Source organism: Nostoc sp., assembly GCF_036919575.1.
Lineage (GTDB): Bacteria > Cyanobacteriota > Cyanobacteriia > Cyanobacteriales > Nostocaceae > Nostoc.
Map to the genome: position 1 here is coordinate 1 of NZ_JBALBY010000127.1, position 56,746 is coordinate 56,746.

Here is a 56,746-nt window from a genome sequence, read left to right on the forward strand (position 1 = left end):
GATGAGGGGGATGAGGGGGATGAGGGGGATGAGGGGGATGAGGGGGATGAGGGGGATGAGGGGGATGAGGGGGATGAGGGGGATGAGGGGGATGAGGAAGAATTATTCAACAAATCTCTCTCTTGTCTCCCCCCACTCCCCACTCCCCATTCCCAATATTGCCTGTGTTAAAAATATGAAAGAATTTCAAAATTCTGGCAGAATTTGCAGTAAGCTCATTTTGAATTGTAGTGTCATTTCATAGGAACCTTTACTATGGCAGCTTCTTTTTTGCCTTCTATCTTGGCTAGTACTTCGTACTTGTCTTCTATCTTCGTTCCCATAATTGGTTGGGTTTTGCCCGGTGTGATCTTCGCGTTTCTATTTTTATACATTGAAAGCGACGATATCAGCGATATTAACTGATACTGATGTAGTCATTAGTCATTAGTCATTAGTCATTTGCAAAAAACAAATGACAAAGGACAAATGACTACTAGCCAAAATTAATACCGCCCATCTCATAGAGATAGGCGGTTTTTTTAACGTTGATTTCTCAACAAATGCTAGAAAATTCTCACTTATAGTGTTCGGTTAAATCGAAGAACCAATTCCGGCATAGGCACCATAAAAGAAAATGCCCAGGACTGTGATTATACCTAATCCTGCGATCGTAGCGACGACCCACAGGGGAATTCTCCCACTTTCAGACACAGTTTCTCTCCTCCCTTAACAACAAATCAACATACGTTTAATAAGCAAAGATTAACAACAGTACTTCCACTTAGTTAAAGAAGTAACTGGAAAACAGAATCCCCAGAACGAAAACTAGTAGTAGTCCCAGGTATAGCGAAGTCCGGTTTAGTTCAACCGGCTGATTATTGGGATTGGGCGATCTTTCGACCATAATTGCTCCTAACGGTGAATAAATTGCATTGCGGCGATCGCGCCTAAAAAGAATACAGTTGGTACACCTAATGTGTGAACTGCCAGCCATCTAACGGTAAAAATTGGATAGGTAACTGGTTGATTGATGTTATTGCTGCTAGTCATGATCTCAAACTACTTTCCAATAAATTGTTCAACTTGTTTTTTAGCTTCAAAACGGTTCTTCACAATTGGCACTTCTTGGCGTGCTGGTGTGAAATACTCATTGGGACGAGGTGTGCCAAAAGCATCATAAGCCAGCCCGGTGCTGACAAATAGCCAACCAGCAATAAACAATGCTGGGATGGTGATGCTATGAATTACCCAGTAACGAACGCTGGTAATGATGTCCGAAAACGGACGTTCTCCAGTGGTACCTGACATTTAGATCCCTGCCTTTACATAGAGTGTTATAGAATTTATTATCCTACAAAGTTAAGAAAGAGTTACAAGTTGCAACGTTCTTCTCAGAAATTAAGTGTTGGGCATTGGGCATTTGTCATTTGTCATTTGTCATTTGTCATTGGTTCATCTCCCTTATCTCCCTCATCTCCCCACTCCCCACTCCCTCTTAGTAACTAAGCCGCCTCTGCTGGAGAAGTCGTTTCAGGGTTTGGTAGATATTTGAGCAAAACGCCGCGATCGCCAATTATAAATCCCCGGTCTGGCTCTAAGAACACAATCTTGTACAAATTAGCAGCAACTTCTTCTACCGCACGGTCTTTTTCCCAGGTTTTGCCACCGTCGCCACTCCGTAGCAAATTACCGCTACCGCCACCTATCCAAATTTCATTGGGTGTGCGATATGCCAAATCCAGTAAACCCAAACTGGTGGAGAAGTCTGGATATTGTGCCTCTTGCCACTTTTCAGGTTTAGTTTCGTCACTAAACTGAATTTGACCTCCTCTAGCTAGCAACCACAATTGCCCATTCTCAGCAAAGCCCATATTTTCTACCCGCCGAGAACTATTGCGGTTATGGGGTACCCAAGCATCTTGCCCTGGTTCCCAAGTCGAGTAGAAACTACCCTTAGCAGAAACCGCAACATATTTACCATCAGCAGAACGTTCCAAGTTACGCACCACACCGACTGCTGATTCCACCTGGGCTTTCCAGTTTTTGCCGCCATCTGTGGTCTTATATATGGCTCCGACATCAGTAGCCATTTCAGCTGTATTGTCTGCCAGTGCCTTAATTGCGATCGGGCTACCTGGTAGCTTTTCGTTCAGGGGAATACGCGACCAAGAACCACCTTCATCGGTAGTGTGCAGCAATAGTCCAGGTTCTCCGGCAATCCAGCCTTCTTTACCTGCAAAACTTACTGAGTCAAAGCGATACTTTGGATCATCCAGTTGCAGTGTTATTGGTTTCCAGGTATTACCACCGTCATTGGTTTCCAACAGAGTGGCATTACTACCTACTAAGTAGCCATGCTCAGAGTTATCAGTAAAAGCAATATCTAATAGATTCGAGTCTGTTGGCACAGAAATGATTTTCCAGGGGTTGTAGCTAACAGAAGGAATTTTGCTACAACCTATGCACATCAGGACTACTATCAACAAGGCAGCTATTCGTTGCCAACTTTTCACAATTGAATGCATCAGTATCTCTTATTTGTTTCTAAAGTTTTTCATTTTGAATAGGACTTACACAAAACTACACGCTGTTGGGGCAATTCATGAATTGCCCCTACCTAAAAATAAGGGTTTCAGCTATTTTTTGCGTAAGTCCTGTTGAATTTTGAATTTTGAATTGCTTAACGGCTGTCATTGTAAGCCGTAGAGACTGATAAAAAACAAGAAGGCAAGAGCCAAAGCGCCAAAAATTAAGATATTCTTTTGGGCTGGCGTTAGCTTGTTGACACCCAAACCGTAACCGAGATTTTCTTTGAAGCCGGATGCAGTACCCGCAGGTCCGATGTTGGCAAAAGCGGTTTTCTTAGCAGTACAAACTGGACAGCGCCAATTTATGGGCAGTTCTGCAAAGGGTGTCCCGGAAGGAATATCATCCTTGTCGTCTCCCTTTTCGGGTTCGTAAACATAACCGCAGGCGCGACACTCGTAGCGATCTAACGCCGTAGTCTCAACAGCTGGTTCGCTCATGGCTAAGTCCTCGCGGAGGAGAAATCTTAAATATACGTTAAAAATTATGACATAATTGTTAGACTTTTCTATCGCTACCAAAAACGAATCAAATACCTGAAGTGCGTCTGTTTCCCAGATTTCAGAAATATCAAACAGATATAATGTAAAAGAAAGTTACGCAGTTAAGGGATTGGGCATTGGGCATTGGGCATTGGGCATTGGGCATTGGGCATTGGGCATTAGTTATTAATTCTTCTCCCTCATCCCCCTCATCCCCCTCATCTCCCCACTCCCCACTCCCCACTCCCCACTCCCTACTTAAAATACTCCATAAGCGGTAGATACTCATTGTGTTTGTCCTCAGCGGTTACGAGTACCTTCTAGGCTTCTTCATCATCTGTAGCCTAGTTCCTGCCTTAGCGCTCTCAGCATCCAAGCTCTTACGACCCAGTGGTTACAGCCCAGAACGGCACACCACCTATGAATCTGGCATGGAACCCATCGGCGGAGCCTGGATTCAGTTCAACATTCGCTACTACATGTTTGCTTTGGTCTTCGTCGTCTTTGATGTGGAGACTGTATTCTTGTATCCTTGGGCGGTAGCTTTCCATCGTTTGGGGCTATTGGCATTTATTGAAGCGCTAGTCTTTATTGCAATTCTTGTAGTCGCTTTAGTTTACGCATGGCGTAAAGGAGCTTTGGAATGGTCTTGAATTCTAACTTAACAACTCAGGACAAAGAGCGAATCATCAACCCCATTGAGCGTACCAATGTCACTCAAGACCTGTCAGAAAACATCATTTTGACTACGGTTGATGATCTCTATGACTGGGCGCGGCTTTCTAGTCTGTGGCCGTTGCTGTTTGGTACTGCTTGCTGTTTTATTGAGTTTGCAGCTTTAATTGGTTCCCGATTTGATTTTGACCGTTTTGGACTAATTCCCCGTTCTAGCCCCCGCCAAGCCGATTTAATTATTACGGCAGGGACGATTACGATGAAGATGGCTCCGCAATTGGTGCGTCTTTATGAACAAATGCCAGAGCCGAAGTATGTCATTGCGATGGGTGCTTGCACAATTACGGGCGGGATGTTCAGCGTTGATTCCCCTACGGCAGTGCGCGGAGTCGATAAACTGATTCCTGTGGATGTGTACTTGCCTGGTTGTCCTCCCCGTCCAGAAGCAATTATTGACGCGATCATTAAGTTGCGGAAGAAAATCGCCAATGAATCGATGCAAGAGCGGGATAAAATTAAGCAAACTCACCGCTACTACAGCACGACTCATAATTTTAAACCAGTGGAGGAAATCTTAACTGGTAAGTATTTGCAGTCAGAAACTCGCTATGCACCACCGAAAGAATTGACGGAAGCGATCGGTATGCCAATACCACCTGCACTACTGACAGCAAAGGCGCAAAAGGAGGAACAACCCCGTGGCTGATGAAGAATCTCAACCAGTAGTAGCAGCCAAAGAAGAGTCATTGGTACAAGCCGGTAAAGTTTCCCAGTGGTTGACGGAAAATGGCTTTGACCATGAGTTTTTGGCACCAGATAAGAATGGTGTAGAGATAATTAAGGTGGAGCCAGATTTCTTGCTTCCCACTGCTACAGCCCTTTATGCTTATGGGTTTAATTATCTCCAGTTTCAAGGTGGTATTGACCTTGGGCCAGGACAGGAATTGGTGAGTGTGTATCACTTGATTAAAGTGGGTGATAATAGCGATCGCCCGGAAGAAGTACGCTTAAAGGTGTTCTTACCACGGGAAAATCCTGTAGTGCCTTCTGTGTACTGGATTTGGAAGACGGCAGATTGGCAAGAGCGCGAGTCTTACGATATGTTGGGCATTGTCTACCAAGGACACCCAAATCTCAAGCGGCTTTTGATGCCGGAAGATTGGGTAGGTTGGCCTTTGCGGAAGGATTATATCTCGCCTGATTTCTACGAGTTGCAAGACGCTTATTAGAGATTGCTGAATAGAGACGCGATGAATCCGCGAATAGAGACGCGATGAATCGCGTCTGTACAATATTCGGCAATGATTAACCCCTTTCCGGTGGCGGAGAGGGGTTATGTTTTTGGTGTTTTATGTAAAGTTGGTTGACAAAACTTGCTGTAATTCATTGACTGTATTTACAGTTTTAATTGCCTGTTGAATTGCTTTTAATTTCTGCAAATCTGTAAGTTGAGAGATTATCGGCATCAATTCTGAACCTTGATTGCCAAACTTAATTTCTAATGCCAATTCAATCCCTGAATATAACTCCTCCTTTCTTCCTCGTTCTTCCCCTTTGCTAAAAATTTCTTGATACCAAGGCGACTGCTCTAAGAGTGCCATATCCCACCTCATAATTTGTTGAACTATTGCACTATCTAATACAAACGTAGCAAAAAATCCTAATACTGTTTCTAGTTGATTCAATTGTTCATCTGCACGTAATATTCGCAATGCGTCCCGAATCGTAGACTCGTTATCACCTCCTTTGAGGATGGGTACAAATGGAAGTAGTGATGGTAATGGTTGTGCAAAGGCAATATTTACATCAACTTCCCACAGGTTAATGACACGGTAATCTTGAATAGCACGTAAACCAGCAATATTTGATGCATAAATTGTCGGTATTTCAGCATCACTTGCCTTGAGGATATTAATTAGTACTGGATACGTGGGCAAATTATATTTTTCTTCTGCAAGTGCTGTGTATGCACGCATCCTGCGCGGCATTTCTGGTTTATAGCGGAGTTGTAATTCGTTAAGAACTAGAAATTTTCCATACTGGGGACTTTCGACACGGATTAAAACATCACTTTCTCGGCTTATCCACTGAAATTCTGAGTTGAGAATTTCCCCAGCAACAATATCAGGAATTTGTGTTACCCATTTTACCCAGTTATCAGGTGCAAGGCTGATTAAGCGTTTGGTGCTGACATCGGCGGGTTTGATCATTAGGTTGTAAACGCACTGAAAGTTATAAAATAATTATACTTAAGACTGGATTACAGATATTCAGATTTTTTATTGGACTACTTAGAGAAAGCGATCGCACCTAATCTGAGATAATTTGAGACTATGCGATCGCTTTTTCAATCCCTCACTTAATCTCATTAATCCGGCTTTAAATAGCACTGAATAAAAAGATTGAATAAATATTAGTAAGTTGAGTTTTTCAATTTTGAAGTGGGAATCAGTCACTATGCCAAGCTTGATAAAAGACTGGATAAGTCATAGTTTGGGTGCAGTGCCAGATAACTTTGTAAGCCTCATCTGATAAGTCATTTTTCAAAGCGGTGACAACTGCCGTCATCTTGTCAGATTCTGTTAAAATTTCCCCTAAACTTGATGCCGCTAGCCTACGGGTAGATTCAGATTGAGAATCACGAATTAACTCGACTAATGCAGCGATCGCAGTGGGGTTATCTTCAGCTATTTCCCCTAAACTTAATGCCGCTAGCCTACGGGTAGATTCAGATTGAGAATTACGAATTAACTTCACTAATGCAGCGATCGCAGTGGGGTTATCTTCAGCTATTTCTCCTAAACTTGATGCCGCTTGCCAACGGGTAGATTCAGATTGAGAATCACGAATTAACTCCTCTAATACAGCGATCACAGTGGGATTATCTTCAGCTATTTCCCATAAACTTGATGCCGCTAGCCAACAGGTAGATTCAGATTGAGAATCACGAATTAACTCCTCTAATGCCGCGATCGCAGTGGGATTATCTTTAGCTATTTCCCATAAACTTGATGCCGCTAGCCAACAGGTAGATTCAGATTGAGAATCACGAATTAACTCCACTAATGCCGCGATCGCAGTGGGATTATCTTCAGCTATTTTCCCTAAACTTGATGCCGCTTGCCAACGGGTAGATTCAGATTGAGAATCACGAATTAACTCCTCTAATGCCGCGATCGCAGTGGGATTATCTTTAGCTATTTTCCCTAAACTTGATGCCGCTTGCCAACGGGTAGATTCAGATTGAGAATCACGAATTAACTCCTCTAATGCCGCGATCGCAGTGGGGTTATCTTCAGCTATTTCCCCTAAACTTGATGCCGCTTGCCAACGGGTAGATTCAGATTGAGAATTATTAATTAACTCCACTAATGCCGCGATCGCAGTGGGATTATCTTCAGCTATTTTCCCTAAACTTGATGCCGCTAGCCTACGGGTATATTCAGATTGAGAATTATTAATTAACTCCACTAATGCCGCGATCGCAGTGGGATTATCTTCAGCTATTTCCCCTAAACTTGATGCCGCTTGCCTACGGGTAGATTCAGATTGAGAATTATGAATTAACTCCACTAATGCCGCGATCGCTTTTTTGCGATCCGTTTCTGCCAGTACAGCTTTAGCCTTTTCTTCTATCGGTTCGTCAAATGTCTGCCACTTCTGTTTTTCAATGTTGAAATAACCAAAGCCCCATGTGACAATTTGCTTTGCGATCGCATCTGCTAAATCACAATCTTTAAACTCGGCGATACCGACTGCCGCTATAAAATAGGCTCGATATTCATAAAATCCTTTCCAGTCAGGAATTTGACTCTGACTGTTGCAGCCATCCTCAAATTCTACTAACGCTTTGATAAAATCTTTCTTTTGTTGCTCTTTTACATCTTCTCGCCCGAACCACAACAAAATTACCTCTTTCCACTGCGGTTCAAATATGCGATATATTCCTTGTTCTGGGTTTTCAGGAACGTGCTTTAGAAAATAGTGCCAATCGTCAACAGCTAACGCGGCGAAATATTCTTCAAAGGTGGCATGGTAGAAGGCATAAACCTTTTCTTTGCTAGAAGATTCAGCCGCAATCCCTACATGATTTAGCCAGCCCAGTTGCCAAGCTTTGTAAAACAGCGAATTCTCATCATCTGGATAGCCTAGTTCTTCACTGATAAAACTTTCCAGTAAGCGAAATCGTGAACTACCTTCGTTGATATCCCGCAAGGCTAAACGTCCCAAAGCCTCGTTTAAGTCATGTTGTTCTTTTTTACTGGTGCGGAAACGGTTTTGTTTCCATCTGTAGAACTGCTGCACACATTGCTCATACAATCCCGCTTTTGTCTTTGGTAAATTCCCCTCCTCAGTCTGGCAGATACCACACAACAACGCCAACCGCAGGGGAGTTTGCACCAAGTCACGCAACCGTAGCCGTTCGGCAGAGTCTAATTCTGTCTTTAACCGTTCTCCTTTTTCACTCAGCTTCCCAAACCAGTTATCAATAAACTGATGCACCTGTTGGGGATAGTCAAAGTCCAGTAGGCGATAGGTTTCAAAGGTTTCTAGGGCGTTGACATCCGCTTGCCAAACATTCAGCCGACAAGTTAACACTACTCGTGATGAACGTAGCCATCCATTCAACTGACGGGAAATTTCCTCTAATGGCTGGTGAGACGCTTCAGACATTTCATCTACGCCATCTAATAGCAGCCATACTCGTCCCTGCTGAATTTGGTTTGTAAACTCTTCCCGCACTTCCTGAGTTAATTGTGTTGCAGGAATTGCTTGCTCTAGCCAACTATTACATATATATGTTTGAATATCTGTCAAAATACCATTTCGCCCTAAGTCTGCCAGAGAAATCCAGACTGGTAAACCTAAGTTTTTCTCTAACACCCAAAAAGCTATAGTTTGCAGGAGTGTTGTTTTTCCTGCACCCGGTTCTCCAATCACAGCTATTTGCTGGCGTTTGGTTTTACCTTCGCCGCCTTCTAGAATCTGACTTAAGAAAGCCTCATGCTCAAATCGTTGCTGTGTTTCATACTGCGGTTCATAAAGACGTGTTCCCATATCTGGGGAAAAATTACCCTTGTCGCGTTTATCTGTTTTTGTGCGTTGCACTAGTGCCAGGGGAACATAAATTTGTTCTTTGTCTTTTCTGGCAGATTCGTCTTGCATTAGAGGATTACTAGTTATCCGCCGCTGCGGTTCCAGCATAGTGCTGCACACCTCCTGCCAGTCAATGGGAGTAGTCGTCGCTTTTACATCGATTAAGTCTGCTAGTTCTAAATCTAAGGCTCTGGCGATCGCGATCGCAACCCCTTTGTCAACAATTTCGCGACGGAAAAACCGCTGAACCGTCTTCTCACTCACTCCGGCATTTGTTGCAATATCTAAATAAGTCGTAAGCCTGCCTTCATCATTCTGTTTTGTAACCTTGGCTTGTTGGAGTAACTGAAGACCTTGTTCAGTTACTTGAATACCACGTCTGGATCTTAGCTCTGTCATGTTTATTTTTCATCTAGGAGGCAATCAAGGATAACTTCTCTGTTCTTATCTGTCCTTAAATGTCCTTCAATCTGACCTTAAATGTCCTTGACATTATTTATTTTATTATAACTATTCTATTGCCAAACAGAAAAGTTGTCGGTAGAATCTATTAAAGGCACAAAACCCCCAATAAGCTCCAGCTTACTAGGGGTTATTTATGCCCCAAGTGATTCTGCAAACCTGAAGCCACTCAGAAAGCAGAATCCACTTAGTTTTGTTTTTAATTTGTCGCTTTTTTACCCTGAATTTTTAGCTAGGGCTAACATTCCTATGATACAAATTTCTCGCGCAAATGCAAACTTACAACCGGAAAGCCTCAATCTGAGTCAGATAACACTAGGCAATCAGCAAGTGCTAACAAAGATGTCTATCAAGGCATCAATAGAACATCAAATAATAGCCGTGCAACCACAGCAGACTATTAAGGTGGTTGATGCTGGTCATGCATCATACCCAGTTGATGTTACACCTGTATTGTTGGAACAACCTTTTAGCCCATTTGCGATCGCACTCAGCATCTCTATCATAATTGGTGCGATCGTTGCACTAATTAAAACCCTAAAATCTAACTAGTCTTAACATTCCGCCCAGAAGTTAACTTCTGGGCTAATAGACCCATACGCAAATTATAAATGTTTACCAGGATAGAGTTATACGGATTCATACGCAAAGTGCGATCGCACTCAGCATCTCTATCGTAGTTGGTGCCGCAGCTACGCCAGTCGTAGACATCGCTGGACTGATTAAAACCCTAAAATCTAGCTCATTTTTAATTGTTCTAATTTTTGTCTAATCAAAATTTCAACTTCTTCAATCTCAGCATTCGATTTTGGGATGTCAAAAGTCTCTGGAGACGCTTCAGATGTAAAGCGGTCAACAAAAGCACGAAACGCTGCTTTGTTGTCGAGGTGAGCAATGACGAAGGCTCTTAACTCGGTTTTGCTCATGCTGCTAAAGTCTGGCTCAATCACAAGAACCTCCAAAAACCATTGCGATAGATTTCTACCTCTATGTTATCTCCTGCCAAAATAAACACATTACCTGTTTGTTCATCGAGGCGGACAATGTAAATAGGAGTGAATGTATTGGTCAAAGATTGACATAGTATGACACACCTGATGCCTTGTTCAGCAGTTGGCAAGATTTGTATACCTCATAACCGCATAGCTTGGAATCAGAATAGCTGGTAAGGGGAAAATATCAAACCATCTATAGCAGTCTTAAATCATTTGTGAAAAATTAGATCCCCGACTTCTCAAAGAAGTCGGGGATCTGGACAACGCGAGTCAAAACAATCACTTCACAGATGTCACTGTTTAGTTTACTGCTGAACGTGCTTTTTTACGGTCTGACCTGCGCGTTCCACCAGCCATCTCATATTCATCACTACTTTTGCCATAGCGAGATGCAACATTTAACAGCATTTGCTCAGAATAAGTATTCAACTCTCGTTCTGCTTCTATTAATGCATTGTGTGTCTTATCTACTATTGTTTGTGCTTGATTATAAGCGCCTAGCTTTTCTCGTAACTCAATTACTTTAGTGTTGTAAGTAGTAATTGAAAACCCATTACTAAAGTCTAACTCAGGGTTAATTGTCTGCATTCCTTCAATCCGTCGTTCAGCTTTGGTCAGTGACATGGAATTTCGTTTCCGTTGCGTCATATAATTTTCCTGTTTAGATTAATTTATAAATAACCCTGATCTTATACACTGAGTTATTTATATATCATAAAAATACGCAATAACCAGATGCACCAGCCACAGTGAAGTTACAGAATTTTAAGAGCATTGAATGGCATTACTAGATAGATGTGGGTATATTTGCTGAAATTCGTTGAGAAAAGCAGGTTTAGAAGTCGCAAAAGCAGGTTTAGAAGTTGCAAAAGCAGGTTTAGAAGTTACAAAAGCTGGTTTAAAAGTTGCAAAAGCTAGTTTAGAAGTTACAAAAGCTGGTTTAGAAGTCGCAAAAGCTGGTTTAAAAGTCGCAAAAGCTGGTTTAGAGGATGTTTGAAAAGTATTTTTTGTAACATCAAAGCCTCGGAAACCTAACCCCCAGCCCCTTCCCTGCAAGGGAAGGGGAGCAAGAATCAAAGCCTCTCGACCTTTCGTACCCCTCTTAACGCTCTTTTATTACTCTCGTCAGATTAAATTTGAAACCCTATTTTGACGTTAGTCCGCGTAGGCGGACTTTGTTTGTGTAGCCGCGATTTCTAATCGCCCGGTGTTTCTCTCGAAGCGTACCGTTGCACAATTTAATTTTATAAATGAAATGAAAATTTAATTTTATTTGTTAGGTAACTTTTACCATTTCAAATGTATAATCTATTATTTATTTATATTTATCCAATGTATAATCTATTATCTACTCTTATTTATATTCACCTTTATTACTTGTTTATTGGTTTAGATTGTGTAAGGTACAGTATCCCCTTTTAAAATATAAGGCAGTATCACCTAGTAGTCATTTATTGATAGAGTTAGGAAAGTTGTAATTACCTTAATTTCTACTTCAAAAACCATGAGCCATTATATGAATAGTTCCCATATTTATGGCACTATCCAATGTCTCAAGAATTATTAAACTCCTTTCAAGAAGCATACAGCAATCTCGAACTGTTTCCGTTGATGGAACGGAACGAAATGGAAAGATTTAGAGTCCAATATGGTGATGATTTGATTGCAGACCTTAACCAATTAGTGGAAGATAGCCCTAATCGAGATGGCAAAATTGTCTTTACAGGACATCGAGGATGTGGTAAGTCTACTTTGTTAGCTGAGTTTAGCAGACAAATTCAAAATAAATATTTTGTAGTACTATTTTCTATTGCTGACAAAATTGAAATGTCGGCGGTTAATCATATTAATATATTGTTTGCGATCGCAGTTAATTTAATGACAGAAGCGGAAGCCCGACAAGTTGATATTCCTCAATCTACTAAAGAAGCTCTTTATAAGTGGTTTGCTACCCGCACTCGCACTGAAGAATTAAATTTGCAGGCAGAAGCTAGCATAGGTTTTGACCTCCTAAAATTGATTAGCTCTAAATTAAAAGCTGATGCTAGCGTTCGAGATGAAATTAAACAAGAATTTGAACGCAAGTTATCAGATTTAGTTGCCAGAATTAATGAAATTGCTGCACTTATTCAAACTGCAACTAAACAAAACGTTTTAGTAATTATTGATGATTTAGATAAACTTGACTTAGGAAGAGTTAACGAAATTTATCGAGATAACATTAAAGCCCTTTGTCAACCTAACTTTCAAATTATCTACACCATCCCGATCGCAGTCCTTCGGGAAACATTTATCAGCACAATAATTGCCACTGAAACCAACGACCAAGTTGTGGCAATGCCTGTATTAAAAATCTTTGAGAAAGGTAAAAATCGTTTCCCTAACGCCCAACCTCGCCAGGAAGCAACAAAGATTCTCGGTGAAGTCTTACAAAAGCGGATATCCAGTGAATTAATTGCGGCACAAACTGCTGAAAAAATGGTGATTTATAGTGGTGGCGTATTGCGAGAGTTAATTCGGATTGCTAAGGAATGTTGCCGCATTTGTTTGCGGATGATCCGGCGAAATCCCTCAGCAGAAGTTATCATTGATGATAAAATTCTCCTGGAAGCAATCAATAAAATCCGCAATGATTTTTCCATACGTTTAGGAAAACTTGATATAGACATTTTACAGAGTGTTTATGAGCAATTTATGCCCAATGACCCTAAAGAAGCAGAGTTTTTGGATTTGCTACATGGGCTGTATGTTCTAGAATATCGCACTGATGAAACTTGGTATGATGTTCATCCAATTATTATCGAAACCTTGAGAATAAAGGGAGCTATTAATGTTAAATGAAGAATCCTTAGATGAGGAGGGAGAAAATCAAGATGCCTATGATGATTTAATTGTTTCTATTGAAGCTCAAAAACGGGGATTAAATTTACTGATTGCAGTTTGCGATGATCCTAGCTTTCGTGATGAGATTATTGCCCAATATGAAGCCGAATTACAACCTAAGTTTCGTCCATATCGAGTGACTTTAGCACGTCAGGAACCGAGCCTAAAAGCTGCTCTTAACCAACTGGTACAACAAGAAGAATATCTCCGTCAGCAGAATCCAACAGTGATTACTGTAACGGGTGCTGAACAACTTTATTTTCTCAGACTTGGAAATGAGCAATCAGAACAGGAGAAATTTTTTGGTTACTTACAGTGGACAAGAGAAGGATTGCGCGAATTTCCTTTTGCGATTGTACTTTGGGTAACTAATCAAATTTTAGTCAACCTGATTAAAAAAGCCCCTGACTTTTGGAGTTGGCGCAACGGTGTATTCCGGTTTGAATCTAAAAAGACAAATGCTATTCCTGGTAAAGAACTAGAACATATACGCTTTGTTTTTAGAGACACAGAATTAGCCAGCACAAATACTAATGAAAATAATCACTTTTTCTTGCCCATCCAAGATTTACAAAGGCTAATCGAGAAATTAGAACAGGAAGGGGAAACGAAAAACCCCACTTTGGCTACTTTATATTCAAGCTTAGGTGATATTTACCGCAGCAGATTAGAACGGGGTGAATCTCAAAATTATCAAGAAGAACAGGAATTAGCAATTAAGTATTTACGTCGGGCGAGTGAATTGCAAAATGAATTAGGTTTGCAGATAGACTTAGCTACTAGCCTGAACAATTTAGCAGGAATATATCGTGCAACAGGACACTACAGCGAAGCCGAACCCTTATATAAACAAGCTTTAGAACTGAGGAAACGCCTTTTAGGAGACAACCATCATTCTTTTGCTACTAGCCTGAATAATTTGGCGGGACTCTACAAATCTACTGGACAATATAGTAAAGCGGAACTCCTATATCAACAAGCTTTGGAACTTAGGAAACGCCTGTGGGGAGAAAATCATGCTGATGTTGTCGTCAGTCTGAACAATTTAGCACTACTATATGATGAACAAGGACGTTATGAGGAAGCAGAACCTTTGTATCTGCAATCATTAGAACTAGAAAAACATTTGCTTGGCGAAAATCATCCTTCTTTTGCTCTTATACTGAATAATTTAGCGCTACTTTATTATCATCAAGGACGTTATAGTGAAGCAGAACCGTTATCGCAACAAGCAATAGAATTAGATAAGCGATTTTTGGGAGAAGAGAATCCCGATATTGCAACAGATTTGCACAATTTAGGTTTAATATATCGCGCTCAAGGACGCTACAGCGAAGCCGAATCTTTGTTTTTGCAATCATTGGAACTCAAGCAGCGTCTATTACAAAAGGCGCATCCGCTTTTAGCAGATACTATCTACGCTCTTGGTTATATGTACAGGGAACAGGGGCGTTACAATGAAGCGGAACCTTTATGTATAAAAGCCTTAGAACTTGACAAGCAGCTATTGGGAGAAAATCATCCCAATGTTGCTGAAAGTCTGAATAATTTGGCAGAAATATATCGTGAGACGGGGCGTTATAGTGAAGCAGAACCTCTTTATCTGCAAGCTTTAGATATTTGTGAACGAGTCTGGGGTGTTAATCATATTCGTAGCGTCACTGTTCGTGAAAATCTAGAAAAACTTGCCGCAGCAATGGAGAATAATGGAGAGTGCGATGTCTTGTCTACGACACGCTGCGCGAACGACAACCCCTTCGGGGAACGCATTGTATAAAGCAAAATATGATTTTGGGTTAAGCTAAACGCTAAAATACAATAAAAAATGGCATATGAGATTCGGCAATGGATAAGATAAAACATTATCGAGAATTAATAAAACAAATATTGACAGAACATGCACAAAAAATTAGAACTAACACGGATAGAGTCAAGCTGTCGAGTGAATGTGAATAAATATTTTCAAATCGAGTGATAAATACATGAATATTTACCCAAGATCCCCGACTTCTCTAAGAAGTCGGGGATCTGATTGGATTAAAAGGGCATACTAAAAGCAAAATCTCATATTCAAAGCCTATGCCGCAACGACAAACCCCCCTGCAAGCTGGCAACTTTTAGCATGTCTATAATCGGGGGAACAATCGCCAAAAGATTTTCTTTGAGCGTGAGAACTATATTTATTTTCTCCGGTTGATAAGGGAACATCTCATCAGCAATGCAGTAGATATTGTTGCTTACTGTTTAATGCCCAATCATTATCATTTTTTGGTCTATCTGAGAGATGAAACTCTGTCTGATGCAATGAAATCTCTCTCTCTTTCCTACACAAAGGCAATTAATAAGCGTTTTAATCGTTCTGGGGTGCTATTTCAGGGAAGGTTTCAAAGTATTCATATTTTACAAACTGATTATCTTCTCAACCTCTCACGTTATATTCATTTAAATCCAGTGAAAGCAGAACTGGTAAAGCAACCTGAAGAATGGGAGTTTTCCAGCTATTTGGAATATGCAGGATTACGAGGAGGAACACTACCCAAAACAGAGTATATCAAGATGCAAATTCAGTCAGAATTAGCTTATCAGCAATTTTTAACGGATCATAATCTACCTGATAGCGCTGGTTTCAAAAGACTGCTGCTGGATGATTAGCCTGGGATAAGATCCCCGACTTCTTTAAGAAGTCGGGGATCTAAAGAAGTCGGGGATCTATGGTTAGGGGGCTTAATTGTTCTTCAAATCTACTAGCGAACCGCGACGAAACCAGCTTGTTGAATTGCTTTTTGCCCCTGGTGAGTTAATAAAAGTTTGGCATAGGCATCCCCAATCTGCTGTTCCCGACCTTTATTCTGCTTAATAATCACAAACAAGTTAGCAATAATCGGATAGCTGCCATTTTTGATCGCCTGAGTATTTAGCTGGTTGCGCTGACGTGGACATTGTTCAGGCGACACCAGAGGTTCCCGATAGGGGGGAATTAGCTGACCAGAAGTCCGACCCAATGGCAAAGCTTTCACACTACATTGAGGTACTACTGAACGCGCAGAAGCGTAATAGACACCACCAGGGTTTTTACTGAGTTGGCGCACTGCCTCTGTAGTAGAATAAACATACTGCACATTCGAGCCAAGTGCTTGCCCCTTCAAGTCGCTGTTGCTGAATATTACTGTGTCTGCGTCCTTTGGTTGTTGGGAAAAAGGCGTGATGGGTAGGTTTGGCCCACCTACTTGATTCCAGTTAGTAATTTTCCCCAAATAAATCTGCTGCAATTGCTCAACAGTTAAACTAGGCACATTGAGTGATGGGTTGACTACCACTGCTATCCCATCCATACCCACCTGACGCTGCTCAAGGGTGAAGCCTCGCTCTTTTGCGATCGCTTGTTCTTCATCTGTAAGGGGACGGGAGGACTGAGCAAAGTCTAGTTTCCCATCAAGCAACATCCGAATACCGGAGCTAGAACCAGGGCTACCATTCACAGGGTCTACGTAACGTAATTGTAGTTCAGGACGATCGCTCTGGATCTGAGAATCTACCAATTGCCGGATAGATGCCCAAGCTGTACTGCCTCCGTAATTAAATGAGGCAGTGGGGACATCAGCAACTGTCTGAAAAGTAGATGCAGTACTAGAAACGGTGTTGGAACTTTGATTAGAGGAAGAGTTAACGCTGTTGCGGGACAATAAATTCGGCTTCAGTAGCCACCAAAGCAATCCGCCAATAACTATAAGTGTCAGCACTTTACCAATAATCAAACCTCTCAGAAACACGGCGATTTCCGTATTAACTAAAGCTTTTTTTTGATTTGTATTGTCCATATCTTTAAATGTTGTTTATTATATTTATCCTACAGGAATCTCTAAATATTTAGGTTGAAAGCAAATCTGGAATAAGCCAGTTAGATGATTGCTGGTAGACAGTTAGATGATTGCTGGTAGATGATTAATTATTTCTAATGTTGAGATTCAATTTGCTTTTTGGTAGTCTTTGTAATGGTGGAATTACTTTTATAGACTCCTCTGTTAGCTGCTGATTTGGCTACTAGGCTATTCACATTAACATTAGTCAACTGTCTACCCATCAATTTTTCTATAAGATTATTTAATTGAGTAGGTTGGTTTGGATGCGATGTACCTGTACTAATAAATGTATAGATTAAAACTATTACTATCAAACTAGTGATCCCACCAAGCCCTATTCCCAGCAGCAAAAGAAAGTTTCTATAAGTTAGCAAATAGCTATCATCAGTATTTTGGTTTATGTCAGCAGATTGTGAGGACTGTGACAACACCAGATCAGAATTAAGCGCTTGCAAAGCTTCTGTAGCAGATTGGTAACGCTGGTTATAGCGATCGCAAACCATTGTGTCTAAAACATTTGCAAGAGCGCCACTTACCTGTGCTTTATCGCGCCAGATAACTTCTCCAGTATTGGGATCTTCTTGTAGTTGCTCAGGTATTAAACCTGTCAAAGCTTGAATGCCAATCATCCCGACTGCATAAATATCGCTGCAAAGTTTTGGCTTTCCCTTAGCCTGTTCGCTTGGCATATAGCCAGGAGTCCCAACAGCAATTGTTAAGCCTGCTCCCAAAGCACTAATTTTCTTAATACTCCCAAAGTCAATTAGCACAATCTTCTGATCGGTGTGCCGCCGCATTAAATTTTGGGGCTTAATATCTCGGTGAATAATATTATGTTGGTGGACGAAGGCCAGCACTTCCAGGATCTCTCTTAATAAATTTAAAACTGCATTCTCGCTAAGACGCTGACCTGGTACAATTTCTTGAGTCAAGGCATGACCGTCAATAAATTGCTGGACTAAATAGAAATCCCCATCTTCATTAAAATGGGCAAACAGTCTAGGGATTTGATCGTGCTCGTTGCCTAGCTGATATAAAACTTCCGCTTCCCGATCAAATAGCCTTTTAGCGATCGCTACAACCGCAGGATTGGGATCTTTTGGGTGCAAATGTTTGACGACACAATGGGGTTGTCCTGGTAAATCCCGGTCTACGGCTAAGTAGGTATCACCAGATCCTCCGCTTCCTAAGTGTTTGACAATCTCAAAGCGATTCCGAAGTGTTTTTCTGGCGAGATAGTGTTGATGTCTGTTACGTCTTGCACCTGTTAACAAGTAAGTATTACCAGATTCTCTGCTTTCGACCAGTTTGACAGTCTCAAAGCGACTCCGAAGTGTTTTTCTGACTAGAGGGTTCTGGCTCATGTGGCGTATACTACTTGTTAATTTGCTGACCATTCAGAGCTTGAGTAAGGTTATGAATAGCTGCCGCTACATTTGTTAGTATTTGATGGCAGTCGGTTTTTCAGGCTACCTATGCTTTGGAGTAGTTTTCTCATTAGCCGCTTGACTGGTTAATTTAATACCTTTTTTTCATAGGTATTCTAATCTAAAATTTATTTCTGGAATAGTTAAATAATTTTATCATTTAAATAAATTTAACACTAGTCCTCATTCCTTAGAACTGTGGGCAGAAAATAACATTCAGGAGTCAGATTAAATAATTCGTAATTCGTAATTCTTAAACAGTTGACAGTTGACAGTTGACAGTTGACCTGACTTTTCACGTTATGTGGAAAAGCCATGAAAAACCTAACCCCCTTCCCTACCAGGGTTGGGGGAAAATTCAAAGTCTCTCTCCTTAAAGGAAGAGAGAAATAGAAGTGAGGTTTTACAGATACCGTGAAAAGTCAGGACAGTTGACAACGAAGTTTTTAATTCGGGGATTTAAACCCCTCCTTAAAAACAATCCGCCTCAAGGCGGGGGCTTTAGACCAATTCACTAAAATTATGAAACAGATGTAAACCCTGAAAGGGTTGTTATATCTAAGTTTTTTAATTGCGAATGGGCGAAAAAGCGAATTGTGAATTGGTATTAGACCCATGCTATGAAAGTAACGGAGATTTAGAACCAGACTTACATACTTGCTTTTGTATTGAACTGGGGGACTTAAACTAAACCGTTTTTGTTAATTAAAAAAGCCCCCTAATGGAGGCTGATTAAGTTGTTCGCGTGGAGTGAACAACTAATAATTAATACTTACAGTAGATACAGTAATCCGAACAAAATAATCCAAATCACGTCAACGAAGTGCCAGTAAATTTCGGCTGCTTCAATACCAAAGTGCTTTTCGTTACTGTAGTGACCCGGAACGCGCGATCGCCATAACACGGCAACAATCGCCAAAACGCCGATGGTAACGTGCAATCCGTGGAAACCAGTCAAAACGTAAAATGCACTGGCAAATAAATTGGTAGTTAAACCAAATTCTAAATGGGTATATTCATATACTTGACCTATCAAGAAAATAGCACCCATGATAGCGGTAATTGCTAACCAGATTCGCGCCCCCCGCGTATCGTTCTTTTTGATCGCAGTGTCAGCATTGTGCATGACAAAACTACTAGAAATTAGATTGATGGTGTTAACTCCAGGTAGCAATAGTTCTAATTCTGGGGTACCGGCTGGAGGCCACACAGGTAAGGTAGCACGGAAAGCTAAATAGGCTCCAAAAAGTCCCATAAAAATCATCCCTTCAGCAATTAGAAAGACAAACAGCCCAAACAGCCGATGGTCTGGATGTTCTTCATGATGACCAACGGACGCTTCCGCCGCTTGATGATGATTTAGTTCGGTTTTAGCTGGGTCAATTATTTGACTTTGCATGAATTTTGATAAGTGGGGAGTGGGGAGTGGGAGTGGGGAGTGGGGAGTGGGGGAGTGGGGGAGTGGGGGAGTGGGGGAGTGGGGGAGTGGGGGAGTGGGGGAGATGAGGGAGATGAGGGAGATGGGGAAGAAGAACTATTAATTATTGAGCAATGCCCCATGCCCCATGCCCCATGCCCAATGCCCCATGCCCAATTCCCCATACCCTGTTTATTTGCGGTCTTCGGGATTGGCGGCAACCGCCGGATCGGGTTCTGCTCTTAATACTGAGTTTGGGCCGCCAGATAAGATTGGATTGGGATCATACAAAGGTACACCTTCTTTAGCCCTTTCCAAACCGTAATCATAGGGGCCTGTAGCCAGTACTGGAGTTTGAGCAAAATTCTCGATCGCAGGCGGTGAGGTTGTCATCCACTCTAAGGTAAGTGCCCTCCAAGGATTATTACCAGCTTTCTCGCCATACAACCAACTCCAAATTGCATTGATGATAAAGGGTAATGTCGAGACTGCCAGTATGTAAGAACCATACGTGCAAATTTCGTTCAGTGTGGTGAATTTGGGATCATATTGGGCAATCCGGCGATTCATGCCCATTAAACCTAGCTTATGCATAGGTAAGAAGGTCATGTTTAAACCCACAATAGTCAAGGCAAAGTGAACCTTACCCCAAAATTCGTTCAGCATCCGTCCCGTCATTTTCGGGAACCAATGGTAAATCGCCGCAAAAATGCCGAGAACACTACCACCAAATAGGACATAGTGCAAGTGTGCAACGACAAAATAGGTATCGTGAACGTGAATATCAAAAGGCACTGCTGCCAACATCACGCCACTGATCCCGCCAATTACAAAGGTGCCAACAAAGCCGATGGCAAATAGCATAGCGCTGTTCAGCTGGATTTTTCCACCCCACATCGTTGCTAACCAACTAAATATTTTAATTCCCGTGGGTACGGCAATGATCATGGTGGTGATCATAAAGAACATCCGCAACCAACCGGGGACACCACTGGTAAACATGTGGTGCGCCCAAACAATTAGCCCTAAAAAGCTGATAGCGAGAGAGGAATAAGCGATCGCTTTATAGCCAAAAATCGGCTTGCGGGAATGAATCGGGATAATTTCTGAAATTCCGCCAAAGAAGGGCAAAATCATGATGTAAACGGCTGGGTGGGAGTAAAACCAGAACATGTGCTGGTATACTACCGGGTCGCCACCGCCAGTCGGGTTAAAAAATGTTGTCCCGGCAATTAAGTCAAAGGAAAGCAGAATCAAACCTGCTGCTAAAACTGGGGTTGATACCAAAACCAGCGCCGAAGTAGCGAACATCGCCCAGCAGAACAAGGGCATTTTGTGTATGTCCATGCTGGGAACACGCATCTTCAGCAATGTGACAAGGAAATTTATCGACCCCAAAATTGAGGATGTACCCAGCAGCAGGACACTCATAATCCAAATGCCTTCACCGACTTGTCCTGTTACCAAACTTAGGGGAGGGTAGGAAGTCCAACCGGCATCTGGTGCATCGCCCACTACTAAACTAGCGATCAGCAACACACCCGCAGGGGGAATCATCCAAAAGGCAACAGCATTCAGCCGCGGAAATGCCATATCTTTTGCCCCAATCATCAGGGGAATTAGATAGTTAGCAAACCCTGCCCCTGTTGGCACGATCCACAAGAAAATCATGATCGTGGCGTGCAGCGTGAACAGACTATTGTAGACTTCTGGGGTGACAAAATCTACCTCTGGGGTTCGCAGTTCTGTGCGAACCAATTCAGCCATGACGCCGCCAATGCAGTAGAAAATAAACGAAGTGACTAAGTATTGAATCCCAATCACCTTATGGTCGGTTTGAAAACCAAAGTAATCTTGCCATTTTCTGCTCCCTGGTTCATCAACAAGGACTGGGATATTGGCAGTTTCTTGCAACTGAGCTTGTGTCATGGTCATTAGTCATTGGTCATTGGTCATTGGTCATTAGTTATTAGTCATTGGATTTTGACTAAATAACATATTGACTAATGGTGAACTTGATGCAGGATTTCTGGCTGAATTCCCATGTCCTTGATGTAAGGAGCAAGAAAATCATTTGGGGATAGATCGGCAGGGTTAACAGCAACGGCTTGATTTAGCGTTTCTTTGCTGGCAACTAACTGTTCTTGCACCCATTTCTCAAAGGCTTCTTCTGTCTCAACGACTACTGGCGCTCTCATCGCTCCGTGGTAGGGGCCACAAAGTTCAGCACAGATTAGGACGTAATCGCCTGCTTTTTTGGGGGTGAAGCGAATCTCGCTTTGCCTACCGGGGATCGCATCTTGTTTCAGCCGGAACTCTGGCACCCAGAAGGCATGAATGACATCGTTGGCTGTCATATTGATTTCCACTTCCCGTCCGATAGGGACGTGCATTTCACCTGTAGTTATACCAGTTTCAGGATAAGTGAAAATCCAAGCATATTGTAGACCAGTGATGTTGACCTGTAATTCTGCTGGTTTGCCTGCTTTTTCAGGACTGCCGCCAATTGTCGGGGCAACACTACCTACACCTGGAGCATTCCGCAGTTGGGGAATTTGGTCAGCATTGCGGACTTCTGCGGTAGCTGGGTCTTGCATTGCCTGATCAGATTTTTCTTGATTGAGGTTGGGTTCGCTGCTGCCAGGAGTATCGCTTAAAGTTGCCGCGATCGCGGTTCCATGCCCTGGCATTTTCATCGACTCCTGATTCATCGGTGCTTCATGGATAGCATGGGGATCAAAGCCACCGATTTCGTTATACACATCAAAGCTGTAAACTGAAATGCCGAAAACGATAATTGCTGGGATTGCCGTCCAGAGAATTTCTAGAGGTATATTGCCCTCAACTGGTGGACCGTCTTCATTGTCGCCTGGACGCCGACGGTATTTAATAGCAGAGTAAATTAAAATACCTTCTACGAGCAGGAATATACCTGTAGAAACGATCATCATCGCGTTGAATAGACCATCCACCAATACGGCTTCATCCGTTGCTGCTGCTGGCAACAGACCGTGATTTTGACCGTACCAAAGGCTGACTAATGTTAGCACGATGCCAATGAGTAATGTCCAGATTGAACTTGGAATCTTCACGGCTTACTTAATTGAATTTACTACGTTAGCTCAAAGCTACCCACTTACTAAGGTAGTCTAGGCTGTAAGAGATAGAGTCCAAAGGTCTGAAATTTTTATTAATTTTTTTGACTATTTTACTAATCTTGAGTATGAGTCTAATATCATGTAACGCCAAAAATAGATGTAAATCAATGTAAAAACTTAAGGAAAAATTTAGAATGTTTAAATTAATGGTGATTAATCAATTTCTCACATCTTGAAAAATACCTAAAGCTTCAGGCAAAACATTGCTGGAGTGATTCAAAGTATAAGTGAGTGCCAATCTATAAACCTTTAGCCTATACGCTAGGGTGTAGATGGGACGCTAAAAGAAAATTGAAAATTTTAAGAGATCCACCAAGAGCGGGCAGAAGGTATGGTTCATGAGCGAATTTGTCCTCCAACAACAAAATGAAGCGGCACTTCAGCAGCAAAAGCCCAAGGAAATGATTCGGCGCTTGGTGTGGAAAATCTGCATAGCCACCTTAATTTTGATGGCAATAGGCAGTGCCACCCGCGTGATGAATGCTGGACTTGCTTGCCCAGACTGGCCTTTATGTTATGGCGAACTGGTGCCAGCCAAGCAAATGAATCTCCAAGTGTTCTTGGAATGGTTTCACAGATTGGATGCAGCTTTAATTGGTGTAAGCGCGATCGCACTTTTCGGTTTGTCCTGGTGGCATCGTCGTTTCTTACCCTCTTGGCTACCTTGGGCATCCACATTCGCCCTGTTTTTAATCGTTTTTCAAGGTATCTTGGGGGGACTCACCGTTACCGAACTGTTGCGGTTTGATATTGTTACCGCCCACTTGGGGACGGCACTGTTGTTTTTTACCACCCTCCTGATTATCGGCACCGCACTCACACCCTATCAGGGGAATGGAACCGTTGGTAAGTTGCCTTGGGTCGGTTTAACTGCGGCTGTTCTGGTTTACCTGCAAAGTCTACTAGGTGCTTTGGTCGGCTCTCGCTGGGCATTACACCAATGCCTCGGCGGTTCTCAACTTTGTACTGTAATGTACAGTCATATTGCTGGTTTGGTGCCGCCAACAGTGGCAACCTTGGCAATGGTATTTATGTGTTGGCGGACACCAGCACTACATCCAGCTTTGCGGCGACTGGCAAATATGGCTGGTGGGTTGTTGATCTTACAAATCTTCTTGGGAGTCGCCACTTTCAAATTACATCTCCAAGTCGAGCCTCTCACCGTCTCTCACCAAGCTATAGGAGCTACTTTGCTGGGTACTTTGGTGGCTTTCACAGTTCTTGGACTGCGTGACTCAGTTAGTGCTGAGTAGGGAGTGGGGAGTGGGGAGTGGGGAGTAGGGAGATGGAGGAGATGGGGGAGATGAGGGAGTGGGGGAAGAATTCCTAACTTATAACTCATAACTCCTAACTTATAACTCCTAACTCATAACTCCTAACTCCTAACTCATAACTCATAACTCCTAACTCATAACTCATAACTCATAACTCATAACTGAGTACTGATGATGGCCGCAACGGCGAGTATTGCGACCCACGCAGGTGCAGAAAATCTGTGTTTTCGTTTGCCTGAAAGAGCCAGCTTGAGCGGGGGCTGCATATAAGTTGTTGAAAAATAAGGAACCAGAGCCAAAATGATTGAGACTAATGTCTCTCGCCACCACGAAACATTTTTACAGGTAATTCAAAGTTACTACCAGCTAACGAAGCCTCGGATTATTCCGTTGCTTTTGATTACTACGGCTGGGAGTATGTGGATTGCTGCTAAGGGAGAAGTAGACCCATTGCTGTTGCTAGTAACTCTCACTGGTGGCACCTTGGCTGCTGCAAGCGCCCAGACGATTAACTGTGTCTATGACCGGGATATTGATTATGACATGGAGCGGACGCGCCATCGTCCGATGCCTTCCGGTAAGGTGCAGCCGCGCGATGCTCTGATTTTTGCGATCGCACTGGCAACGATTTCCTTTACACTCCTAGCAGTATTTGCCAACCTGTTAGCCGCCCTATTAGCCTTTTCTGGCATCGTCTTTTATATTTTGGTCTACACCCACTGGCTAAAACGCCACACCACCCAGAATATTGTTGTTGGTGGGGCGGCTGGGGCAATTCCGGCTTTAGTGGGTTGGGCTGCTGTCACAGGTACATTAAGCTGGTCAGCGTGGTTAATTTTTGCCATCGTCTTTTTGTGGACACCGCCCCATTTCTGGGCTTTAGCTCTAATGATTCGGGACGATTACGCAAAGGTTGGGATACCAATGCTACCTGTAGTTGAAGGTGACACAGCAACAGTGAAGCAGATTTGGTACTATACTCTGCTTACTGTAGTTGCAACCGGGTTATTAGTTTATCCCTTGGGCGCGAGTGGAATTCTTTATGCTGCGATCGCCCTAATTCTGGGAGGATTATTTATCCACAAATCTTGGCGGTTGTTGCAAAATCCAGAGGATCGCACTGTCGCTAAAGAGTTGTTTCTCTATTCCATCTCCTACATGATGCTGTTGTGTCTGGGGATGGTAGTTGATAGTCTTCCTATCACCCATAATCTAATTAGTGCAGTGATTAATCAGCTGTATCTAATAATCGGCTAATTCTTAGCTAGGGATTTAAGCCAAAAGAAATCGGGTTTGGGAAAAATCCGGTTTCTCAAAGGCGCGTAGGCGATCGCTCCTTCTTCGGCTCAAACCTGTCAACAAGTTACAACTCTTCCTGATTGATTCTGAATGCAGAATCCAGAATTCAGAATTCAGAATCAATACTTCGGCAGAGCTACGTAACCATCAGTCGGGGATTGGGACTCGCACTTCGACCCAACTCTTGGAGAGGCTACGCGTAGCAAGATCCCGTTCGCCCCTGGCGTCCCGTAGGGAAGGGTACGACGCAGGCTCAGGGCAGGTGTTATCCTGAGCCTGCCGAAGGGCAAGCTCTGTTAGCACCACTGATTGAATACCACCAAATCGTAGATTTGGTGGGGGTCTTAAATAATTCGTAATTCGTAATTCGTAATTCGTAATTAAGTTTTGTGACGGGGATTTAGCGAGAAACGCGGTCTTGGGGCTTTGCCCCAAGAGGAGCGATTTCTCAAGACAGACCCCGACCCAAAACTTGCGCGATTTTGAACCGGGGGATTTAAACCCACGGTACTCGGTTAAAACCGTCTATTTATCCGCCAGTCGTACAAAATTCATTCTGAATTCTGACTCCTGACTCCTGAATTCTGTTTCGATAACACGAGCAATACTACAGGTATGGGAGAGAATACGACTTATCGCATTAACCATCTCCAAATGAATGGAACTGGCATTAAGACTCACAGAATTTCCTGAACTCAGATGCTGGTGATGCCGTAGATAAATTTCCCGTTTAATTTCGTTGAGCGACTGGCGTTGGGACAAGACTGCATCTGCGATAGTTGCGTCTTGTGCAGCCAGCCCTGTCAGTGTTTGTTGCAGCAGTGCCAGCACATCGCCGTGGTAAGCAACAATGTCGTTCCACTCTTGCGGAGAAAAAGTAATTTGCTTGCGTCGTTTGCGTCTAGCTAATCGCATGATTTGTCGATCGATGATGTCGCCAATTGCCTCTAACTCCGTACTGATATGAAGCAATGTCAACTCCCGTTGCCACTGTTCCTCCGTCAGCAATTCATCATTGAGTTGAATTAGGTAATGCTTGATGGCAGTTTCCAGATCGTCAAGCTGGTTATCGAGTGCCCCAATTTGTTTAGGCAAATCTTTCGTCCCGTCTTCAAACGCCTGAATACTAAGCTGTAGCATCTCTGTTGCGAAATCTGCCATCCGCAGAATTTCGCGCATTGCTTGACCGAGTGCGACGGCAGGTAATGTCAATGCATTGGGATCAAGATAGCGCACACTCAGTTTCTTTTCGGCTTCAGGTTCTGGTAGCAGTCTAGTAGCGAAGTCTGCAAGTGAATTTGCTAGTGGGACAAAAACGATCGCCAAAATCAAGTTGAATCCCAGGTGTGCCAATGCTACTTGTGTTGATGGATTGGGTAGCAGACGAGTCAATAACACCGCTAAGGGATTTAACAATGCCAACGCCAATGCTACCCCAGCCAGCCTGGTGCCAACATAGATGAATCCTAGTCGGCGTGCGATGATGCTGCCTCGGTTCAATGCAGTGAGTAACGGCATCAGTGTTGTACCGATATTTGCACCCAGTGTTACTGCCAGAGCAGCTTCCAGTGGGAGGGCGTGTGCCCCAGCCAGTACCATTACGATTCCAATCGCCGCGATGCTGGAGACAAACACAGCTGCCAGCAGCATCCCTAGTAGTATCAACACCAGAGGAGATTGGGAAAGTACCTTCATAATCTCATTCGTAATGGAACTATCGGCAATAGAGCCACTACTGGCGTCAATCATCGCCAAACCCTGCAACACCAATCCAAAACTGAATACGCCACGCCCAAGATCCCGCAGAGCCTTGCGTCGGGTCAACAAAGCAAACGCTGCCGCTAAACCCAGGAACTCTTGTGCATAGTCAGTGATGTGGAAAGCCAGTAATTGTACTACCAATGTAGAACCAACGGCAGATCCCTGTAGGATGATCGTTGCTGTTGCTAATGGCACCAACTGGGCGCTGACTAGTCCCACGATCACCGAGGCAGTTGCTGTGGAGCTTTGGGTTAGCATCGTTACGATCATACCTGACACAAAAGCTGCTATTGGTCGCTTCGCCAGCCTCATCATGGCAAGCCGCAAACGTGAACCCAAGACCCGCTCCATTGCATCGGTAACTTGTTTCACACCATAGAGAAGCAGTGTGGAACCCCCAATTAACAGAATCAGGATTTGTGTAGGGTCGTGAGTCTTGAGCATCAGCACACTTACCTTTCCAAGGTTTAAAAAGAGACTATAAGTAAATCAACTAACCGTATTTTAATAGTAATTTCAGAAAAATTAAAAGAAGATTAAATGAACATGGTACGGTGTATTAAATAATTCGTAATTCGTAATTCGTAATAGAGCCTCCGGCACGCACTCGCGTTCGTAATTAATTTTTGCAACGGGGATTTAGCGAGAAACGCGGTCTTGGGCTTTGCCCAAGTGGAGCGATTTCTCAAGACAGCGCTGCATTGCGGTCTTGGGGTCTAAGAGCTTGTGCAACGCAAGCAAGACAGAACAAGACTTACATACTTGCGTGATTTTTGAACCGGGGGACTTAAACCGACAAGTCGGAAAACATTAAGCTGGTCAGCATGGTTAATTTTTGCCATCGTCTTTTTGTGGACACCGCCCCATTTCTGGGCTTTAGCTCTAATGATTCGGGACGATTACGCAAAGGTTGGGATACCAATGCTACCTGTAGTTGAAGGTGACACAGCAACAGTGAAGCAGATTTGGTACTATACCCTGCTTACGGTAGTTGCAACCGGGTTATTAGTTTATCCCTTGGGCGCGAGTGGAATTCTTTATGCTGCGATCGCCCTAATTCTGGGAGGATTATTTATCTACAAATCTTGGCGGTTGTTGCAAAATCCAGAGGATTGCACTGTCGCTAAAGAGTTGTTTCTCTATTCCATTTCCTACATGATGCTGTTGTGTCTGGGGATGGTAGTAGATAGTCTTCCTGTCACCCATAATCTAATTAGTGCAGTGATTAATCAGCTGCATTTTATTGGTTAGGGGATGCAAAATTTAGCGATCGCGTTGGGAAAAGGGCGCGATCGCATTTTAAGATTTCCATTCAGATTCAGGAATTTTCGCCCCTTGGAAGATACTCCGTAATGTACTGATAGGTAAAGTGCGCCTCGATGTTCAGGGACAATTACTTGTAGTCCCAGGTCTTCACTTCTCCATTTGCGGTGGCTACCTTTTTGAGAAATCAATTGAAATCCATATTGTTTCAGGATAGTTTCAACTTCTCTAGATGTCATGCGCCGGATACGCTCGCTCATGAGACAATAATCTCTCGTGCGATCGCACCAGGGGCTAACTCAAGTGATTCCGGCTGTAAATACAATTGAATTGCTTCTTTAATATTTTCCAAGGCTTCTTCTTCAGTTTCTCCTGCTGAAGTACAGCCAGGTAGCTCTGGACACCATACAGCCCAATCGCCTGTTTCTGGATCTGATTCAAGAATCACGCGCCATTTCATAGCTATTCCTCTGATATCTAATTATTGTAAATTGGGAACAGAGATGTCTACGACGGGCTATTCGGCGTCGCATCTCTAAAATTTAAAATCCAAAACTGAAAATTTTTAATACCTTATTATTTAAGTAAGATTCTTCGGGGACGATTTTCTTCATTAGGAAAATGGCAGTGAACCGCATCAAGAACCATTTCCCGGAGTGTTTCTATATCGTCAGCCTGAGAGGTTGTTTGAAAAGTGGTTAGCTGTGATTTTCAGCACCTCTTGATCCCCCCTAGCCCCCCTTAAAAAGGGGGGGAAACTTCTTAAAGTCCCCCAATTTATCGGGGGATTTAGGGGGATCTAAAACTTTTGATACCGACAAGAGGACTTTTCAAACATCCTCTGAGTAAAAATTGACTCGGTTAGAGCTACTGCTGTATAACCACCATCTGGATCATCTTCAACGATAAATACAATTTCAGTCATAGCGAATCTTTTCTTAACTACTAAATTTTACAATTTACAAGACCTGACAAGAGAGAAAAAATCCCCCAAGCGCCAGAATAACTAAAGATCAACTTCTTCGCTCTCCACCCCAGAAAGTGGGAAATGCTCCTTGTGGGGCATTTATACTAAATAGTAGTTCAGAGTATTCTTTCCAGTGATTGTTCATACGTCAACCGATGCGATCGCCTACTTTAATTCAATCACAGCCTAATTTTAACCAAATTTGTCTTTGGACACTAAAGCCAAAACGCCCGTTGCTATACTTTAGCCAAAGTTCATTAATCTTGCTGATGTCTTGGCAATGTTGACAAATTACATTCGTACAGCAATGCACAAAGCAACTTATGAGTTGCTTGAGGATGGGACTTTCTATGGCGAAATTCCAGAGTGTCAAGGAGTGTGGGCAAATGCTGCAACACTAGAAGCTTGCCGCGAAGATTTGCAAGATACTCTTGAAGGATGGATTATTTTAGGATTGCGTTTGGGTCATACTCTACCGATCCTCGATGGTGTTGACCTGAATTTCACGCTTACTAAATAGAATATTCCGTCAAGCTAATATAAGCAGAGATGAATGGGAGGCGTTATAAATTATATGCCCGAACGTTCATGAGACAATAATATTTAGACGCGTTAGCCCTGGAGACAAGGGAGGGTAAAAGGATTTTTCAAATACTCTTAATTTATACTCTAGCGTTACAATCGACTTCTTAAAATATCTACGAGTGCCCCTCTTTTTTCCGATTTAATTCTAATTAGGTTTTCACATTCGTTCATTTTATCTTGTATATTTTCCATTCTTATTGATAAATCACGACTAATATCTAATCCCTCTTCTTTATGTTCTTGTATCATTTTAGAACACCAGTCTCTCGTTTCTTCTAATTTTTTATATTTTTCAGTTAACAATGGATATACTTTATCTATTTCTTCAATTTCAAATTTAATTCGGTCTACAGACCAATTATCTCTTTTTTTATAATCGACTGGATCAGTAAAACTAGGCATATTTATTAACTACTATTGTAACTTATTCATCTGAAATTAGCTTTTATTAATATTTAAAGTCATCAGTACTTTTACGGTTTTAATAATTCAGCATTGCAATAGCCAATGTTGAATGTCTCACGCTTGAACTCGTTATTGTGCGATCGCAATAGACCCCAATGAAAAAAACCGAAGAATTCAAACGTTTGTGTGGTGTGCTGCCGGAAACTTTTACTCAAATGGCAGAGGCAGTGCGATCGCCAGAACAAAGCAACGATGCGCTAAAAGCGATATAGACAGCTATACCAGCAACTGCTATTGAGCAAGCGATCGCAACAAGCAAACACCCCACACCCTCTGACTTTTCCACATACCGTGAAAAGTCAGTTCAATATATAAGCCTACAATGCAACCCGTTTTGGCACGGTGATGCCCTTTAGGAATTAATCATGCCCCAAGAGAAGAAGATCAAGGTTTCCATCCCCGTGAGGGGAAGTGATTGAAGAAACTTTGAAGAATTAAAACTTGAGGAACTTGCAAATTAAGACTAGTTTCCATCCCCGTCAGGGGAAATGATTGAAGAAACAAAATATACATTCAACTTTAGTGAAATGATTAATGGGTTTCCATCCCCGTGAGGGGAAGTGATTGAAGAAACAGAAACATTACAAGGCGTAGCGAGTCGTGTCAAGTTGTTTCCATCCCCGTGAGGGGAAGTGATTGAAGAAACAAGAGAATGAGCGATCGCTTAAATTCTGGGAAACTGTAGAGTTTCCATCCCCGTGAGGGGAAGTGATTGAAGAAACTTTACTAAGATAACCTTTCCTACAGAGAGTTTAATGTTTCCATCCCCGTGAGGGGAAGTGATTGAAGAAACTTTAGATATTAAAAATGACGAGCAAAGATTAGAAGTTAAAACGTTTCCATCCCCGTGAGGGGAAGTGATTGAAGAAACCCCACCCTTCTAGAACCCTTACTGTAACTGCTCTTCAAGGGTCGTTTTCGAGGGGGTCTAATTTTTTGTCAATAAGCCTTAGTTATTGACAAAAAGGCAACTGTACATTCCCTCAAACGCTTACACAGCAGCTTGTCGAGGGGGTCAACGAAAGAATAAGGGTTTGAGCGATCGCTACACCCCCTCGAAAAAATTAAGTGTGCAAAGTCAAAATAAATACTTTTGCTTTCACTAGGAAACTTGGTATTGAATTGTCAAGGTTCTGTTATTAATGGGCATGAGCATAACATATTACTATTGACTTGTCAAGTCGGCACTAATTCACCAGGACGCAACTTCTACCATTCTCTTTCCCGGAACCCTGGATATTCATCCCCCTCCTTTAATTTTCTGGGGTACGAAGCCTGGGAGGTCGGTGGTGTCAATTGCAAAGACGAAAAACTTGTTTGGGTTGTCGATGCCTGCTGGATGGTAAGTGTCGGGCGCGATGGTACCAATGAAGTCATTATCGTTGGTGATAAAAAGCGTATGCTTGATCACGCGATTGATAACCACATCTGGCCCGAAAGCCAAACCTTCAAGCTTGGCAGGGATGTCCTCTGTTTTAATCCCATTCTTAGTCAGCGTAGCTACTACATCGAGGAACAGGGTTTTGCTAACTGCCTTACCAGCAAGGTTCTTTTCCCCGGTGATATTGCTTACTTCTTGAGCATTAGTCAGATCGATACGGTATATCTTCTTAAAGGCAGCTTGAGAGCCGTCGCCCAACCCCTTGCCATCTCGTTCGTCTACTAGGAATTGGCGATCGCTGATGGCCAAAATCTCACTTACTGCAAGGTATTTGGGTTTAGCTGCGGTGCCGATATTATCTAGCTTATACGCGTATTCCTGGGTGGCACCTGTTGCAATGTCGATTTTAACAATTCTCGTATAAGCGCCATTAGTACCACCGTCCTGAAGCAACGGACTCTGCATGATGCCGACTAGAGTCTTGCCATTAGGGGTAATCGCCAGACCTTCCATACCCTTGTTCGCAACACGTCCAGATGTGTTACTGCTAATCTCTGTATCACCAACAGGATTTAGCTTTTTGACTGCGAACTTGCTGTCGAGCGTAAAGACCTTAATGCGCTTACCTGTCTCGCGGTTGAATTGGTACACATAGGGGCCATATTCATCAGAGATAAAGATGGACTCACCATCATTGGATACACGCACGCCTTCAGGATCGAAGCGGGCATCATTGGGATAGGTCGATATCTGGGTGGGGTCGAAGTTGTCTGAGCGTCCAGTGAAATAGTAGGTATTCTTGGCATTCAGCGCCGGGACACCGCTAGGCACTCCCAGTCCCACCCCAGTACCGTAGTAGAGAGGTTTCTTGCTCGATAGCAGGGTTGTATCAATTAGAGAAGGAGTAAGAGTAAAAGGCAACGCTGAACCAAGGCGGCTTGGTACGAGTTTCAGACTGATGGTTTGGAAGCGGTTGATATAGGATGTTGTCTCATCCACAGCGCTATTGTATGGCTTGGCATTCGGTCCCCGATCTGGGATGGCGATGAAGGTGTTACGGCCAGCGTAGGCTAATCCTGACCCAAAACCACCGAGGAGGTTTCCCGGAACACCGCTTTCGAGCGGAGCGGAGGTTTTTTTGGAGAGATCGCTGATGTTACCACTCAGGCTCCCAATTGCGACCAGCTTAACCTCTGCGTTGGCGGCAGGAGCAACAAAAAATGACGCTAATAAGAACAGAATGAGATTTGTCTTAAGCATATCAGTATTCCTACTAGGGTACAATATTTACTGAGAGATATTGTATTTTTTTTACTTCCTCATTATCTATACCTAATGATTAAGCTATTTTTAAGTAAAGATTAATTAAAAGTTAATGCAGGAATGGCTGATTCAGGTGGGGCTGTGGACGGGGTAGAAGAAGGCAAACGAGAGTACGAAATGTAGGGGCAATTCATGAATTGCCCCTACAGTAAATTAAGTTATAGTTTCCATCCCCGTGAGGGGAAGTGATTGAAAAACAAGCTGAAGATGGATTCTGGCACAAGCACTCTGCTTACTATAAGTTTCCATCCCCGTGAGGGGTAAGTGATTGAAAAACTAGATACAGAAGGTAATACAGAAAAGCCTATATCGGTAAAGTTTCCATGCCCGTGAGGGGAAAGTGATTAGAAAACTATCAATGGTGCGATCGCTCCTAAGTTTTCAGTAATGAAGTTCAAGTTTCCATCCCCGTGAGGGGAAAGTGATTGAGAAAAAAGTCAATAAGCTAGCTACGTCTAAGTCGCTTTCAATGTTTCCATCCCCGTGAGGGGAAAGTGATTGAGAAACAAACACATGAACATCTTTTTAACCCAAGCCAAGTCTGAAGTGTTTCCATCCCCGTGAGGGGAAAGTGATTACAAAACTCAACTGATGAAGATTGGGGGCATCCTAAAGATTACGATGTTTCCATCCCCGTGAGGGGAAAGTGATTAGAAAACTAGATAGTACTTCCTCTATAATGAGGCATTTAAGTATGTTTCCATCCCCGTGAGGGGAAAGTGATTAGAAAACCTGTTGGGGAAACCATTGCTAGAAATCATCCTTTAACGTTTCCATCCCCGTGAGGGGAAAGTGATTAGAAAACCATTAACTAAGGTACTGATTGCTCTATACCAAGAGGAGGCGTTTCCATCCCCGTGAGGGGAAAGTGATTAGAAAACTACCTTCCCTATGGGATTAATGAGTAGGGCTGATGAAGTTTCCATCCCCGTGAGGGGAAAGTGATTAGAAAACTACTTATATACATTCCGTATAAAATGGGTTGTGGTAAGTTTCCATCCCCGTGAGGGGAAAGTGATTAGAAACCATCTTTTGTAGGTTACTTAATGTTTAATAACATTATGGTTTCCATCCCCGTGAGGGGAAAGTGATTAGAAACCTTAGTCCCCACAGAAAATGGAGCAGACAATTTTGTAGATACAAGTTTCCATCCCCGTGAGGGGAAAGTGATTAGAAACCTCAGAGTATATTCAAGTCAATAGAAGCCCTGAGTATGACCAGTTTCCATTCCCGTGAGGGGAAAGTGATTAGAAACCCCCACCCTTCTAGAACCCTTACTGTGACTGCTTTTGAAAGGTCATTTTCGAGGGGGTCTAATTTACTTGTCAATAAGCCTAAATTATTGACAAAAATGTAATAGTACATCCGCTCAAACGCTTACACACCAGCTTGTCGAGGGGGTCAACGAAAGAATCAGGGTTTGAGCGATCGCTACACCCCCTCGCAAAACTTATGTGTGCAAAGTCAAAATAAATACTTTTGCTCTCACTAGGAAACTTGATATTGAATTGTCAAGGTTCTGTTATTAATGGGCATCCACATAACATATTACTGTTGATTTGTCAAGTCGGCACTAATTCACCAGGACGCAATTTCGACCACTTACCCGTTTCGCGCTTAAAGCTGAGACAACCAACAACATCCCATTCCATTTCAATTACATCCTCTTTAGTCCGAATGTTGACATTGATCGAAGGTTCATTCGGATCAAAATTTGGTGTTTCGGTCAAGTGAGGCTGTTGGTGCTGCCCTTCTACGGCATGATAGGTAAAACAGCTGTCTACATAGTGGCAGTTCACGCAAATACACATAATAGAACCAACTCCAGACGCCTTTATTGTTAATCTAGCTTAAGCCCAACTGTTATTCATGAGTTGCTGGGTTGATTTTTATTACAATGCACGAATCAGTTCTTTCTACCTTAGCTCCCGAAAATTGGCCTTTTAGCTTAGAATGGCTGCCACAACCCGCTTACATGGTAGGTGGCGCTGTCCGGGATGCTATCCTTGGCAGAACTCGTGAATATCTGGATTTAGATTTTGTTATACCATCTAAGGCAGTAAAGGTAGCAAGAGCGATCGCTCATCATTACAAAGCTGGTTTTGTGTTACTCGATGCCAAACGACAAATTGCTCGTGTGGTTTTTCCCCACGCTACAGCAGACTTTGCCCAACAAGAAGGAAATAGTTTAGAAGTTGACTTGCACAGACGAGATTTTACAGTAAATGCGATCGCCTATAATCCCCATACGCAAGAAATCATCGATCCTCTGCAAGGTTCTGTAGACTTACAACAGGGCATTTTGCGAATGGTATCACCATCTAACCTAGAAGATGATCCTTTGCGGTTAATGCGAGGTTATCGCCAAGCCGCCCAACTAGGTTTTACGATTGAACCAGCTACCCAAGCCGCAATTCGTTCTTTGGCATCACATATCAGCAAAGTTGCAGCCGAACGAGTTAGGGTAGAAATTGGTTATCTGCTGGCAAATTCTCAGGGTACTCCCTGGATTACAAGTGCTTGGGAAGATGGTTTAATTGCCCCTTTCTTCAAAAACGCCACCCGTGAAAGCTTGCTCAAACTAGCAGCAGTTGACAATGCAGCTGCCTTACTCACCCAAAATTGGCCACAATTAGGGACACAACTACAAGAGTATATCCGCGATCGCATCAAAACCACTTGGTTAGGTATTGCCAAACTTGCTTGTCTTGTCAACCCAAATCCAGAATTAGCAGAAATAGAGCTACAGGAACTAACTTATAGTCGTGCTGAAATCCGGGGTGTAACCACTGCTCTGAAACTCTTACCGCAGTTTCAAGTAGTCGATATGTCGTTGCGAGAACAATACTTTTTGTTCCATGACGCAGATATGGTGTTTCCTGCTGCGGCAGTGCTAGCTGTAGCACTTGATAATTTTGTAGAGGCGATGTCTGGTGACAAGCCACTACACACCGCAGTTGCTACAACACAGGAAACCAAAGCAAGGGGTTGCCAAGTCTTGGCACCTTTGATCAACCGCTACTTGAACCCTGATGATCTGGTCGCTCATCCCACTGCACTAGTGAGCGGGAAGGAGTTGATTATAGCATTAGATATTCCAGCTTCAGCAATCATCGGCCAACTGTTGACAGAAATTGGTGTAGCACAAGCTGAGGGGAAAGTTTCAACACCAACAGAGGCGATCGCATTTGCACGTCAGTTACTTAAGACCCGATCAATTTCTGGTGATGCTACCTGAGTTTATTTTGTGCCAAACATTGCCAGCAGTCAGGTTGGTTTGCTCCTGCAAACGTCGTTTTGCTTTGGCATAGTCATCAGTTTTTTGTGATGTTTTTATGTGAGCATCTCCGTTTGCAAATATACCAGATCATAAACAAGATTCTTGCTCCCTCTCCTTACTAAGGAGAGGGTTGGGGTGAGGTTTTATAAGGCTTTTTACACTCATTGAGATGCTCCCGTTTTTATGAGCTATTAGTCACTAGAGATCTGTCAACTACCGATGTCATTTTTTATTTTTAAAGTTTAGCATCCTCATGACCAACCATTTATGACTCTAGATATCGAGTGTGATATTAGTACTATTACTGAATAAAATAAATAACACAGGAAGTTCATCATAATTAGTAATTAATCGCCGCAAATTTAAAGATGACTTTAAAAATGATTTAATAGATATATTTTGTGAGAAAGTTAAAACAAAGGTATATTCACTGATCTCAACTTCATGGATTCTTTATCTATTAATTCCTTACTTGAAGAATTGAAAAACCCGGATGCCACAGTCCGCGAAAAGGCAACTAGAAAAATCTGGCGAATCTGGTTTCAGCAAAAGGGAATCTATGGGCTGGAAATAATTGATCGCAGTCAAAAGTTACTGGATGCAGGTGAAATTACTCAAGCCGAAACAGCGCTGACGGCACTAATCAAAGAACAGCCAGATTTTGCCGAAGCCTGGAATCGCCGTGCTTTTCTCTATTACAGTGTTGGTGATTATCAAAAATCTCTAACAGATTGTCAGATGGTTGTGCAGATAAATCCAATACATTTTGGGGCGCTTCATGGTATGGGCTTGTGTTATGCAGCACTAGGAGAGTATGGTGAAGCGATCCGAGCTTTTCAAGGCGCTCTAGAAATTCAGCCCTATTCACTAGTGAATCAAAAGTTGATTCTAGAATGTACATTTAGATTCAGCTACAACAGCAGATAAGCAATTAAAAATTCAGGCATTCAAAATTCAAAATGTTCGCCTAGCGTCTGTTACAAAAGAAATGCTATCGGGTAAGCATCCTGATAGTTGCCTAGATGCGAATTCAAGCAAAGACAGTTAAAAGAGGCAACTATACTGTCTTATGAATCCATTCTTATCAACAGCGATTTATCGCCTTAGTTGCCACAATTTTATTCAATACAGTTTTATCTGGATTGGTAGTAGCGTTATTGCTGCTTGTACTAACAGCAACCAACCGTCAAATAGGAGTTTTCGGTTGGATAACTTTACCTTTGGTAGAAGCTGGATAAGCTGTTGCGTATTTAATTTGTATATTGGACGCGGGCAAGATGCCCGCACTACAATATTTTTGGGTTTTCGTGTTATACAATTTAGCTGCACATCAACTTAGCATCAGCAGAACAAGATCGATTTTACCAGGCGATGTCTACGATGGTCACTGAGCGCGGCCGAAGTGCGGGCTGCGCCTAGGCCACGGGTATCTACAAAGACTACAATTTAGATATGACTCTCACAATGGGTGTTCCCCAGGTTCCCAGTGGTAGTTAATTGTTGATGGAGGCGCGGTAGATTTCTTCATAAAAGTCATCTAAACCTGCAATTAATTACTATTCTTTGGAAATTAGCGGAAATAGCGGTGCTATCAATGGGTAGGTCAAAGTGCAGCGTCTGGTAGAGTTGGGTCGAAGTAGCGCTCACGCCGAAGTCTTGCTCGCCCTAATTAGACAACTTGAATGCCCATTGGCTTACTAACGGTTGTTTACCCTTGCATTTGGGATTAGATTATGGGTAGCCTACGGAATTAGTGAAATTTTACCATCAAGAGGCGATCGCACTTCCCTTAATTAAAAAGATTAGCGATCGGCCTCTCATGTCATTTAATAAACTTCTAGATGGGTCGCCCGGGATTCGAACCCGGAACTAATCGGTTAAAAGCCGAGTACTCTACCGTTGAGTTAGCGACCCTTTCGTTGCATTTCGCAACTTTGCCATCATAGCATAAACATCTGTAGATTTGTAAAGAAGTTTAGAAAAAATCTGCCGTTAACTTGATAGATGCCGAATAGCTAGCTCCAGGCGCTAATACAGTCAGATTTTCACCAGTGTTCAGGGAGTTACGGGTAGCGCTCCAAGGCTCTAAACAGTAGAATTCTTTGCCCTTGACTGTCCAAAACACCAGCCAGGTAGAAAAATCATCATAGTCTAGGTGAAGCTTTAACTTGCGGCTGTTATCGATTACACCCGCAGATTGACTAGTTAGCTGTCCAAATGCAAAATCAATTTCATCTTGGCTAAAGTCAAAATTGCCGTTAGAGGAGTGAATTTCCTTAGTTCTATTGTCTTGATACTGCCCAGAGGGAATATTAACCTCTAACTGAGTTTTATCACCACACAGAAAATAGGGATGGAAACCAGCCGAAAATGGCATTGGTATGGATGACAAGTTTTTATACACCTGATGAACTTCTAAGCTATTACCTTGGAGTTCGTAGGTGAAAGCCAGTTGAAAATCAAAAGGATAAACTGCCTTTGTTTGCTCATTGCTATTGAGGACAACAGTCAGACTAGCTTTATCTTCAGTTTTTTGTTCTGTTGCTTCCCAAGGTAATTCACGGGCAAAACCGTGTTGTTTGAGAGTATACCTCTGACCGTTGTGAGTATAAATATTATCTGGTAGATTGCCACAAATAGGAAACAAAATCGGATTCCCACCTCTGACACTCAAATCAGGGTGAGTAAAGCGTTCAGTGTCCAGGTAGAAAATTTCTTGCCCTTGAATCCGCCAACGGGTGATGATACCACCGCGTTCGGGTACGACTTCCAGTTGAGAACTAGCGGCTTCGTCAGAAAGAATGTAGGTCTTGTACTGTTGCTGTTGAACTGCAATGGTAAACACAAATTTTAGTCCTGAGTTTAAAGATAGTTAGGAGTTAGGGACTGACAACAAATAAATTATCCAATCTTGTGGGGTGGGCTGAAAAGTCATTGGTGTCAACTTCAGGTGAAAGTTAGTCTAGAAGCAGCATTTAGAGATTGCCTCGTTCCCAGTCTCCGACTGGGAATGCATTCCGAGAGGCTCCGCCTCAAGACTTGCGGCAGAGCCGCAATTGAAGAGCATTTCCAGCAAGAGGCTGGAAACGAGGTTTTAAAAGGGTTTTGGCTTAAGTTTACACCAATGGCGAGACGCCTACCCCACAAGAAGTTGTTGAGTATTTTTTTATTTGGAAGTCCCTTAGCTTATATCTTGCATCAGGCGACTGCAAGTCGCGGCTACACGAGACTTTACCCACCTCCGTGGGTTAAAAACCTTTGATTTTCTCTTAGTCCACGGAGGTGGACTTCGTTTGTATAGCCAAGCCAGTGCGCTCTTGGGGGTTTCCCCCATGAGCAACTGGCGTGCGATTTCTAATCGCCTGGGCTAGGTGCAAGATGTGAGTTAGGAGTTGTGAGTTAGGAGTTATGAATTGTTAACTCCTAACTCCTAACTTTATTACTCGTCTTCTGCAAAAACAAAACGATATAACTCGCTGGGGTCTGGTTCGGGACTGTTTTCGGCGAATTTAACCGCCTCGTCGATTACACCTTGAATTTTACGATCAATTGCTTTGAGTTCTTCCTCATCCGCCAAATTTTGCTCCAGCAAATAAGCTGCAAACTTCTTAATTGGGTCACGAGCAAACCAAAATTCTTTCTCAGCTTTGCTTCGCATCTCATCTGGGTCTGCTAAGGAGTGACCCCGGAAGCGGTAAGTAAGTGCTTCAATTAATGTTGGGCCTTCACCTGCACGGGCACGGGCTACAGCTTCTTGGGCTACCGCTCGTACTGCTAGCACATCCATGCCATCTACTTCCACGCCCACCATGTTAAATACACTGGCTTTTTTATAAATCTCTGGCTGGGAAGTCGCTCGCTCGTGAGACATCCCAATGGCCCACTTATTATTTTCGACTACAAACAGAATTGGCAGTTTCCATAGGGCTGCCATATTTAGCGTCTCGAAAAACTGACCGTTGTTAGCTGCACCGTCGCCAAAAAAGCAAGCTGTCACTTGGTCAGCATTTTTATCTCCCAGGACTTCGCGGCGGTATTTGCTTTGAAAAGCCGCTCCAGCTGCCACAGGAATTCCCTCAGCCACAAAAGCATAGCCACCTAGCATGCGATGTTCAGCAGAAAAAATATGCATCGAACCACCGCGCCCTTTGCTGCAACCTGTGGCCTTGCCAAATAATTCTGCCATGACCTCGTTTGCTGGTACACCCGCACTCAGAGCATGAACGTGGTCGCGGTAGGTACTACAAACGTAATCTTCACCCGGTCGCATTGACTGCACAACACCACTGCAAACGGCTTCTTGACCGTTGTACAAATGGACAAAACCAAACATTTTGCCCCTGTAGTACATTTCAGCGCACTTGTCTTCAAACAAGCGCCCTAATACCATATCCTCATAAAACCGTAAGGCTTCTTCCTTAGTGATATGCGTAGTAGCAGGATTAAATGTGGGTAAAGTACGCTCTTGAACCATTATTTTTGAGTATCCGTGTTGTACAACTTAAAGTTACGGTCTTTAATAAATTGGTCTGATAACACCTCAGCTTTTAACAGGCTAGCGTTTGTGAGACTCAACAATCAAACTTTATTTATGCACCAAAAAAGGGTCTTAGGGAATAGCTGAATTTTTAATTTTTGATTTTTAACTTTTCAGCCCATGCCCCGCGAGGATTTGACTCTAACGGCAACATCTACCGTTTTGGGTTTTTTCTCTCACGATTCCCCTTCATAGACTAGCAATCAACATGGACTGCTTTCTGCATATCCATTAACAATTTAAAAAAAAGGACGCAAAAATCTCTATACCCAAATAGGTAATTGTAATTAAAGGTTAATTATGATAAGATTTTTTTCTCCCGTTATCAGGGTCAAACCCCCAATAGTGGTATTTTTGTTACCGCCTACTGGGAAAGTCCTGAAAAAATCAATCATCAATAGATTCTTGCAACCACAACATTTATGTCCTCACTAAAAGCTGTGGTTGTGGTTTGTGCTATCGAAGGCTGATAATAGTTGTGTTAAACAAAAATACTAAGAATTAAGACAAAAAGCTGGAGCTTTCTAGGCGAAAGCAAAAAATTAGTACTAGAATGTGACTCAAAATTTCGGAAAGGTACAAAACAAGTTGTTGCAATATACACTTATAGAGTAAATTCTACACTGCGTTCTTATGGCACGGTTTTACACGCCTGGAAAGCTCTAGGTAAATTATGTTGATCACGGTGCAGGGGAAGTAGGCTGTGCGAATTCCGCTAGATTACTACCGAATTTTAGGACTCCCGTTAGCGGCAAGTGATGAACAATTGCGACAGGCATACAGCGATCGCATTGTCCAATTGCCACGACGTGAGTATTCTCAGGCTGCAATTTCTTCTCGTAAACAACTCATAGAAGAAGCTTACGTGGTTTTATCAGATCCAAAACAACGCAGTACCTACGATCAGCTTTATCTTGCCCACGCTTATGACCCTGATAACCTTGCTGCTGCCGCAGTAGCACTGGAAAATCGCACCGAAAGCACCAAAAGGGGTACTGGTACCCAGAGTCTGGGCATCGAAATTACCCAAGACGAATTAGTTGGCGCTTTATTAATTTTGCAAGAGTTGGGGGAATACGAACTTGTACTAAAACTGGGTCGTCCCTACCTAGTAAATAAAAATAGTGCAAGTGCAAGAAAAGGCCATAATTTAGTAGACGAAGAAATAGACGAAAGTGCTGAACATCCAAATGTTGTTCTCACTGTAGCCCTTGCTTGTCTAGAATTAGGTCGTGAACAGTGGCAGCAAGGTCACTATGAAAATGCCGCCATATCCCTAGAAACTGGTCAAGAACTGCTAGCCCGCGAAGGGTTGTTCTCCAGTGTCCAGGCGGAAATTCAGGCGGATCTTTACAAATTGCGACCATATCGAATTTTGGAGTTGCTGGCACTACCTCAAGAGAAGACTTCCGAACGACGCCAAGGTTTGGAATTATTACAAAACCTCTTAGAAGATCGTGGTGGGATTGATGGCACGAACAATGATGACTCTGGTTTAAATATAGATGACTTTCTACGATTTATCCAGCAATTACGCAACCACTTAACGGTCACAGAGCAGCACAAGTTATTTGAAGCCCAAAGCAAACGTCCTTCTGCTGTTGCCACTTACTTAGCTGTTTATGCCTTGATAGCACGGGGATTTGCTCAACGGCAACCGGCTTTAATTCGTCAAGCAAGACAAATGCTCATGCGTCTGGGCAAGCGCCAAGATGTACATTTAGAACAGTCGCTATGTGCGTTACTCTTGGGACAAACCCAAGAAGCAACTCGTGTTTTAGAACTTAGTCAGGAGTACGAAGCTTTAGCTTTTATTCGGGAAAAATCTCAAGACTCTCCAGATTTGTTACCGGGGCTGTGTCTATATGCAGAACAGTGGTTGCAACACGAAGTATTTCCACATTTTCGAGATTTAGCAAACCAGCAAGCTTTCCTAAAAGATTACTTTGCTAACCAACAGGTGCAAGCTTATTTAGAAGCACTGCCAACGGATGCCGAAACAACTAATGAATGGGCTGTAATTAACCCCCAACATTTTCCTCAGCCGCAGACAAATAATCCTCGTTTCCACAACAATTCAACTAAGACTTCTGGACAATTTAATCACAGCAGAACACCTGATCTAGATTTGCCAGAAACACCAACAAAAGAAACACCCGAATATTCAAACTTGTTATCACCCATGTGGAATTCATCGGGGAGTGTAAAATCAGATGTTCCTACTGCCGAACGGATGAGCAGAGGCACTAATAACCATTTGAACGGTTCAGGAAAGACTGCTGCACCCGCTCATAACCAAAAGCGTCGGCGGAGAAAACCGACTCCATCTGCTAGCCGAGAGCGTGTACCAGATAATCGTCCTCATGCTCGTCGTCCCCGGCGGCGACGAACTTTTGCTAACACCATCGAAGGGAAAACACGGGTGGTTTGGAGGGTGTTTATTTCTTTGGTGAGTATATTAGTTTTCTGGGTGTTAGTTACAACAACTTTTGGATGGTTAAAAAATTTGTTTTTCCCTACACGAACTCCGCCCGTTTCACAGTTGTTTGTACAGATAAATCAACCACCAATATCTATTCCTCCTGATCCAAACAAGAAACCACAATCATCAGATAGTCCTTTAACAGATGCAACGGCAGAGGAAGTCATTCGGACTTGGCTATCTACCAAAGCCGCAGCTTTCGGGCCGAATCATCAGATTAATAATTTAGAGCAGATTTTAACTGGTTCAGCTTTGTCTCAATTGCGGCAAACTGCTCAACAGTATAGGTCAGACAATCTCTACCGCAAGTATGACCATAGCCTGAAGGTGGAATCTGTAGAGAAAATTGATTTATTTGCAGATCGTGCCGCAGTGGAAGCTACGGTTAAGGAAGGGTCGCAGTTATATGAAAATGGTCAGTTTCAAAACTCTTCTAACGATAATTTGCGAGTTCGGTATGATTTAATTCGACAAGGGGGTAAATGGCGCATCCAGAGTATATCTGTTGTTAATCAAATCAGATAAGTTTGGAAAGCCAACTTCAAAAAATCGTCGTCCGATCATGATGATTCTACGAAATTTTATGGGAATACTATAAATGGAAACCTAAATATTCCTCGGAGAGCATGATGGGCGTATTTAACAAAATTACGCATCACACTCGTAAAAATAAAGCTTGATATTACTTATACCAATTCTGTATGAAGATGCGCTAAAGCATATTTAAGTATAAGAAAGAAAAACGAACCGCAAAGGACGCAAAGGACACAAAGAAAGAAAGAAGTTAAAAGGGTTTGGCGCAGCCTCACAAAGAAATGGTATTAGAGCTTTCTAACACCCGTAACAAACTTTTCAACATCAAATAAGCAGAAGTCCCTCCGGGATCTTGATGTCCGATACTCCGTTCTCCCAGGTAGCTAGCGCGTCCCTTTTTCGCCTGCATCGGTATAGTTTCCTGCAAGCCTATTTGGGCTGCTGCTACAGCTTGTTGCAGAGCTTCCAGGGTTCCCTTGCTTTCTCCTACAGCTTGCCTAAAAGCGGCTACAGCCGGAGATAGCACATCTACCATTGTTTTATCTCCTAGTTGCGCTTTGCCACGTTGCAGTACCCCGTCTAAGCCTGCTTGGAGTATTCCTAAAACATCTTGTTCTGTTAATTCTTGCTTACCAACTACTGCTGTACTTGCTCGCAAAAACCAGGTGCCATAAAGAGGGCCACTAGCACCGCCAATAGAAGAAATCAAGGTCATACTCACGGCTTTGAAAATGTTGCCGATGTCCTTGTCTGCAAAAGTTGGTAACTGAGCGATCGCCTTTTTAAAGCCCCGATCCATATTGATCCCGTGATCTGCATCTCCGATCGCAGCATCTAATTCTGTCAAATATGCTTTGTTTTGCTCTATCTCCGTTGCATAAGCCTGCAACCATTGTAATATCTGCGCCTGACTCAACATAATTCGTAATTCGTAATTCGTAATTCGTAATTCGTAATTCGTAATTAAGAAATTCCCCAGCGCCAACTTGGTGTTTTTACTGGTGCATCCCATAACCGGATCATCTCATCATCTAATTTCAGCAGGGTAATGGAGCAACCTTGCATTTCTAGAGATGTAATATAAGGCCCAATCAAGTTTCGCACAATTTGTAATCCTTGCTGTTCGCAAATTTGGGCGAGTTTGCGGTAAACAATATACAGTTCGGAAATCGGAGTTCCACCCATACTATTGACAAAAGCTAACAGGCGATCGCCTTTTGCAAATGGGAGATTTATCAGTTCTACGTCTGCCCATTCTCCTTTGTCTTCATCCCACTCGCGTAGTATGCGGCTGTATGCTGTATCCTCAATAAGCGATCGCGTCAAAATTTCAGTGATCTCATCTACTGATTTTAGGGCTGTGCGTTCTATTCCTGGTTCACCGTGAATACCGATACCTAATTCAATTTCGCGATCGCTCAATTCAAATGTCGGGGTTCCATTAGCGGGGACTGTACAAGATGTTAGAGCAATTCCCATACTCCGCCCATTCAGATTTACTCGACGACATAAATTTGCTATTTGTGGCAAATCATACCCCATCTCTGCGGCGGCGCCACAAATTTTTTCCGCCAGTATTGTTGTTCCCACACCCCGGCGTCCTTGGGTATAAAGGCTATCTTTCACAGCCACATCGTCATCAATCAAAATATTTAGCGATCGAATGCCTTCACCACGGGCTAACTCCGTCGCCATTTCAAAGTTCATGACATCGCCACTGTAATTTTTGACGATATAAAGGATACCAGAACCTCCATTTACTTGCTTGGCAGCTGCTAGCATTTGGTCAGGAGTAGGTGAAGTGAAAACCTCGCCAGGACAAGCGGCATCAAGCATTCCTCTGCCCACGAAGCCAGCGTGCATTGGTTCATGTCCACTGCCACCACCAGAAATAATTGCTACTTTACCCTGTATAGGTGCATCGGCTCGATAGACAAAAGTGGGATCATAATTTAGTTTAATTAAATCGGAATGAGCCACCGCCATACCTTCTAGACTTTCCCGCACAAAGTCTTCTGGCTTGTTGATCAGCTTTTTCATAATCCGTGTTTGGTTAAAAGGGTGGTAAAACCCAGATTATAGCGATGTCTACGACGGGCTACGCCTACGCTCGTTTGTATGCAATATAGTCTGACCTCTCTCTAAATCTCTCTCCTAAAAGGAGAGAGACTTTGAATTTTCCCCCTTCCCGCGTTGGGAAGGGGGTTAGGGGGTTAGGTTTTTCGTGGACTTTTCATATCAGATGAAAAGTCAGTTATTTAATTACGAATTACGAATTACGAATTATTTTAATGTCAATTCAAAGATTCCATCAACTCAATACACTTGTGCATCTGCTGACGCATGGTTTCTTTATCAGCATGAAACCTTCGTCCATGACCTGGTAGCACCCACTCAAAAGAGTAATTAGCCAAGTTCCGCATTGATTTAGTCTGTTCTGACCAAGAATACCAGCAGGCACCGTGGAATGCAGCCAGTTGATGCAAGCTTTCTGACCAAGCAAGATGGTCGCCAGTGAACATAAATTTATTTTTATAAAGTAGAACAGTTTGTCCTTTGGTGTGACCAGGAACTGGGATAATTAATAAATCTGGAGTCAAAGTAAATGGTTCAGAACCAGTTAGCTGTATTTCCACATTGCGAGTATCCGCAGAAATATCATCGATGTGGAGGATGCGATCGCACTGAAAATGCTCGGCAAACTTTTGATGATCTGCTACATCATCCTTATGAGTTAGGTACATATAACGAATTGGTCCCAGTTCTTCTAAACGCTTTACTAAAGGCGGCGTAAACCGGGGGGAATCCACCAAAATGTTACCTTCTGGAAGTTTAATTAAATAACTAGCAGCACCGTAAGATTTTTCAGAATGATAGCCGCAGTGGTAAACATTTTCCGCTACTAATATTGGAAACTTTTGTTGAGCAACTTTGATATCTTTGGGTTTCTCAACTGTGCCAATAGAACTAGTAGGACAAGCTAAAAGTGCTTCAAGCGCTGCTAATCTTTCCGCCTCATTCGATGGTTGATGATAAACAGCCGATTGGTCATCAACATCATAAAATACTTCAGGAGCCATCCAGCGACAGGTATCACAATCAATACAGGTAGTATCTACATAAAAATCGCCGTTGACATTTTGGGGACGACGCTGATTTAAATGAGCCATATTAATCCTTTTGCTTCCAGGCGCTTGCTGGGGAGCGATAAACTCTATATTACTACGCTAGCAAAACTAACTTGAGACTGGAGACACCACTAGAAGTAATTTGCTCACCGATCGCGTCTTGTAACGCCGTTTTTTTCATTGGGGTCTATTGCGATCGCATCACAGTGCATAAATCCCAAATCAAAACAGCCACAGCCAAACTGGGAGAGTAAACAGCAATACTATAGCCCCAGCAGCTAAGGCAGTAACAGCCAGATCGCGATCGAGGTTGAATGTCTCTGCAATTACCAGTGTGGCGAAAGCTGGAGGCATAGCCATTTGTAGTACGATGACTTTTGCGATCGCCTTCTAATTTTGCTAAAGCAGCAAAACATTTAAAAATCTTAAAATTAAGTGTGTTTCCCCTGAGACTTCTATGCATAGCACAACAAAAGAAGTGTAGTCTCTTAGCCACCTCCTCGCAAGCGGGGAGGGGGTTGGGGGTGGGGTTCAGTACCTACTCAACCGAGAACCACTATGTTATATGCTTAAATAAATCACGTTAACTCTATAAAAATAGATATTTTAAGTAACTTTGACAACGAAACTAGAAGACATTGCAATAAATAAATACGCCTTGGCACTACACACCACCACTCCCGAATTGGGTTTGGCAATTAGTAATTTTGCAGGCGAGACTCGCTCTCAAGTTTGGAATTTGGGGCGTGATTTATCTAGCTTAATACATCAATATTTAATTGAATTTATCAAACCGCAAACTTGGGCAGATTTGTCCTTTATCGCAGTTGCAAAAGGCCCTGGCGGCTTTACCGGAACTCGGATTGGTGTTGTTACTGCTCGGACTTTGGGGCAACAATTAGATATTCCTGTCTTTGCGATTTCAACTTTAGCGGCGGTAGCTTGGTCAGAAGCAGGCAAAAGTCAAAATCCCAAAACTATCGCTGTGGAAATGCCAGCACAACGAGGTCAAATTTTTGCTGCTATTTATCAGTTTGAGCCAGATGCTTCTAAGCTAAGAGTGTGTTTGTCAGATAGAGTGTTGACACCAGAAGCATGGCAGGAAACTTTAGTGAATTGGAACACTAATTATCAGCTGATTCAAGCCCAATCTGGGTTAGCAGCAACGGTGACAAGTATTTTGGAACTTGCTAATCTCGATTGGCAAGAGGGCAAGTGTCCTAATTGGTCAGAGGCTTTGCCATATTATGGGCAGCATCCAGTAGAAGTTTAACTGATATGCGTCAATTCCTTCGCCACGCTCTAATAAGTTTATAAACATTAAAGGCAATCTAATTAACGGCTACATCTCTTGCTTAGACTACTTTTTGGCGCTTTAATGTCCTTGTAAAATTAGATTTTACTAACTTAGTATTTTTTGATAATTTGTGAACTATTCTGGTATAAAATCTATTGACGAAAAGATTATGTTCTTTTACTGCTGCAATTTTGATCAAATCTACGATTTTGGCAGTTTTTGATTTCTTGATCAGAAATTCGGCTCTTAGAGGTTGTTTGAAAAGTCGTAAAGTATACTATAAACCCCTCTCCAAACCTCTCCCCGAAGCGGAGAGAGGCTTTGAAACCCCCATTCCCTCGTAGGGAAGGGGGTCCCAGTGCGTTAGGTTTCGGAGGCTTTGGTGTTACGAAAAATACTTTTCAAACATCCTCTTACTACCGTGGCACACAAGTATACCGACTTGTACTAATTTGTCAATAGGAGACTATTTAATCAATGAAAAGCTTTTTCGCCCTAGCCGCAGCGCAGGTAGCGGCCAGTTTCGCACTCTGTGCGACTTCCATCATTAGTTCTACTAATCTAGCTCAAGCTGCTGATTTAACATTTAACTGGAAGGGTGATGCTGGTTATTCGGCTGATGGCTCGTTCAGCTACGATGAAACCACTACCCCAGCCATAATTTCCGAAAGTGGTGCGGGATCTACAAAAGCCTTGCAGTCACTATCTGTTTCTTTTTTCAATCCATCACACGAGTTGATTGGTACTAAAAACGAGGTTGTTAATGGTGTCTCAAGCAATCAGTTTTTAAATTTTAACTTTAACACGACTACAGGCAATTTGTTTGGGGCTTTTGATCTAGGCACTGGTACTGGTATTGGTGATGTTTTTATCAGCAATGTTGAGGCTCCCGGCGGTATCTTTATCTCTCCGGGAGCGACCTATTATCTTTACCGAAATATTACAGCAGATAATGCTCAATTACTCGACTCCAGTACGAATCTGATTAAAGCATCTGCGGTTCCTGAACCAACAACTGTTTTGGGAACCCTGCTAGTTGGGATGTTGGGTGTAGCACTCAGCAGCAATAGAGTTGCATTCTTCTCAAGGAAGCCAAAGAAAATCTAGGGCAAACGCATCTAAAGTGTAAGAATTGAATGGCACTAAGAAAATCCCAAAGGTTTGTGCTGCCTCATTCCCAGTCTTAAGACTGGGAATGTATTCCGAGAGGGGTGCTGCCTTTCGTCAAGAAAGAGGAGATCGCATCACACCGCATAAATCCAAAATCAAAACAGCCACAGCCAAACTGGGAGAGTCACCAGCAATACTATAGCCCCAGCAGCTAAAGCAGTTACCGCCAGATCGCGATCGAGATTGAATGTCTCTGCAATTACCAGTGTGGCGAAAGCTGGAGGCATGGCCATTTGTAAGACAATGACTTTTGCGATCGCCCCAGTTAATCCAAACAGTGGTAAAATACTGGCCAATATCAAGGGAACTAGCAGCATTTTGATTCCCAAGCTCATCCCTGCTTGTGGTAGGCTACCCCAAGATTTCAGCAGCGCCAGTCGCATCCCAATTAACATCAAAGATAAAGTTACGACACTCCAAGCAAATTTCTCTAACCAGAATTCCGCGACTGTGGGAATTGTCGCCTGTCGAAACAGCAAGCCAAATCCGAAACCCCACAGGGCAGGATTAATTAAGATGGACTTAGCAATCTGCCAATGATTATGTACACCACCGCCAAAACGCGCTGCTAGTAACACACCCAAGCCATAAGTTCCTGGGAATGAACCTAACAAATCGTAAAATAGCGCCCAAGCAAAGTATTCCTTCCCTACCATTGCTAAAGTAATGGGAAAGCCAAGATAACCGGTGTTACCCAGCATTGCTGCTAATATCAAGCTAGCCTGAGTCGATTGTTTGGGGACAGTATTTTTAAAATAGGCTTGTCCTTTAATGGCTAACCAAGCTAAAAATCCTCCTAGTAAAATGGCTAGGTAAGCGATCGCAGGTGCAATCCAAATTTGTCCCGACAAGCTGGATTGATGCAAAAACGATACTATGCTGATGGGTACTCCCACCCAAAACAGAAACTGTCCCAAACGTGTAGGAACTGTCACAGGTAGTTTGCGTCCCACAATAAAACCTAGCAGGACTAATCCTCCCAGCTTGACGTATAGTTCTAAAAGGTTTATCAAGATTGCGCCTAAAAACCACAGATGTAAAATGCTAGCTGTTACGTCTACTTTTGTCCAGTACAAAATCTGTTATGGCTATCCCACAAAAACAGGAGTTTCCCCTTGAATAAGGCTGGGTTTTCTGGAAAACCGCAAAACTCATCGAATGACCTTGGTGATGATATTCCAGTGGCTGTACGCGATACCCCTGATGCAACACCTAAAATTTGGTTGCCAACTCGAATTGTGCTGATTGGCGGAGTTGCAGTATTTGTCCTGCTGGCTTTAATTAGCGGTTTTTTGTTTTTCCTCACTGCACCCAAAAAAACCGCCGATTCTCAACCCTCGGTCACTACTTCTACACCTACACCAACTACAGAATCTGGTAATGTCAATACTGTGTTAGGGCATTTTCCATATCCAGAAGCGCCTGAGTCAGAACTAGTAACCATCTCCGCAAATAGGGGCATTAGAATGCGAAAAGCTGCTGCCCAAAAGTTTGAGGAGATGGTAGCAGCAGCGCGGAGTGCAGGTGTAATTTTAGTACCAATTTCTGGCTTTCGCTCAGTCAAAGACCAAGAGCAGTTGTTTTTTGCTGTCGGTGCCCAACGAAATCAGACGCCAGCACAACGAGCTGCTCTCAGCGCTCCTCCTGGTCATAGCGAACATCACACAGGTTATGCTGTGGATATTGGAGACGGAGCAGTACCAGCAACTAATCTCCAAACTAACTTTGACAATACCAAGGCTTATCAGTGGATGCAAGCAAATGCAGCGCGTTTCAGCTTTGAAATGTCATTTCCTAAAGATAATCTTCAAGGTGTGAGTTATGAGCCTTGGCATTGGCGTTTTGTAGGCGATCGCAATAGTTTGGAAATGTTCTACAAAGCCAGAAATTTGAAACCCGCTAAGATACCTCAATAACAGCGCTTTACACAGAAAGAGTATGAATGAGATTCTGGTTGATTTTATCGTCGATGAATTTTTGAGACAAAATGAACCCTCCAGCAAAACTGACGACAAGGGTGCAGCATGACCAAGGGTAGCAAGCCAGACAATGAGGGTGCAACTCCAGAAGAAATCTCTCGACACGCAGCTACAGAACGTCGGCAATGCTACGAGATAGAAGTAAAGTATGGGTGGAAACTACTACGGATAGAACCAACTGGAGACAAAATTCTGAAATACAACTGTGTATTTGAGGGCAAAACCGAATTCCCGAACTATATAGAGGATTAACCGATGGGACGAAAATACATCATTTTCCGTGCTGAGATGACTGAGGAACATGAAGCTGAAAAAAGGTCACTTACTCACACTGGAGCGCTTACCGACATCCTTGCTGAACATTTTGACTCTTCCTCACGCGCCTTGCCTACACCCGGTTACAGGTTAAGAGAATATCACAAAATTGAACAGTTCGTTGATTCTCGGTTTCCAGGTGCTAGTACTCACAGTAGAGTAGGGGATTGGGAAGTAACGAGGGTTGAAGAGTATTCCTCAGAACTGCCGATAAGCGATTTTGAAGCAATAGTTATTTGCTACTGCCATTATTCTCCTGTAACTACTTCCTTGGAACCATTACCTGAAATTCAAGGTACACAGAAGTTGCAGGAAGTTCAATAGGAGATGAATGAATAAGCCTCTTGTCAGGAGTCATTAGTTTTACCCCCTCTCCCCTAATGGAGGCTGAAGCACTAGTTCCGTAAGAACTGGACAGTAGTATTCAGCAATTTTTTTAGCGATCGCAAGCCACTGAAAAAAGTTATGAAATTCGTTGGGGTGTCGCTAGTAACCCTAATACACCTATGACTTTACTTCAACAGCTAGCCTCAGATGAACATAGAGATGTTCGCAGAATTGCTTCTGAAAATATTCGTAAACTCAGGAATCAATTCCGAGCAGCTACCAGCAAAGCTAATTATAGTTTGGAAAAGAAAAAAGCAATTTTAAATAGGTTAGCTAAGATTCACGAAAAACCATGTCCAGCTCGTTTAGCTGTTTTTCTCAGCGATTATGCCGAAGAATCAGTTCTAGTATCAAACAGTTCTTCTTTATCTTGGCTGGAAAGATATGCGATCGCTCAAAATATAAATACTCCTGTTGATGTTTTGGAAGATTTAGAAAAAGATGCTAATAGAATTGTTCGTGCTGCTGCAAAATTCAATCACACACGAAAATTCAAAGACTGACAATTTTAGGTTTTGAAGTTTGAAGTCGATAGTCAACTATTAAATTTTCAGCAACATATTTGTGATTCCGTGGTCACTCAAAGTTCTCATATTGAAGAACAAAACTTACGCAATCAAAGCTTGAAACCTCGATCCCCCCTAACCCCCCTTAAAAAGGGGGGAACTTGAAAGCCCCCTTTTTAAGGGGGTTGGGGGATCTCTTCTGCGTAAGTCCTGAAGAAGATATTTTTAGCGACTTCTGATGTTATTGAATCGCTATTTGAAAAATACAAACAATTTTCTGCACGTTGGTTGCCCAAGACTAGGCAGAGCCGACGGCACCGCCAACGCACTGGCTCCTTTTGAATTTTGACTTTTCACTTCCGCCTTGCGGTACTAGTCTCCAGTCACATGTCCTGAATTGGGGGTTTTAGCTTCTGATGGTTCAGGCTGAGGTTTTTTATACTTACCTGGATACTTATGTTGAAAATAAGCTTCCAATACTTGTAAAACCATCGGCCCACAAATAGTACCGCCATGCTCGCCAGTATTTTCCCCAAAGGCCACAACCACAATTTCCGGCTTATTACTGGGGGCATAAGCACCAAACCAAGTATGATTTGGGCGACCACCACCAGCTTCAGCAGTGCCACTCTTTCCAGACGCTGAGGGAATTGTCGGTACGTTCAAACTTTTACCTGTACCCTCACTCACCACCTTCCGCAGTCCCTCACGGAGAACTTTGATAGTTTCCGGCTTCATATTTAACGATGAGCGCCAACTTTTTGCTTCTTCGTTGTCTTTGAGTAAATGCGGTTGAACTCGATACCCGCCATTAGCAGGGACAGAAAACATAATCGCCGATTGCAGGGGTGTCACTTGCAAAGCACCTTGACCAATTGACATATTAATGGTATCGCCGACAGTCCAAGGCGTTTTCAAAACTTTCAGCTTCCATGTTTCATCTGGAACCAAGCCCTTTGATTCTTCGTTGGGAAATTCAATGCCAGTTTTTTGACCAAATCCGTATTTGCGACTCCATTCGATTAAAGTTGGGCCACCAACTTTTCTGCCAACTTGATAGAAGAAAGTATCACTACTCATAGCGATCGCTCTGGGAAATCCTAATGGCCCGAATCCGGCGTGGTTCCACTCACCAAAAGTCACCCGCCCAACAGTCAGGGAGCCAAAGGTCTGTAATACTGAGTCTGGAGAGAATTTACCTGATTCCAGTCCAGCTGTTGTGGTGACAATTTTGAAAGTACTGGCGGGTGGAAAAGCACTCAAGGCACGATTGATCAAGGGATGCTCTTTACCTTGCACGCTTTCCCAATCTTTCTGGGAGAGTTTTTGTTTGGAGAAGATATTTGGGTCAAAGGTGGGGTAAGATACCATTGCTAAAACCGCACCATTCTTTGGATCAATTGCCGCGATCGCGCCTCGCTGATTTCCCAAAGCTTTTTCTGCTGCCTGTTGCACATCTAAATCTATGGTCAGGTGTAAATCGTTGCCAGCTTTTGCCTGTTTCTCTCCCAAAACCCGGATTGGTCTACCCGCACCATCTACTTCCACCTGCTGACCGCCCCATTCGCCCCGGAGAGTTTTCTCATAAGCCTTTTCCACCCCCATCTGACCGATTACATCTCCCAGTCGGTAGCCTGACTCCTTCTTGTCTTTTAACTGGTCGGCGGTCAACTCCCGCGTATAACCTAGTACATGCGCCAATTCCTTGCCGTGGGGATAATAACGCACAGAATCTGTATTGATTTCCACTTCCGGGAGTTCATTTTTATACTCCTTTAATGCCGTGATTTCTGCTTCATTTAGATCACGAGCAACTCGGATGAGTGAAGAAGAATTAGCACCTGCTTGTTCTAATTTCTTTTCCATCTCATCTTGCGGAATGTTGAGAATTTGCGCTAGACGCGGGCCGACTACAGACCAGGAAGGCTTAGTATGTGCCATTGGCCACAAATATACAGAGCTAGGATAGCGAGTACTGGCTAAAAGCTTGCCGTTCCGGTCAAAAATATTGCCCCGTTCTGGTTGTTTGAGAATCATCCGAATTCGGTTCGCCTCGGCTCTTTGGCGGAGTTTTGGCCCTTCAACAATTTGCAAATATGCCAAACGTGCCTCAATACCAACCGTCATTAATAGGGTAAATACGATTAAAAATATTGATTGAAAACCACGTCCAACTGTACGTGTATCTTTTTTGCTGCCAAATGATGGGAACATAAACAATTCAAAATTCAAAATTTAAAATGAATAAACGCAATCACAGCTAGCTTTTTAGCAATTGCTAAGATGTAATTTTAACGCATATTAGCTTGATCAAAGAATGTCTCACAAGTGTATACTTTTATGGTAGGGGAATACTCAGTAATGAGTATGAAAGAATCGGGTGAGTATATTCTTAAACAATTGTTTTTGGCGGATACAATAAACCAAAGTGTCAAATTTAGTCAGATCAATAGACTAGATCAATTGACACAATCACGTAAGATCAGGGCATTCTACTGAGGATTATGGCTCAAATTGTCATGCAGAATCAGAGGGGGATAACAACTTTTCAGCCACTTGATGTTGAACTGCGTAACGTCTTCAAGTTTTTTAACCAAGAACCAGCAGTACATGGAATCGATTTGGATGTCAGACAAGGAGAATTTTTTAGTATTTTAGGCCCCTCTGGTTGTGGTAAAACAACAACATTGCGCTTAATAGCTGGGTTTGAAATCGCTGACGCTGGCAAGGTGTTGATTCAGGGTCAGTCTATGACTAATGTGCCGCCTTACCGCCGACCCGTCAATACTGTATTTCAAAGTTACGCTTTATTTAACCACCTGAATGTCTGGGATAACATCGCCTTTGGACTGAGGTTAAAAAAAATACCCAAATCGGAAATTGAAGCTAGAGTCCAAGAAGCTTTAAAACTCGTGAAAATGGAAAGTTTGCGATCGCGCTTTCCCAATCAACTTTCTGGTGGTCAACAGCAACGTGTAGCTTTAGCAAGGGCTTTAGTCAACCGTCCCACCGTCGTATTACTGGATGAACCTTTAGGGGCGTTAGATTTAAAACTGCGTAAGGAAATGCAGGTTGAGTTATCAAATTTACACAAAGGCTTGGGAGTGACCTTTGTGATGGTGACACACGACCAAGAAGAAGCATTATGTTTGAGCGATCGCATTGCCGTGATGAACCAAGGCAAAATTGAACAAGTTGGCACTCCCAGCCAAATTTACGAACGTCCCCTCACAGCTTTTGTTGCTGATTTTATTGGCGATACTAATTTATTCAGTGGTGAAATTGTCGCGGTAGACTCCTCGAATGTGCAAATTTCGACAAAAACGGGACTTTCAATTGTCATTAGCCGCGCTGAAGATACCCCAACTGAATTATCACAAGCGGTGGTAGTGAGTGTGCGCCCAGAAAAAATACAGCTTTCACTTTATCCACCCAATTTGCCAGCTAACTGTTTTGAAGGACGGCTTGTGAATGTTATGTATTTGGGCACACACGTTAATTATGTTGTGGAATTAACAAATGGCATTAGCATCAATGTGTTGCAACCTAATACTTTTGGCGGTTTACCAGACCGCGATACACCCATCTACGCTTGGTGGACAGAAAATGATTGTTTAGCTATTAGTCAATAGTTATATAGCAGAATTCAGAATTCAGAATTCAGAATTCCGAATTCAGGAGTCAGAATTTAGGATTCAGGAGTCAGAATTTAGGATTCAGGAGTCAGAATTCAGAATTCAGGATTCAGGAGTCAGAATTCAGAATTCAGGATTCAGAATTCAGGAGTCA

The 56,746-nt window shown here is 42.8% G+C and carries 56 protein-coding genes, 1 tRNA gene, 3 pseudogenes and 2 CRISPR repeat arrays; of the genes and pseudogenes, 25 read left to right on the forward strand and 35 right to left on the reverse strand.

The features are described from left to right. Window positions 1-255: 255 nt before the first annotated feature. Window positions 256-405, forward strand: coding sequence for a photosystem I reaction center subunit VIII (gene psaI, locus V7K27_RS33630; RefSeq protein WP_292759491.1), 150 nt, complete (start codon window positions 256-258; stop codon window positions 403-405). A 168-nt stretch (window positions 406-573) separates the two neighbouring features. On the opposite strand, the gene V7K27_RS33635 is transcribed toward psaI, so the two are convergent. From V7K27_RS33635 to psbE, 4 genes are all read right to left on the reverse strand, one after another. Continuing rightward, window positions 574-693 carry a photosystem II reaction center protein J gene (locus tag V7K27_RS33635; RefSeq protein ID WP_292759492.1) on the reverse strand — a complete coding sequence of 40 codons (120 nt, stop codon included), beginning with the start codon at window positions 691-693 and terminating at the stop codon, window positions 574-576. A 70-nt stretch (window positions 694-763) separates the two neighbouring features. Continuing rightward, complete coding sequence (locus V7K27_RS33640) at window positions 764-886, reverse strand: photosystem II reaction center protein L (protein ID WP_012411802.1); 123 nt, start codon at window positions 884-886, stop codon at window positions 764-766. Window positions 887-894: 8 nt separating this feature from the next. Continuing rightward, window positions 895-1,032: a cytochrome b559 subunit beta gene (gene psbF, locus V7K27_RS33645; protein ID WP_174708531.1), complete on the reverse strand. Its 138-nt coding sequence runs from the start codon at window positions 1,030-1,032 to the stop codon at window positions 895-897. A 9-nt stretch (window positions 1,033-1,041) separates the two neighbouring features. Beyond that, on the reverse strand, window positions 1,042-1,290 hold the full coding sequence (psbE, locus tag V7K27_RS33650) for a cytochrome b559 subunit alpha (RefSeq protein WP_012411800.1): 249 nt from the start codon (window positions 1,288-1,290) through the stop codon (window positions 1,042-1,044). Window positions 1,291-1,359: 69 nt separating this feature from the next. Between psbE and V7K27_RS33655 the strand changes: the two genes are divergently transcribed. Then, a complete protein-coding gene (locus tag V7K27_RS33655; RefSeq protein ID WP_334953071.1) occupies window positions 1,360-1,488 on the forward strand; it encodes a hypothetical protein in 129 nt (42 codons plus the stop codon). On the opposite strand, the gene V7K27_RS33660 is transcribed toward V7K27_RS33655, so the two are convergent. Both V7K27_RS33660 and V7K27_RS33665 read right to left on the reverse strand, forming a co-directional pair. Then, entirely contained in the window at window positions 1,485-2,507 is a 1,023-nt protein-coding gene (locus V7K27_RS33660; RefSeq protein ID WP_334953072.1) for a photosynthesis system II assembly factor Ycf48, read from the reverse strand. The two genes, V7K27_RS33655 and V7K27_RS33660, sit on opposite strands and share 4 nt — an antisense overlap. 165 nt (window positions 2,508-2,672) lie before the next feature. Then, window positions 2,673-3,008: a rubredoxin gene (locus tag V7K27_RS33665; RefSeq protein WP_334953073.1), complete on the reverse strand. Its 336-nt coding sequence runs from the start codon at window positions 3,006-3,008 to the stop codon at window positions 2,673-2,675. Window positions 3,009-3,187: 179 nt separating this feature from the next. On the opposite strand from V7K27_RS33665, the gene V7K27_RS33670 reads away from it, so the two are divergent. The 4 genes from V7K27_RS33670 to V7K27_RS33685 are packed head-to-tail and all read left to right on the forward strand — an operon-like array spanning window position 3,188 to window position 4,954. Further along, window positions 3,188-3,331 carry a hypothetical protein gene (locus V7K27_RS33670; protein WP_334953075.1) on the forward strand — a complete coding sequence of 48 codons (144 nt, stop codon included), beginning with the start codon at window positions 3,188-3,190 and terminating at the stop codon, window positions 3,329-3,331. Between the two features lie 9 nt (window positions 3,332-3,340). Next, window positions 3,341-3,703 carry a photosynthetic/respiratory NAD(P)H-quinone oxidoreductase subunit C gene (gene ndhC, locus V7K27_RS33675; protein ID WP_196526961.1) on the forward strand — a complete coding sequence of 121 codons (363 nt, stop codon included), beginning with the start codon at window positions 3,341-3,343 and terminating at the stop codon, window positions 3,701-3,703. Beyond that, window positions 3,694-4,431 (forward strand): photosynthetic/respiratory NAD(P)H-quinone oxidoreductase subunit K, encoded by a 738-nt coding sequence (gene ndhK / locus V7K27_RS33680; protein ID WP_334953077.1) that lies wholly within the window; start codon window positions 3,694-3,696, stop codon window positions 4,429-4,431. Before ndhC ends, ndhK begins: the two co-directional genes overlap by 10 nt. Further along, window positions 4,424-4,954 (forward strand): NAD(P)H-quinone oxidoreductase subunit J, encoded by a 531-nt coding sequence (locus V7K27_RS33685; RefSeq protein WP_334953079.1) that lies wholly within the window; start codon window positions 4,424-4,426, stop codon window positions 4,952-4,954. Before ndhK ends, V7K27_RS33685 begins: the two co-directional genes overlap by 8 nt. Window positions 4,955-5,074: 120 nt before the next feature. On the opposite strand, the gene V7K27_RS33690 is transcribed toward V7K27_RS33685, so the two are convergent. From V7K27_RS33690 to V7K27_RS33700, 3 genes are all read right to left on the reverse strand, one after another. Beyond that, window positions 5,075-5,935, reverse strand: coding sequence for an Rpn family recombination-promoting nuclease/putative transposase (locus V7K27_RS33690; protein ID WP_334953080.1), 861 nt, complete (start codon window positions 5,933-5,935; stop codon window positions 5,075-5,077). A gap of 81 nt (window positions 5,936-6,016) precedes the next feature. Then, window positions 6,017-6,181 (reverse strand): hypothetical protein, encoded by a 165-nt coding sequence (locus tag V7K27_RS33695; RefSeq protein ID WP_334953081.1) that lies wholly within the window; start codon window positions 6,179-6,181, stop codon window positions 6,017-6,019. Then, window positions 6,174-9,221 carry a HEAT repeat domain-containing protein gene (locus V7K27_RS33700; protein WP_334953082.1) on the reverse strand — a complete coding sequence of 1,016 codons (3,048 nt, stop codon included), beginning with the start codon at window positions 9,219-9,221 and terminating at the stop codon, window positions 6,174-6,176. Before V7K27_RS33700 ends, V7K27_RS33695 begins: the two co-directional genes overlap by 8 nt. A 312-nt stretch (window positions 9,222-9,533) precedes the next feature. Here V7K27_RS33700 and V7K27_RS33705 point away from each other — a divergent pair, with 312 nt between their 5' ends. Continuing rightward, window positions 9,534-9,836 carry a hypothetical protein gene (locus V7K27_RS33705; protein WP_334953083.1) on the forward strand — a complete coding sequence of 101 codons (303 nt, stop codon included), beginning with the start codon at window positions 9,534-9,536 and terminating at the stop codon, window positions 9,834-9,836. A gap of 185 nt (window positions 9,837-10,021) precedes the next feature. On the opposite strand, the gene V7K27_RS33710 is transcribed toward V7K27_RS33705, so the two are convergent. From V7K27_RS33710 to V7K27_RS33720, 3 genes are all read right to left on the reverse strand, one after another. After that, entirely contained in the window at window positions 10,022-10,234 is a 213-nt protein-coding gene (locus tag V7K27_RS33710; protein ID WP_334953084.1) for a DUF6887 family protein, read from the reverse strand. Further along, on the reverse strand, window positions 10,231-10,404 hold the full coding sequence (locus V7K27_RS33715; protein ID WP_323231084.1) for a DUF6888 family protein: 174 nt from the start codon (window positions 10,402-10,404) through the stop codon (window positions 10,231-10,233). The genes V7K27_RS33710 and V7K27_RS33715 overlap by 4 nt, the downstream gene beginning before the upstream one ends. A gap of 175 nt (window positions 10,405-10,579) precedes the next feature. Continuing rightward, the gene (locus V7K27_RS33720) at window positions 10,580-10,927 is read right to left on the reverse strand and encodes a hypothetical protein (protein WP_334953086.1); all 348 of its coding nucleotides are present in this window, start codon (window positions 10,925-10,927) and stop codon (window positions 10,580-10,582) included. A gap of 172 nt (window positions 10,928-11,099) precedes the next feature. On the opposite strand from V7K27_RS33720, the gene V7K27_RS33725 reads away from it, so the two are divergent. The 4 genes and pseudogenes from V7K27_RS33725 to V7K27_RS33740 all read left to right on the forward strand — a co-directional run bounded on the left by V7K27_RS33725 (window position 11,100) and on the right by V7K27_RS33740 (window position 15,814). Next, window positions 11,100-11,276, forward strand: coding sequence for a hypothetical protein (locus V7K27_RS33725; RefSeq protein ID WP_334953087.1), 177 nt, complete (start codon window positions 11,100-11,102; stop codon window positions 11,274-11,276). 551 nt (window positions 11,277-11,827) lie between these two features. After that, the gene (locus V7K27_RS33730; protein ID WP_334953089.1) at window positions 11,828-13,120 is read left to right on the forward strand and encodes an ATP-binding protein; all 1,293 of its coding nucleotides are present in this window, start codon (window positions 11,828-11,830) and stop codon (window positions 13,118-13,120) included. Then, on the forward strand, window positions 13,110-14,939 hold the full coding sequence (locus V7K27_RS33735) for a tetratricopeptide repeat protein (protein ID WP_334953091.1): 1,830 nt from the start codon (window positions 13,110-13,112) through the stop codon (window positions 14,937-14,939). Before V7K27_RS33730 ends, V7K27_RS33735 begins: the two co-directional genes overlap by 11 nt. Before the next feature lie 302 nt (window positions 14,940-15,241). Continuing rightward, window positions 15,242-15,814 (forward strand): annotated as a pseudogene (locus tag V7K27_RS33740) (transposase). A gap of 92 nt (window positions 15,815-15,906) precedes the next feature. On the opposite strand, the gene V7K27_RS33745 reads toward V7K27_RS33740, so the two are convergent. The 6 genes from V7K27_RS33745 to V7K27_RS33770 form a co-directional block, all read right to left on the reverse strand. Next, window positions 15,907-16,980: a PstS family phosphate ABC transporter substrate-binding protein gene (locus V7K27_RS33745; protein ID WP_334953092.1), complete on the reverse strand. Its 1,074-nt coding sequence runs from the start codon at window positions 16,978-16,980 to the stop codon at window positions 15,907-15,909. Between the two features lie 134 nt (window positions 16,981-17,114). Further along, the gene (locus tag V7K27_RS33750) at window positions 17,115-18,386 is read right to left on the reverse strand and encodes a serine/threonine-protein kinase (protein ID WP_334953093.1); all 1,272 of its coding nucleotides are present in this window, start codon (window positions 18,384-18,386) and stop codon (window positions 17,115-17,117) included. Between the two features lie 835 nt (window positions 18,387-19,221). Continuing rightward, on the reverse strand, window positions 19,222-19,848 hold the full coding sequence (locus V7K27_RS33755) for a cytochrome c oxidase subunit 3 (protein ID WP_334953095.1): 627 nt from the start codon (window positions 19,846-19,848) through the stop codon (window positions 19,222-19,224). Then, window positions 19,833-20,051 (reverse strand): hypothetical protein, encoded by a 219-nt coding sequence (locus tag V7K27_RS33760; protein ID WP_334953097.1) that lies wholly within the window; start codon window positions 20,049-20,051, stop codon window positions 19,833-19,835. The genes V7K27_RS33755 and V7K27_RS33760 overlap by 16 nt, the downstream gene beginning before the upstream one ends. Before the next feature lie 7 nt (window positions 20,052-20,058). After that, window positions 20,059-21,795: a cytochrome c oxidase subunit I gene (gene ctaD / locus V7K27_RS33765; RefSeq protein WP_334953243.1), complete on the reverse strand. Its 1,737-nt coding sequence runs from the start codon at window positions 21,793-21,795 to the stop codon at window positions 20,059-20,061. A gap of 74 nt (window positions 21,796-21,869) precedes the next feature. Beyond that, complete coding sequence (locus V7K27_RS33770) at window positions 21,870-22,958, reverse strand: cytochrome c oxidase subunit II (protein ID WP_334953098.1); 1,089 nt, start codon at window positions 22,956-22,958, stop codon at window positions 21,870-21,872. Window positions 22,959-23,362: 404 nt separating this feature from the next. Here V7K27_RS33770 and V7K27_RS33775 point away from each other — a divergent pair, with 404 nt between their 5' ends. Next, the gene (locus tag V7K27_RS33775) at window positions 23,363-24,277 is read left to right on the forward strand and encodes a COX15/CtaA family protein (protein ID WP_334953100.1); all 915 of its coding nucleotides are present in this window, start codon (window positions 23,363-23,365) and stop codon (window positions 24,275-24,277) included. A gap of 321 nt (window positions 24,278-24,598) precedes the next feature. Next, a complete protein-coding gene (locus V7K27_RS33780; protein ID WP_334953101.1) occupies window positions 24,599-25,555 on the forward strand; it encodes a heme o synthase in 957 nt (318 codons plus the stop codon). Between the two features lie 567 nt (window positions 25,556-26,122). On the opposite strand, the gene V7K27_RS33785 is transcribed toward V7K27_RS33780, so the two are convergent. Beyond that, window positions 26,123-27,802: a Na/Pi cotransporter family protein gene (locus V7K27_RS33785; RefSeq protein WP_334953103.1), complete on the reverse strand. Its 1,680-nt coding sequence runs from the start codon at window positions 27,800-27,802 to the stop codon at window positions 26,123-26,125. A gap of 363 nt (window positions 27,803-28,165) precedes the next feature. On the opposite strand from V7K27_RS33785, the pseudogene V7K27_RS33790 reads away from it, so the two are divergent. Continuing rightward, a pseudogene (locus V7K27_RS33790) lies at window positions 28,166-28,609 on the forward strand (UbiA family prenyltransferase); the annotation flags it as partial. Here V7K27_RS33790 and V7K27_RS33795 read toward each other — a convergent pair. The 4 genes from V7K27_RS33795 to V7K27_RS33810 all read right to left on the reverse strand — a co-directional run bounded on the left by V7K27_RS33795 (window position 28,606) and on the right by V7K27_RS33810 (window position 29,901). Continuing rightward, window positions 28,606-28,881, reverse strand: coding sequence for a type II toxin-antitoxin system HicA family toxin (locus V7K27_RS33795; RefSeq protein ID WP_334953105.1), 276 nt, complete (start codon window positions 28,879-28,881; stop codon window positions 28,606-28,608). The pseudogene V7K27_RS33790 and the gene V7K27_RS33795 overlap by 4 nt on opposite strands. Next, entirely contained in the window at window positions 28,878-29,081 is a 204-nt protein-coding gene (locus V7K27_RS33800) for a type II toxin-antitoxin system HicB family antitoxin (RefSeq protein ID WP_334953107.1), read from the reverse strand. Before V7K27_RS33800 ends, V7K27_RS33795 begins: the two co-directional genes overlap by 4 nt. Window positions 29,082-29,420: 339 nt before the next feature. Then, complete coding sequence (locus V7K27_RS33805; RefSeq protein ID WP_334953108.1) at window positions 29,421-29,546, reverse strand: hypothetical protein; 126 nt, start codon at window positions 29,544-29,546, stop codon at window positions 29,421-29,423. 217 nt (window positions 29,547-29,763) lie between these two features. Next, on the reverse strand, window positions 29,764-29,901 hold the full coding sequence (locus V7K27_RS33810; protein WP_334886206.1) for a GUN4 domain-containing protein: 138 nt from the start codon (window positions 29,899-29,901) through the stop codon (window positions 29,764-29,766). Between V7K27_RS33810 and V7K27_RS33815 the strand changes: the two genes are divergently transcribed. Further along, the gene (locus V7K27_RS33815; RefSeq protein WP_334953109.1) at window positions 29,869-30,108 is read left to right on the forward strand and encodes a type II toxin-antitoxin system HicB family antitoxin; all 240 of its coding nucleotides are present in this window, start codon (window positions 29,869-29,871) and stop codon (window positions 30,106-30,108) included. The genes V7K27_RS33810 and V7K27_RS33815 overlap by 33 nt on opposite strands. A gap of 155 nt (window positions 30,109-30,263) precedes the next feature. Here the strand turns inward: V7K27_RS33815 and V7K27_RS33820 are convergent, their stop codons facing one another. The 3 genes from V7K27_RS33820 to V7K27_RS33830 all read right to left on the reverse strand — a co-directional run bounded on the left by V7K27_RS33820 (window position 30,264) and on the right by V7K27_RS33830 (window position 35,153). Then, window positions 30,264-30,575, reverse strand: a complete 312-nt coding sequence (locus V7K27_RS33820; protein WP_334953111.1) for a hypothetical protein — start codon at window positions 30,573-30,575, stop codon at window positions 30,264-30,266. 452 nt (window positions 30,576-31,027) lie between these two features. Next, a CRISPR array of direct repeats spans window positions 31,028-31,509; the repeat unit is 36 nt; unit sequence GTTTCCATCCCCGTGAGGGGAAGTGATTGAAGAAAC. 369 nt (window positions 31,510-31,878) lie between these two features. Next, window positions 31,879-33,279 (reverse strand): esterase-like activity of phytase family protein, encoded by a 1,401-nt coding sequence (locus V7K27_RS33825; protein WP_334953112.1) that lies wholly within the window; start codon window positions 33,277-33,279, stop codon window positions 31,879-31,881. Window positions 33,280-33,582: 303 nt separating this feature from the next. After that, window positions 33,583-34,591: a CRISPR direct-repeat array (repeat unit 30 nt; unit sequence TGTTTCCATCCCCGTGAGGGGAAAGTGATT). A 313-nt stretch (window positions 34,592-34,904) separates the two neighbouring features. Continuing rightward, complete coding sequence (locus tag V7K27_RS33830; RefSeq protein WP_292790237.1) at window positions 34,905-35,153, reverse strand: Ycf34 family protein; 249 nt, start codon at window positions 35,151-35,153, stop codon at window positions 34,905-34,907. 86 nt (window positions 35,154-35,239) lie between these two features. Between V7K27_RS33830 and V7K27_RS33835 the strand changes: the two genes are divergently transcribed. Then, complete coding sequence (locus V7K27_RS33835) at window positions 35,240-36,580, forward strand: CCA tRNA nucleotidyltransferase (RefSeq protein WP_334953113.1); 1,341 nt, start codon at window positions 35,240-35,242, stop codon at window positions 36,578-36,580. Between the two features lie 486 nt (window positions 36,581-37,066). Further along, complete coding sequence (locus V7K27_RS33840; RefSeq protein ID WP_334953114.1) at window positions 37,067-37,549, forward strand: tetratricopeptide repeat protein; 483 nt, start codon at window positions 37,067-37,069, stop codon at window positions 37,547-37,549. Window positions 37,550-38,464: 915 nt separating this feature from the next. On the opposite strand, the gene V7K27_RS33845 is transcribed toward V7K27_RS33840, so the two are convergent. The 3 genes from V7K27_RS33845 to pdhA form a co-directional block, all read right to left on the reverse strand. After that, a tRNA-Lys gene (locus V7K27_RS33845) sits at window positions 38,465-38,536 on the reverse strand. A 61-nt stretch (window positions 38,537-38,597) separates the two neighbouring features. Further along, entirely contained in the window at window positions 38,598-39,467 is an 870-nt protein-coding gene (locus V7K27_RS33850; RefSeq protein WP_334953115.1) for an aldose epimerase family protein, read from the reverse strand. Window positions 39,468-40,061: 594 nt separating this feature from the next. Continuing rightward, complete coding sequence (gene pdhA / locus V7K27_RS33855; RefSeq protein ID WP_334953116.1) at window positions 40,062-41,096, reverse strand: pyruvate dehydrogenase (acetyl-transferring) E1 component subunit alpha; 1,035 nt, start codon at window positions 41,094-41,096, stop codon at window positions 40,062-40,064. 766 nt (window positions 41,097-41,862) lie between these two features. Here pdhA and V7K27_RS33860 point away from each other — a divergent pair. Next, a complete protein-coding gene (locus V7K27_RS33860; protein ID WP_334953117.1) occupies window positions 41,863-44,166 on the forward strand; it encodes an IMS domain-containing protein in 2,304 nt (767 codons plus the stop codon). Between the two features lie 280 nt (window positions 44,167-44,446). On the opposite strand, the gene dhaL is transcribed toward V7K27_RS33860, so the two are convergent. The 4 genes and pseudogenes from dhaL to V7K27_RS33880 form a co-directional block, all read right to left on the reverse strand. After that, on the reverse strand, window positions 44,447-45,094 hold the full coding sequence (gene dhaL / locus V7K27_RS33865; RefSeq protein WP_334953118.1) for a dihydroxyacetone kinase subunit DhaL: 648 nt from the start codon (window positions 45,092-45,094) through the stop codon (window positions 44,447-44,449). A 44-nt stretch (window positions 45,095-45,138) separates the two neighbouring features. After that, entirely contained in the window at window positions 45,139-46,215 is a 1,077-nt protein-coding gene (gene dhaK, locus V7K27_RS33870; RefSeq protein ID WP_334953119.1) for a dihydroxyacetone kinase subunit DhaK, read from the reverse strand. Between the two features lie 254 nt (window positions 46,216-46,469). Beyond that, entirely contained in the window at window positions 46,470-47,345 is an 876-nt protein-coding gene (locus V7K27_RS33875; RefSeq protein ID WP_334953121.1) for an MBL fold metallo-hydrolase, read from the reverse strand. 180 nt (window positions 47,346-47,525) lie between these two features. Next, window positions 47,526-47,684, reverse strand: a pseudogene (locus V7K27_RS33880) (AEC family transporter); the annotation flags it as partial. A gap of 235 nt (window positions 47,685-47,919) precedes the next feature. Here V7K27_RS33880 and tsaB point away from each other — a divergent pair. Continuing rightward, on the forward strand, window positions 47,920-48,576 hold the full coding sequence (gene tsaB / locus V7K27_RS33885) for a tRNA (adenosine(37)-N6)-threonylcarbamoyltransferase complex dimerization subunit type 1 TsaB (RefSeq protein ID WP_334953123.1): 657 nt from the start codon (window positions 47,920-47,922) through the stop codon (window positions 48,574-48,576). A 501-nt stretch (window positions 48,577-49,077) separates the two neighbouring features. Continuing rightward, window positions 49,078-49,707: a PEP-CTERM sorting domain-containing protein gene (locus tag V7K27_RS33890; RefSeq protein WP_334953126.1), complete on the forward strand. Its 630-nt coding sequence runs from the start codon at window positions 49,078-49,080 to the stop codon at window positions 49,705-49,707. 158 nt (window positions 49,708-49,865) lie between these two features. On the opposite strand, the gene V7K27_RS33895 is transcribed toward V7K27_RS33890, so the two are convergent. Further along, window positions 49,866-50,783: an AEC family transporter gene (locus tag V7K27_RS33895; RefSeq protein ID WP_334953245.1), complete on the reverse strand. Its 918-nt coding sequence runs from the start codon at window positions 50,781-50,783 to the stop codon at window positions 49,866-49,868. A 102-nt stretch (window positions 50,784-50,885) separates the two neighbouring features. On the opposite strand from V7K27_RS33895, the gene V7K27_RS33900 reads away from it, so the two are divergent. The 4 genes from V7K27_RS33900 to V7K27_RS33915 all read left to right on the forward strand — a co-directional run bounded on the left by V7K27_RS33900 (window position 50,886) and on the right by V7K27_RS33915 (window position 52,954). Continuing rightward, window positions 50,886-51,686, forward strand: coding sequence for a M15 family metallopeptidase (locus tag V7K27_RS33900; protein WP_334953127.1), 801 nt, complete (start codon window positions 50,886-50,888; stop codon window positions 51,684-51,686). 108 nt (window positions 51,687-51,794) lie between these two features. Continuing rightward, on the forward strand, window positions 51,795-52,001 hold the full coding sequence (locus V7K27_RS33905; protein WP_334953129.1) for a hypothetical protein: 207 nt from the start codon (window positions 51,795-51,797) through the stop codon (window positions 51,999-52,001). 3 nt (window positions 52,002-52,004) lie between these two features. Further along, a complete protein-coding gene (locus tag V7K27_RS33910) occupies window positions 52,005-52,388 on the forward strand; it encodes a hypothetical protein (protein WP_334953131.1) in 384 nt (127 codons plus the stop codon). 182 nt (window positions 52,389-52,570) lie between these two features. Next, window positions 52,571-52,954 carry a hypothetical protein gene (locus V7K27_RS33915; RefSeq protein ID WP_334953132.1) on the forward strand — a complete coding sequence of 128 codons (384 nt, stop codon included), beginning with the start codon at window positions 52,571-52,573 and terminating at the stop codon, window positions 52,952-52,954. 375 nt (window positions 52,955-53,329) lie between these two features. Here V7K27_RS33915 and mrdA read toward each other — a convergent pair whose 3' ends face one another. Continuing rightward, a complete protein-coding gene (gene mrdA, locus V7K27_RS33920) occupies window positions 53,330-55,171 on the reverse strand; it encodes a penicillin-binding protein 2 (protein WP_334953134.1) in 1,842 nt (613 codons plus the stop codon). A 290-nt stretch (window positions 55,172-55,461) separates the two neighbouring features. Between mrdA and V7K27_RS33925 the strand changes: the two genes are divergently transcribed. Beyond that, window positions 55,462-56,589 (forward strand): ABC transporter ATP-binding protein, encoded by a 1,128-nt coding sequence (locus V7K27_RS33925; protein ID WP_334953135.1) that lies wholly within the window; start codon window positions 55,462-55,464, stop codon window positions 56,587-56,589. Window positions 56,590-56,746 lie beyond the last annotated feature (157 nt).

What these genes read in the sequence shown, in the direction of transcription:
- V7K27_RS33690 (WP_334953080.1), bottom strand. Translation starts at nt 5,935, where the DNA reads ATGATCAAACCCGCCGATGTCAGCACCAAACGCTTAATCAGCCTTGCA.
- V7K27_RS33750 (WP_334953093.1), bottom strand. Translation starts at nt 18,386, where the DNA reads ATGAGCCAGAACCCTCTAGTCAGAAAAACACTTCGGAGTCGCTTTGAG.
- V7K27_RS33755 (WP_334953095.1), bottom strand. Translation starts at nt 19,848, where the DNA reads ATGCAAAGTCAAATAATTGACCCAGCTAAAACCGAACTAAATCATCAT.
- V7K27_RS33705 (WP_334953083.1), top strand. Translation starts at nt 9,534, where the DNA reads ATGATACAAATTTCTCGCGCAAATGCAAACTTACAACCGGAAAGCCTC.
- psaI (WP_292759491.1), top strand. Translation starts at nt 256, where the DNA reads ATGGCAGCTTCTTTTTTGCCTTCTATCTTGGCTAGTACTTCGTACTTG.
- V7K27_RS33660 (WP_334953072.1), bottom strand. Translation starts at nt 2,507, where the DNA reads ATGCATTCAATTGTGAAAAGTTGGCAACGAATAGCTGCCTTGTTGATA.
- V7K27_RS33745 (WP_334953092.1), bottom strand. Translation starts at nt 16,980, where the DNA reads ATGGACAATACAAATCAAAAAAAAGCTTTAGTTAATACGGAAATCGCC.
- V7K27_RS33800 (WP_334953107.1), bottom strand. Translation starts at nt 29,081, where the DNA reads ATGAAATGGCGCGTGATTCTTGAATCAGATCCAGAAACAGGCGATTGG.
- V7K27_RS33840 (WP_334953114.1), top strand. Translation starts at nt 37,067, where the DNA reads ATGGATTCTTTATCTATTAATTCCTTACTTGAAGAATTGAAAAACCCG.
- psbF (WP_174708531.1), bottom strand. Translation starts at nt 1,032, where the DNA reads ATGACTAGCAGCAATAACATCAATCAACCAGTTACCTATCCAATTTTT.
- V7K27_RS33760 (WP_334953097.1), bottom strand. Translation starts at nt 20,051, where the DNA reads ATGGGGAATTGGGCATGGGGCATTGGGCATGGGGCATGGGGCATGGGG.
- V7K27_RS33700 (WP_334953082.1), bottom strand. Translation starts at nt 9,221, where the DNA reads ATGACAGAGCTAAGATCCAGACGTGGTATTCAAGTAACTGAACAAGGT.
- V7K27_RS33730 (WP_334953089.1), top strand. Translation starts at nt 11,828, where the DNA reads ATGTCTCAAGAATTATTAAACTCCTTTCAAGAAGCATACAGCAATCTC.
- V7K27_RS33820 (WP_334953111.1), bottom strand. Translation starts at nt 30,575, where the DNA reads ATGCCTAGTTTTACTGATCCAGTCGATTATAAAAAAAGAGATAATTGG.
- mrdA (WP_334953134.1), bottom strand. Translation starts at nt 55,171, where the DNA reads ATGTTCCCATCATTTGGCAGCAAAAAAGATACACGTACAGTTGGACGT.
- ctaD (WP_334953243.1), bottom strand. Translation starts at nt 21,795, where the DNA reads ATGACACAAGCTCAGTTGCAAGAAACTGCCAATATCCCAGTCCTTGTT.
- pdhA (WP_334953116.1), bottom strand. Translation starts at nt 41,096, where the DNA reads ATGGTTCAAGAGCGTACTTTACCCACATTTAATCCTGCTACTACGCAT.
- V7K27_RS33805 (WP_334953108.1), bottom strand. Translation starts at nt 29,546, where the DNA reads ATGACTGAAATTGTATTTATCGTTGAAGATGATCCAGATGGTGGTTAT.
- V7K27_RS33925 (WP_334953135.1), top strand. Translation starts at nt 55,462, where the DNA reads ATGGCTCAAATTGTCATGCAGAATCAGAGGGGGATAACAACTTTTCAG.
- V7K27_RS33795 (WP_334953105.1), bottom strand. Translation starts at nt 28,881, where the DNA reads ATGAGCGAGCGTATCCGGCGCATGACATCTAGAGAAGTTGAAACTATC.
- V7K27_RS33775 (WP_334953100.1), top strand. Translation starts at nt 23,363, where the DNA reads ATGAGCGAATTTGTCCTCCAACAACAAAATGAAGCGGCACTTCAGCAG.
- V7K27_RS33640 (WP_012411802.1), bottom strand. Translation starts at nt 886, where the DNA reads ATGGTCGAAAGATCGCCCAATCCCAATAATCAGCCGGTTGAACTAAAC.
- V7K27_RS33780 (WP_334953101.1), top strand. Translation starts at nt 24,599, where the DNA reads ATGATTGAGACTAATGTCTCTCGCCACCACGAAACATTTTTACAGGTA.
- V7K27_RS33825 (WP_334953112.1), bottom strand. Translation starts at nt 33,279, where the DNA reads ATGCTTAAGACAAATCTCATTCTGTTCTTATTAGCGTCATTTTTTGTT.
- dhaL (WP_334953118.1), bottom strand. Translation starts at nt 45,094, where the DNA reads ATGTTGAGTCAGGCGCAGATATTACAATGGTTGCAGGCTTATGCAACG.
- V7K27_RS33875 (WP_334953121.1), bottom strand. Translation starts at nt 47,345, where the DNA reads ATGGCTCATTTAAATCAGCGTCGTCCCCAAAATGTCAACGGCGATTTT.
- ndhK (WP_334953077.1), top strand. Translation starts at nt 3,694, where the DNA reads ATGGTCTTGAATTCTAACTTAACAACTCAGGACAAAGAGCGAATCATC.
- V7K27_RS33915 (WP_334953132.1), top strand. Translation starts at nt 52,571, where the DNA reads ATGACTTTACTTCAACAGCTAGCCTCAGATGAACATAGAGATGTTCGC.
- V7K27_RS33720 (WP_334953086.1), bottom strand. Translation starts at nt 10,927, where the DNA reads ATGACGCAACGGAAACGAAATTCCATGTCACTGACCAAAGCTGAACGA.
- psbE (WP_012411800.1), bottom strand. Translation starts at nt 1,290, where the DNA reads ATGTCAGGTACCACTGGAGAACGTCCGTTTTCGGACATCATTACCAGC.
- V7K27_RS33905 (WP_334953129.1), top strand. Translation starts at nt 51,795, where the DNA reads ATGACCAAGGGTAGCAAGCCAGACAATGAGGGTGCAACTCCAGAAGAA.
- V7K27_RS33815 (WP_334953109.1), top strand. Translation starts at nt 29,869, where the DNA reads ATGTTGACAAATTACATTCGTACAGCAATGCACAAAGCAACTTATGAG.
- V7K27_RS33890 (WP_334953126.1), top strand. Translation starts at nt 49,078, where the DNA reads ATGAAAAGCTTTTTCGCCCTAGCCGCAGCGCAGGTAGCGGCCAGTTTC.
- V7K27_RS33830 (WP_292790237.1), bottom strand. Translation starts at nt 35,153, where the DNA reads ATGTGTATTTGCGTGAACTGCCACTATGTAGACAGCTGTTTTACCTAT.
- V7K27_RS33735 (WP_334953091.1), top strand. Translation starts at nt 13,110, where the DNA reads ATGTTAAATGAAGAATCCTTAGATGAGGAGGGAGAAAATCAAGATGCC.
- dhaK (WP_334953119.1), bottom strand. Translation starts at nt 46,215, where the DNA reads ATGAAAAAGCTGATCAACAAGCCAGAAGACTTTGTGCGGGAAAGTCTA.
- V7K27_RS33665 (WP_334953073.1), bottom strand. Translation starts at nt 3,008, where the DNA reads ATGAGCGAACCAGCTGTTGAGACTACGGCGTTAGATCGCTACGAGTGT.
- V7K27_RS33835 (WP_334953113.1), top strand. Translation starts at nt 35,240, where the DNA reads ATGCACGAATCAGTTCTTTCTACCTTAGCTCCCGAAAATTGGCCTTTT.
- V7K27_RS33785 (WP_334953103.1), bottom strand. Translation starts at nt 27,802, where the DNA reads ATGCTCAAGACTCACGACCCTACACAAATCCTGATTCTGTTAATTGGG.
- V7K27_RS33910 (WP_334953131.1), top strand. Translation starts at nt 52,005, where the DNA reads ATGGGACGAAAATACATCATTTTCCGTGCTGAGATGACTGAGGAACAT.